63 protein-coding genes (2 of these 63 cut by a window edge) are annotated in these 57,671 nt (G+C 36.8%); 30 read left to right on the forward strand and 33 right to left on the reverse strand.

Annotation, left to right across the window (positions count from 1 at the left end):
• The 18 genes from KQI83_RS04290 to KQI83_RS04375 form a co-directional block, all read left to right on the forward strand.
• Nucleotides 1–1,192, forward strand: partial view of an NAD(P)/FAD-dependent oxidoreductase gene (locus KQI83_RS04290; RefSeq protein WP_253295488.1) — the 3' portion only. 134 nt of this gene lie to the left of the window's left edge; 1,192 of the gene's 1,326 nt are visible here — the last part of the coding sequence; its start codon lies beyond the left edge, outside the window; it ends in the stop codon at nucleotides 1,190–1,192.
• Complete coding sequence (locus KQI83_RS04295; RefSeq protein ID WP_216554989.1) at nucleotides 1,189–2,796, forward strand: NAD(P)/FAD-dependent oxidoreductase; 1,608 nt, start codon at nucleotides 1,189–1,191, stop codon at nucleotides 2,794–2,796. The genes KQI83_RS04290 and KQI83_RS04295 overlap by 4 nt, the downstream gene beginning before the upstream one ends.
• A gap of 43 nt (nucleotides 2,797–2,839) precedes the next feature.
• Complete coding sequence (gene mutS / locus KQI83_RS04300) at nucleotides 2,840–5,488, forward strand: DNA mismatch repair protein MutS (protein ID WP_216555416.1); 2,649 nt, start codon at nucleotides 2,840–2,842, stop codon at nucleotides 5,486–5,488.
• A 69-nt stretch (nucleotides 5,489–5,557) separates the two neighbouring features.
• On the forward strand, nucleotides 5,558–7,627 hold the full coding sequence (gene mutL, locus KQI83_RS04305) for a DNA mismatch repair endonuclease MutL (RefSeq protein WP_216554991.1): 2,070 nt from the start codon (nucleotides 5,558–5,560) through the stop codon (nucleotides 7,625–7,627).
• Nucleotides 7,627–8,574, forward strand: coding sequence for a tRNA (adenosine(37)-N6)-dimethylallyltransferase MiaA (miaA, locus tag KQI83_RS04310; RefSeq protein ID WP_253295489.1), 948 nt, complete (start codon nucleotides 7,627–7,629; stop codon nucleotides 8,572–8,574). The genes mutL and miaA overlap by 1 nt, the downstream gene beginning before the upstream one ends.
• Nucleotides 8,575–8,612: 38 nt before the next feature.
• Nucleotides 8,613–9,878 (forward strand): methionine gamma-lyase family protein, encoded by a 1,266-nt coding sequence (locus tag KQI83_RS04315; protein WP_216555418.1) that lies wholly within the window; start codon nucleotides 8,613–8,615, stop codon nucleotides 9,876–9,878.
• A gap of 106 nt (nucleotides 9,879–9,984) precedes the next feature.
• On the forward strand, nucleotides 9,985–10,677 hold the full coding sequence (gene radC / locus KQI83_RS04320; protein WP_216554993.1) for a RadC family protein: 693 nt from the start codon (nucleotides 9,985–9,987) through the stop codon (nucleotides 10,675–10,677).
• A gap of 17 nt (nucleotides 10,678–10,694) precedes the next feature.
• A complete protein-coding gene (mreB, locus tag KQI83_RS04325; RefSeq protein WP_216554994.1) occupies nucleotides 10,695–11,693 on the forward strand; it encodes a rod shape-determining protein in 999 nt (332 codons plus the stop codon).
• A gap of 22 nt (nucleotides 11,694–11,715) precedes the next feature.
• Complete coding sequence (gene mreC, locus KQI83_RS04330) at nucleotides 11,716–12,570, forward strand: rod shape-determining protein MreC (protein WP_216554995.1); 855 nt, start codon at nucleotides 11,716–11,718, stop codon at nucleotides 12,568–12,570.
• A gap of 13 nt (nucleotides 12,571–12,583) precedes the next feature.
• A complete protein-coding gene (gene mreD / locus KQI83_RS04335; RefSeq protein WP_216554996.1) occupies nucleotides 12,584–13,102 on the forward strand; it encodes a rod shape-determining protein MreD in 519 nt (172 codons plus the stop codon).
• A complete protein-coding gene (locus KQI83_RS04340) occupies nucleotides 13,095–15,995 on the forward strand; it encodes a penicillin-binding transpeptidase domain-containing protein (protein WP_216554997.1) in 2,901 nt (966 codons plus the stop codon). Before mreD ends, KQI83_RS04340 begins: the two co-directional genes overlap by 8 nt.
• A gap of 17 nt (nucleotides 15,996–16,012) precedes the next feature.
• Nucleotides 16,013–16,696: a septum site-determining protein MinC gene (gene minC, locus KQI83_RS04345; protein ID WP_216554999.1), complete on the forward strand. Its 684-nt coding sequence runs from the start codon at nucleotides 16,013–16,015 to the stop codon at nucleotides 16,694–16,696.
• A 20-nt stretch (nucleotides 16,697–16,716) separates the two neighbouring features.
• Entirely contained in the window at nucleotides 16,717–17,508 is a 792-nt protein-coding gene (minD, locus tag KQI83_RS04350) for a septum site-determining protein MinD (RefSeq protein WP_216555000.1), read from the forward strand.
• 14 nt (nucleotides 17,509–17,522) lie between these two features.
• Complete coding sequence (gene minE / locus KQI83_RS04355) at nucleotides 17,523–17,804, forward strand: cell division topological specificity factor MinE (protein ID WP_216555001.1); 282 nt, start codon at nucleotides 17,523–17,525, stop codon at nucleotides 17,802–17,804.
• Between the two features lie 12 nt (nucleotides 17,805–17,816).
• Nucleotides 17,817–18,941, forward strand: coding sequence for an FtsW/RodA/SpoVE family cell cycle protein (locus KQI83_RS04360; protein ID WP_216555002.1), 1,125 nt, complete (start codon nucleotides 17,817–17,819; stop codon nucleotides 18,939–18,941).
• Complete coding sequence (gene mgsA, locus KQI83_RS04365; protein WP_216555003.1) at nucleotides 18,942–19,337, forward strand: methylglyoxal synthase; 396 nt, start codon at nucleotides 18,942–18,944, stop codon at nucleotides 19,335–19,337.
• Nucleotides 19,321–20,313, forward strand: coding sequence for a D-alanyl-D-alanine carboxypeptidase family protein (locus KQI83_RS04370; RefSeq protein ID WP_330622305.1), 993 nt, complete (start codon nucleotides 19,321–19,323; stop codon nucleotides 20,311–20,313). The genes mgsA and KQI83_RS04370 overlap by 17 nt, the downstream gene beginning before the upstream one ends.
• Nucleotides 20,314–20,403: 90 nt before the next feature.
• The gene (locus tag KQI83_RS04375) at nucleotides 20,404–20,823 is read left to right on the forward strand and encodes a twitching motility protein PilT (protein ID WP_216555005.1); all 420 of its coding nucleotides are present in this window, start codon (nucleotides 20,404–20,406) and stop codon (nucleotides 20,821–20,823) included.
• Between the two features lie 67 nt (nucleotides 20,824–20,890).
• Here the strand turns inward: KQI83_RS04375 and KQI83_RS04380 are convergent, their stop codons facing one another.
• On the reverse strand, nucleotides 20,891–21,103 hold the full coding sequence (locus KQI83_RS04380) for a DUF378 domain-containing protein (protein ID WP_216555007.1): 213 nt from the start codon (nucleotides 21,101–21,103) through the stop codon (nucleotides 20,891–20,893).
• A 137-nt stretch (nucleotides 21,104–21,240) separates the two neighbouring features.
• Between KQI83_RS04380 and KQI83_RS04385 the strand changes: the two genes are divergently transcribed.
• The 9 genes from KQI83_RS04385 to KQI83_RS04425 all read left to right on the forward strand — a co-directional run bounded on the left by KQI83_RS04385 (nucleotide 21,241) and on the right by KQI83_RS04425 (nucleotide 28,739).
• Nucleotides 21,241–22,626: an HlyD family efflux transporter periplasmic adaptor subunit gene (locus KQI83_RS04385; protein ID WP_216555008.1), complete on the forward strand. Its 1,386-nt coding sequence runs from the start codon at nucleotides 21,241–21,243 to the stop codon at nucleotides 22,624–22,626.
• A 10-nt stretch (nucleotides 22,627–22,636) separates the two neighbouring features.
• Entirely contained in the window at nucleotides 22,637–23,329 is a 693-nt protein-coding gene (locus KQI83_RS04390) for a YggS family pyridoxal phosphate-dependent enzyme (RefSeq protein ID WP_216555009.1), read from the forward strand.
• 29 nt (nucleotides 23,330–23,358) lie between these two features.
• Nucleotides 23,359–23,883, forward strand: coding sequence for a cell division protein SepF (locus tag KQI83_RS04395; protein ID WP_216555010.1), 525 nt, complete (start codon nucleotides 23,359–23,361; stop codon nucleotides 23,881–23,883).
• Nucleotides 23,884–23,894: 11 nt separating this feature from the next.
• On the forward strand, nucleotides 23,895–24,647 hold the full coding sequence (locus KQI83_RS04400) for a YlmH family RNA-binding protein (RefSeq protein WP_216555011.1): 753 nt from the start codon (nucleotides 23,895–23,897) through the stop codon (nucleotides 24,645–24,647).
• Nucleotides 24,648–24,661: 14 nt separating this feature from the next.
• Nucleotides 24,662–25,759: a 3-dehydroquinate synthase gene (gene aroB, locus KQI83_RS04405; RefSeq protein ID WP_216555012.1), complete on the forward strand. Its 1,098-nt coding sequence runs from the start codon at nucleotides 24,662–24,664 to the stop codon at nucleotides 25,757–25,759.
• Between the two features lies 1 nt (nucleotide 25,760).
• Nucleotides 25,761–26,297: a signal peptidase II gene (lspA, locus tag KQI83_RS04410; RefSeq protein ID WP_216555013.1), complete on the forward strand. Its 537-nt coding sequence runs from the start codon at nucleotides 25,761–25,763 to the stop codon at nucleotides 26,295–26,297.
• Nucleotides 26,275–27,210 (forward strand): RluA family pseudouridine synthase, encoded by a 936-nt coding sequence (locus tag KQI83_RS04415; RefSeq protein WP_216555015.1) that lies wholly within the window; start codon nucleotides 26,275–26,277, stop codon nucleotides 27,208–27,210. The genes lspA and KQI83_RS04415 overlap by 23 nt, the downstream gene beginning before the upstream one ends.
• 76 nt (nucleotides 27,211–27,286) lie before the next feature.
• On the forward strand, nucleotides 27,287–27,919 hold the full coding sequence (locus tag KQI83_RS04420) for a cytidylate kinase-like family protein (RefSeq protein ID WP_216555016.1): 633 nt from the start codon (nucleotides 27,287–27,289) through the stop codon (nucleotides 27,917–27,919).
• Nucleotides 27,920–27,929: 10 nt separating this feature from the next.
• The gene (locus KQI83_RS04425) at nucleotides 27,930–28,739 is read left to right on the forward strand and encodes a Cof-type HAD-IIB family hydrolase (RefSeq protein WP_216555017.1); all 810 of its coding nucleotides are present in this window, start codon (nucleotides 27,930–27,932) and stop codon (nucleotides 28,737–28,739) included.
• A 4-nt stretch (nucleotides 28,740–28,743) separates the two neighbouring features.
• Here KQI83_RS04425 and KQI83_RS04430 read toward each other — a convergent pair whose 3' ends face one another.
• Both KQI83_RS04430 and dtd read right to left on the reverse strand, forming a co-directional pair.
• The gene (locus tag KQI83_RS04430) at nucleotides 28,744–29,808 is read right to left on the reverse strand and encodes a tyrosine-type recombinase/integrase (protein ID WP_216555018.1); all 1,065 of its coding nucleotides are present in this window, start codon (nucleotides 29,806–29,808) and stop codon (nucleotides 28,744–28,746) included.
• 149 nt (nucleotides 29,809–29,957) lie between these two features.
• Nucleotides 29,958–30,407: a D-aminoacyl-tRNA deacylase gene (dtd, locus tag KQI83_RS04435; protein WP_216555019.1), complete on the reverse strand. Its 450-nt coding sequence runs from the start codon at nucleotides 30,405–30,407 to the stop codon at nucleotides 29,958–29,960.
• A 158-nt stretch (nucleotides 30,408–30,565) separates the two neighbouring features.
• On the opposite strand from dtd, the gene KQI83_RS04440 reads away from it, so the two are divergent.
• Nucleotides 30,566–31,297 (forward strand): ATP-binding protein, encoded by a 732-nt coding sequence (locus tag KQI83_RS04440; protein WP_216555021.1) that lies wholly within the window; start codon nucleotides 30,566–30,568, stop codon nucleotides 31,295–31,297.
• Here KQI83_RS04440 and KQI83_RS04445 read toward each other — a convergent pair.
• Both KQI83_RS04445 and yneA read right to left on the reverse strand, forming a co-directional pair.
• On the reverse strand, nucleotides 31,284–32,009 hold the full coding sequence (locus KQI83_RS04445; RefSeq protein WP_216555023.1) for a lysophospholipid acyltransferase family protein: 726 nt from the start codon (nucleotides 32,007–32,009) through the stop codon (nucleotides 31,284–31,286). The genes KQI83_RS04440 and KQI83_RS04445 overlap by 14 nt on opposite strands.
• Before the next feature lie 142 nt (nucleotides 32,010–32,151).
• Nucleotides 32,152–32,508 (reverse strand): cell division suppressor protein YneA, encoded by a 357-nt coding sequence (yneA, locus tag KQI83_RS04450; RefSeq protein ID WP_216555025.1) that lies wholly within the window; start codon nucleotides 32,506–32,508, stop codon nucleotides 32,152–32,154.
• A 249-nt stretch (nucleotides 32,509–32,757) separates the two neighbouring features.
• Here yneA and lexA point away from each other — a divergent pair, with 249 nt between their 5' ends.
• The gene (lexA, locus tag KQI83_RS04455) at nucleotides 32,758–33,375 is read left to right on the forward strand and encodes a transcriptional repressor LexA (RefSeq protein WP_216555026.1); all 618 of its coding nucleotides are present in this window, start codon (nucleotides 32,758–32,760) and stop codon (nucleotides 33,373–33,375) included.
• Between the two features lie 119 nt (nucleotides 33,376–33,494).
• On the opposite strand, the gene rsfS is transcribed toward lexA, so the two are convergent.
• The 26 genes from rsfS to KQI83_RS04585 all read right to left on the reverse strand — a co-directional run bounded on the left by rsfS (nucleotide 33,495) and on the right by KQI83_RS04585 (nucleotide 55,736).
• Nucleotides 33,495–33,845: a ribosome silencing factor gene (gene rsfS / locus KQI83_RS04460; RefSeq protein WP_216555027.1), complete on the reverse strand. Its 351-nt coding sequence runs from the start codon at nucleotides 33,843–33,845 to the stop codon at nucleotides 33,495–33,497.
• A 35-nt stretch (nucleotides 33,846–33,880) separates the two neighbouring features.
• Entirely contained in the window at nucleotides 33,881–34,456 is a 576-nt protein-coding gene (gene yqeK, locus KQI83_RS04465) for a bis(5'-nucleosyl)-tetraphosphatase (symmetrical) YqeK (RefSeq protein ID WP_216555028.1), read from the reverse strand.
• Nucleotides 34,457–34,471: 15 nt separating this feature from the next.
• Nucleotides 34,472–35,110, reverse strand: coding sequence for a nicotinate-nucleotide adenylyltransferase (gene nadD / locus KQI83_RS04470; protein WP_216555030.1), 639 nt, complete (start codon nucleotides 35,108–35,110; stop codon nucleotides 34,472–34,474).
• A gap of 23 nt (nucleotides 35,111–35,133) precedes the next feature.
• The gene (gene yhbY, locus KQI83_RS04475) at nucleotides 35,134–35,430 is read right to left on the reverse strand and encodes a ribosome assembly RNA-binding protein YhbY (protein ID WP_216555032.1); all 297 of its coding nucleotides are present in this window, start codon (nucleotides 35,428–35,430) and stop codon (nucleotides 35,134–35,136) included.
• A 24-nt stretch (nucleotides 35,431–35,454) separates the two neighbouring features.
• Nucleotides 35,455–36,741: a GTPase ObgE gene (gene obgE, locus KQI83_RS04480; protein ID WP_216555034.1), complete on the reverse strand. Its 1,287-nt coding sequence runs from the start codon at nucleotides 36,739–36,741 to the stop codon at nucleotides 35,455–35,457.
• Between the two features lie 112 nt (nucleotides 36,742–36,853).
• On the reverse strand, nucleotides 36,854–37,144 hold the full coding sequence (gene rpmA, locus KQI83_RS04485) for a 50S ribosomal protein L27 (RefSeq protein ID WP_216555036.1): 291 nt from the start codon (nucleotides 37,142–37,144) through the stop codon (nucleotides 36,854–36,856).
• 3 nt (nucleotides 37,145–37,147) lie between these two features.
• Nucleotides 37,148–37,477 carry a ribosomal-processing cysteine protease Prp gene (locus tag KQI83_RS04490; RefSeq protein ID WP_216555037.1) on the reverse strand — a complete coding sequence of 110 codons (330 nt, stop codon included), beginning with the start codon at nucleotides 37,475–37,477 and terminating at the stop codon, nucleotides 37,148–37,150.
• 15 nt (nucleotides 37,478–37,492) lie between these two features.
• Nucleotides 37,493–37,798, reverse strand: coding sequence for a 50S ribosomal protein L21 (rplU, locus tag KQI83_RS04495; RefSeq protein WP_216555038.1), 306 nt, complete (start codon nucleotides 37,796–37,798; stop codon nucleotides 37,493–37,495).
• A 149-nt stretch (nucleotides 37,799–37,947) separates the two neighbouring features.
• Nucleotides 37,948–38,130, reverse strand: a complete 183-nt coding sequence (locus KQI83_RS04500; RefSeq protein WP_216555039.1) for a DUF6472 family protein — start codon at nucleotides 38,128–38,130, stop codon at nucleotides 37,948–37,950.
• A 22-nt stretch (nucleotides 38,131–38,152) separates the two neighbouring features.
• The gene (locus KQI83_RS04505) at nucleotides 38,153–39,319 is read right to left on the reverse strand and encodes a ribonuclease E/G (RefSeq protein ID WP_216555040.1); all 1,167 of its coding nucleotides are present in this window, start codon (nucleotides 39,317–39,319) and stop codon (nucleotides 38,153–38,155) included.
• Nucleotides 39,320–39,321: 2 nt separating this feature from the next.
• Nucleotides 39,322–40,128, reverse strand: coding sequence for a TIGR03936 family radical SAM-associated protein (locus tag KQI83_RS04510; RefSeq protein ID WP_216555041.1), 807 nt, complete (start codon nucleotides 40,126–40,128; stop codon nucleotides 39,322–39,324).
• A complete protein-coding gene (locus tag KQI83_RS04515) occupies nucleotides 40,112–41,974 on the reverse strand; it encodes a TIGR03960 family B12-binding radical SAM protein (RefSeq protein ID WP_216555042.1) in 1,863 nt (620 codons plus the stop codon). Before KQI83_RS04515 ends, KQI83_RS04510 begins: the two co-directional genes overlap by 17 nt.
• 111 nt (nucleotides 41,975–42,085) lie before the next feature.
• Nucleotides 42,086–42,397 (reverse strand): hypothetical protein, encoded by a 312-nt coding sequence (locus KQI83_RS04520; RefSeq protein ID WP_216555044.1) that lies wholly within the window; start codon nucleotides 42,395–42,397, stop codon nucleotides 42,086–42,088.
• Nucleotides 42,398–42,505: 108 nt separating this feature from the next.
• Nucleotides 42,506–43,219: a hypothetical protein gene (locus KQI83_RS04525; protein WP_216555045.1), complete on the reverse strand. Its 714-nt coding sequence runs from the start codon at nucleotides 43,217–43,219 to the stop codon at nucleotides 42,506–42,508.
• Between the two features lie 27 nt (nucleotides 43,220–43,246).
• Nucleotides 43,247–44,527, reverse strand: coding sequence for a bifunctional phosphoribosyl-AMP cyclohydrolase/phosphoribosyl-ATP diphosphatase HisIE (gene hisIE / locus KQI83_RS04530; RefSeq protein WP_216555046.1), 1,281 nt, complete (start codon nucleotides 44,525–44,527; stop codon nucleotides 43,247–43,249).
• Between the two features lie 8 nt (nucleotides 44,528–44,535).
• Nucleotides 44,536–45,129 carry an imidazoleglycerol-phosphate dehydratase HisB gene (gene hisB, locus KQI83_RS04535; protein WP_216555047.1) on the reverse strand — a complete coding sequence of 198 codons (594 nt, stop codon included), beginning with the start codon at nucleotides 45,127–45,129 and terminating at the stop codon, nucleotides 44,536–44,538.
• Nucleotides 45,130–45,148: 19 nt separating this feature from the next.
• Entirely contained in the window at nucleotides 45,149–46,441 is a 1,293-nt protein-coding gene (hisD, locus tag KQI83_RS04540) for a histidinol dehydrogenase (protein WP_216555048.1), read from the reverse strand.
• Complete coding sequence (gene hisG, locus KQI83_RS04545; protein WP_216555050.1) at nucleotides 46,438–47,091, reverse strand: ATP phosphoribosyltransferase; 654 nt, start codon at nucleotides 47,089–47,091, stop codon at nucleotides 46,438–46,440. Before hisG ends, hisD begins: the two co-directional genes overlap by 4 nt.
• Nucleotides 47,092–47,104: 13 nt before the next feature.
• Nucleotides 47,105–48,292 carry an ATP phosphoribosyltransferase regulatory subunit gene (gene hisZ, locus KQI83_RS04550; RefSeq protein ID WP_216555052.1) on the reverse strand — a complete coding sequence of 396 codons (1,188 nt, stop codon included), beginning with the start codon at nucleotides 48,290–48,292 and terminating at the stop codon, nucleotides 47,105–47,107.
• A 75-nt stretch (nucleotides 48,293–48,367) separates the two neighbouring features.
• Entirely contained in the window at nucleotides 48,368–48,901 is a 534-nt protein-coding gene (locus tag KQI83_RS04555; protein WP_216555054.1) for a Holliday junction resolvase RecU, read from the reverse strand.
• Between the two features lie 34 nt (nucleotides 48,902–48,935).
• Nucleotides 48,936–49,958 (reverse strand): RluA family pseudouridine synthase, encoded by a 1,023-nt coding sequence (locus tag KQI83_RS04560; RefSeq protein WP_216555056.1) that lies wholly within the window; start codon nucleotides 49,956–49,958, stop codon nucleotides 48,936–48,938.
• Nucleotides 49,955–51,916: a YgiQ family radical SAM protein gene (locus KQI83_RS04565; RefSeq protein WP_216555058.1), complete on the reverse strand. Its 1,962-nt coding sequence runs from the start codon at nucleotides 51,914–51,916 to the stop codon at nucleotides 49,955–49,957. The genes KQI83_RS04560 and KQI83_RS04565 overlap by 4 nt, the downstream gene beginning before the upstream one ends.
• On the reverse strand, nucleotides 51,909–52,583 hold the full coding sequence (locus KQI83_RS04570; protein WP_216555059.1) for an HAD family hydrolase: 675 nt from the start codon (nucleotides 52,581–52,583) through the stop codon (nucleotides 51,909–51,911). The genes KQI83_RS04565 and KQI83_RS04570 overlap by 8 nt, the downstream gene beginning before the upstream one ends.
• A gap of 109 nt (nucleotides 52,584–52,692) precedes the next feature.
• Nucleotides 52,693–53,424, reverse strand: coding sequence for a pseudouridine synthase (locus KQI83_RS04575; protein ID WP_216555061.1), 732 nt, complete (start codon nucleotides 53,422–53,424; stop codon nucleotides 52,693–52,695).
• Nucleotides 53,425–53,452: 28 nt separating this feature from the next.
• The gene (locus KQI83_RS04580) at nucleotides 53,453–54,226 is read right to left on the reverse strand and encodes a M23 family metallopeptidase (RefSeq protein WP_330622306.1); all 774 of its coding nucleotides are present in this window, start codon (nucleotides 54,224–54,226) and stop codon (nucleotides 53,453–53,455) included.
• A 61-nt stretch (nucleotides 54,227–54,287) separates the two neighbouring features.
• Nucleotides 54,288–55,736 carry an aminoacyl-histidine dipeptidase gene (locus tag KQI83_RS04585; RefSeq protein WP_216555063.1) on the reverse strand — a complete coding sequence of 483 codons (1,449 nt, stop codon included), beginning with the start codon at nucleotides 55,734–55,736 and terminating at the stop codon, nucleotides 54,288–54,290.
• Nucleotides 55,737–55,789: 53 nt separating this feature from the next.
• On the opposite strand from KQI83_RS04585, the gene KQI83_RS04590 reads away from it, so the two are divergent.
• On the forward strand, nucleotides 55,790–56,701 hold the full coding sequence (locus tag KQI83_RS04590; RefSeq protein WP_216555065.1) for a hypothetical protein: 912 nt from the start codon (nucleotides 55,790–55,792) through the stop codon (nucleotides 56,699–56,701).
• Here the strand turns inward: KQI83_RS04590 and KQI83_RS04595 are convergent.
• A complete protein-coding gene (locus KQI83_RS04595) occupies nucleotides 56,687–57,322 on the reverse strand; it encodes an ATPase (protein ID WP_216555067.1) in 636 nt (211 codons plus the stop codon). The two genes, KQI83_RS04590 and KQI83_RS04595, sit on opposite strands and share 15 nt — an antisense overlap.
• Before the next feature lie 2 nt (nucleotides 57,323–57,324).
• On the reverse strand, nucleotides 57,325–57,671 hold the 3' portion of the coding sequence (gene coaD, locus KQI83_RS04600; RefSeq protein WP_216555069.1) for a pantetheine-phosphate adenylyltransferase. The gene runs 142 nt beyond the window's last position; 347 of the gene's 489 nt are visible here — the last part of the coding sequence; its start codon lies off the right edge, out of view; it ends in the stop codon at nucleotides 57,325–57,327.

Below are 57,671 nucleotides of genomic sequence, written 5' to 3' on the forward strand. Positions count from 1 at the left end.
AGGAATCAGTGCTGCGAGACATGGCGCAAGTGTATTGATTTTAGAACACATGGAGAGCGCAGGGAAAAAAATACTGGCAACCGGAAATGGAAAATGCAACTTTACCAATGAAAAGCAGGGAACCTTGTATTATAGAGGCAAGAACCCTGCCTTTGTATTGCCTGTTTTCCAACAATTTGGTTTAGAAGATACCTTAGAACTTTTTCAAAAATTAGGAATAGAGCCTCGTAGTAAAAGAGATGGTTATTATTATCCGGCAAGTGGACAGGCATCGGCTATACGGGAAGTGCTTTTGATGGAGTGCAGATATCAAAAGATAAGAATTGCTTACAATGTTGGTATTCGAAGTATTCAAAAAGTAGAAAATGAATTTATTTTTAACACCAAGCAGGGAGAATTTCAGAGTAGCACCTGTATAATTGCTACCGGAGGAAAGACAGCAAAGAAAACAGGAAGTGACGGAAGCGGAATTCCATATATTGAAGGTTTTGGTCATAAAATAATAGATATTGTGCCTGCACTTGTCGCTTTGCAGGGAAAACAGTCATTTTTGCCGGAAATTGCAGGAATTCGTGCAGAAAATCGAGTAGAAATCTACATAGAAAATGAGAAAATAGCCGAAGAAACAGGAGAACTTCAATTGACCGAATATGGTGTATCTGGAATCCCTGTTTTTCAGATAAGCAGATATGCCTCTTATGCTTTGCAAGAAGGAAAAGAGGTTTATATTTTGCTGGATTTCCTTCCATGGCAGACAGAGGCACAAACGGAGAAAATGTTAGAGGAACGGTTTGTTACCTACGGAAATAAAAAGTCTGCATACGAAGCTATGATAGGATTGTTTCCGAATAAGCTGATAAACGTTCTTTTAACACAAAGTGGAATCGTGCTAGATTTAAGCGCAAAGAATTGTTCCAGAGAAAAAATCAAAGAACTGACAAAGACAGTGCGGCACTTACGAGTAGATATTACCGGAACAAAAGGGTTTGAGTCAGCACAGGTAACCGCCGGTGGCGTAGATACAGAAGAAATTAACGCTACCACGATGGAGTCTAAACTAGTTTCGGGACTTTATTTTGCAGGGGAAGTAATAGATATTGACGGAATGTGCGGTGGTTACAATTTGCAATGGGCATGGTCCAGCGGTTGGATAGCCGGTGCCTATGCAGGGGAAGGAAGCAAACAGATATGATTCGAATACAGCAATTAAAATTACCTATTTCTCATACGGAAGAACAGCTAAAACAAAAAATAGCGAAGACACTTAAAATGTCAGCGGCGGATATACAAGAGTATTTTATAAAAAAGCAATCCATTGATGCCAGAAAAAAGCAGGAAGTATCTTATGTTTATACGGTAGATGTATCAGTTCCGAACGAACAAAAACTCTTAAAAAAGTTAAAAAACAATCATCTTTCTATTGCAACAGATGTAGCATATGTTTTTCCTGAAAATGGAACAAGGGTCTTAAAACATCGTCCGGTTATAATCGGAAGTGGTCCTGCGGGTTTATTTTGCGGGTATTTACTGGCACAGCATGGTTATCGCCCAATTATAATTGAACGTGGCAGATGTGTAGAGCAACGTCAAAAGGATGTAGAGGCGTTTTGGAAAACAAATGTACTGGATATTCACTCTAATGTGCAGTTTGGAGAAGGTGGTGCAGGAACTTTTTCTGATGGTAAGTTAAATACTCTTGTAAAGGATGTAAAAGGAAGAAATAAAAAAGTGCTTGATATTTTTATTTTTCATGGAGCACCGGAAAAGATTTCATACATGAATAAACCTCATATTGGAACGGATATTTTAATGAAGGTAGTAGCCGATATGCGTAACCAAATAAAAGTTTGGGGTGGGGAATACCTATTTGAAACTTGTATGAAAGACATTGTGCGAAGAGACAATGAAATAACAGGTATTATATGCAGAAATGAAAAAGATGGAAAGGAATTTCAAATTCCGACGGAAGCATTGGTTTTAGCAATCGGGCATAGTGCCAGAGACACCTTTGAAATGTTACTGGAACGTAAAGTGCCTATGGAAGCAAAATCTTTTGCGGTTGGAATGCGCGTAGAACATCCACAGGAAATGATTAGTAAAAACCAATATGGAGAAGCTGCCGATATGTTACCTGCTGCATCCTATAAAGTTACGGCAAACTTGGAAAATGGAAGAGGTGTCTATTCTTTTTGTATGTGTCCGGGCGGTTATGTAGTGAATGCTTCTTCAGAAGAAGGTCGACTGGCAGTAAATGGCATGAGCTATAGTGGAAGAAATGGAAAAAATGCCAACAGTGCAATTATTGTAACTGTTACACCGGAAGATTTTGGAAGTAGAGAACCTTTGAGCGGTGTGGAATTTCAAAGAAAACTGGAACAAAAAGCATATGAATTAGGAAACGGCAAAGTGCCACAACAGTTATTCGGAGATTTTGAACAAAGAAAGGATTCCACGACATATGGAGCCTTTGAAACAGAATTAAAAGGAGCGCATACGTTTGGTGCACTTCATACCTTGTTTTCAGAAGAAATTACAGAATCTTTTGTCCAGGGAATGCATCAGTTTGCAAAGAGAATTCAGGAATTTGACCGAAAAGATGCAATTTTATCTGGCGTAGAAAGTCGAACTTCATCTCCGGTAAGAATTCCAAGGGATGAAAACTTTGAAAGTAGTTTGAAAGGAGTATACCCTTGCGGGGAAGGAGCAGGGTATGCAGGCGGAATTATGTCGGCGGCAATGGATGGCATGAAAATAGCAGAAGAGATAGCAAGAAGGTACAAGGTACCTGAAGCATAGGAAAAGAACAGAAACGAGAGGAAATAATAACGTGAATGTAAATATGGCAGATTTAACACCCATGATGCAAAAATATATGGAGACGAAGCAAGAGTATCCGGATTGTATCTTATTTTATCGACTGGGTGATTTTTATGAGATGTTTTTTGAAGATGCAGAAATTGCATCGAAAGAATTGGAGATTACATTAACAGGCAAAAGCTGTGGACTAGAAGAACGTGCACCTATGTGTGGTGTTCCATATCATGCAGTAGAAGCCTATCTAAATAAATTAGTGTCCAAAGGACATAAGGTGGCTATTTGTGAACAGGTAGAAGACCCTAAAATGGCAAAGGGATTAGTAAAACGTGAGGTAGTGCGTATTGTAACTCCGGGAACGAATTTAGATACACAGGCATTGGATGAGACGAAGAACAATTATATTATGTGTATTGTTTATATGCAGGATCGGTATGGAATCTCTATTGCTGATGTGACAACAGGTGATTATTATTTAACCGAAGTAGATACAGAACGAAAACTTCTGGATGAGATACATAAATTTGCACCATCGGAAATTATCTGTAACAAAGCATTCTATATGACAGGAATGGACTTTGAAGATTTAAAACATCGTTTAGGAATTGCTATTTATTCATTAGATTCCTGGTATTTTAGCGATGAGACAGCCAAGGGAACACTTTTAGAACATTTCAAAGTAAAGAATCTTCAAGGACTTGGTATCGAAGATTATGAGTCTGGTACAATCGCTGCGGGAGCTTTGTTGAAATATCTCTACGAGACACAGAAAAACAATCTAGCCAATATGACTTCCTTACAGTTATATATTACCGGAAAATATATGATTATAGACAGTTCTACAAGAAGAAACTTGGAGTTAGTAGAAACATTGCGCGAAAAGCAAAAACGTGGTTCTTTATTGTGGGTTTTGGATAAAACCAAAACAGCCATGGGAGCCCGCATGTTGCGAAGTTTTGTGGAACAGCCATTAATCGATAAAGAAAAAATAGAACAACGCTTAGATGCTATTGAAGAACTGAATCAAAATGCTATGACCCGTGAGGAAATTCGGGAATATTTAAATCCCGTCTATGACCTGGAACGATTGATTAGTAGAGTGACCTATCAAACAGCAAATCCAAGAGATTTGATTGCATTTAAAAGTTCTTTGTCTATGCTTCCGTATATCCGAAATTTACTGGGTGAATTCAAGGGAACGTTATTAAATGAAATTCAAGAAGAAATGGACGTTTTATCTGATATTAACGACTTGATTGAGCGTTCTATCGTGGAAGAACCACCGATTTCTGTTCGTGATGGCGGTATTTTAAAAGAAGGCTACAATGAAGAAGTAGATAAGTTGCGTCACGCAAAAACAGAGGGAAAGACGTGGCTTATGGAATTAGAAACCAAGGAACGGGAAAAAACAGGGATTAAAAATCTGCGTATCAAGTATAACAAAGTATTTGGCTATTATCTGGAAGTGACTAATTCCTACAAGAATCTGGTGCCGGACTACTATACCAGAAAGCAGACCCTTGCCAATGCAGAACGTTATATTACACCGGAATTAAAAGAATTAGAGGATATTATTCTGGGGGCAGAAGATAAACTTATTTCCCTAGAGTATGAATTGTACCGTCAGATTCGAGATACCATTGCGGCAGAAGTACTGCGTATTCAAAAGACAGCCAAGGCAGTGGCAAAGATAGACGTATTTGCATCCCTTGCACTGGTAGCAGAACGAAACAATTATTGTCGACCGACAATTAATGAAAACGGTGTCATAGACATCAAAAGCGGACGGCATCCGGTAGTGGAAAAAATGATTAGCAATGATATGTTTGTGTCCAATGATACCTATCTGGATAATGGAAAAAAACGTATTTCTATTATTACCGGGCCGAATATGGCAGGAAAATCTACTTATATGAGACAAACAGCGTTGATTGTGTTAATGGCACAAGTAGGAAGTTTTGTTCCGGCAGAAAGTGCAAAAATCGGCATTGTTGACCGCATCTTTACCCGTGTGGGCGCATCTGATGATTTGGCAAGTGGACAAAGTACCTTTATGGTGGAAATGACCGAGGTGGCAAATATTTTACGAAATGCTACAAGTAACAGTCTTTTGGTATTGGATGAAATCGGAAGAGGAACCAGCACCTTTGATGGATTGAGTATTGCCTGGGCAGTGGTGGAACATATCAGCAATCCAAAACTTTTAGGGGCAAAGACATTATTTGCTACCCATTATCATGAACTGACAGAACTGGAAGGAAAGCTTAATAATGTCACCAACTATTGCATAGCAGTAAAGGAAAAAGGAGATGACATTGTTTTCCTACGAAAAATTGTTCCGGGAGGTGCTGACCGAAGTTACGGTATTCAGGTAGCTAAATTAGCAGGAGTACCGGAAAGTGTTATTGAACGCGCGAAAGTAATCGCAGAGGAACTTAGTGCAAATGATATTACTGAAATTGCAAGTAATATTATGGTAGATACCGGAGCAACATCAAAGAAAAAGAAAGAACGATTAGACGAAGTGGATTTGACACAAATGTCGCTGTTTGATACAGTAAAGGACGATGATATTATTGAAGAAATCAAAGAGATTGATTTAGCAAATCTCACACCAATTGATGCATTAAATAAGTTATATCAACTTCAAAATAAAATAAAAAACAGATGGTGATTACAAAGCGAGAGAAAAAGTTAACATAAAATAATTATGTCAACCGAACAACATGGAAAAGGAGGAAATATGCCTAATATAGAAATACTAGACCAACAGACCATAGACAAAATTGCGGCAGGAGAAGTCATAGAACGACCGGCATCCGTAGTAAAGGAATTAGTGGAAAATGCCATTGATGCCAGAGCTACTGCAATCACAGTAGAAATCAAAGAAGGCGGTATTTCCTTCATTCGAATTACGGATAATGGATGGGGAATTCCGAAAGAGCAAGTGCCGTTGGCGTTTTTACGTCATTCTACCAGTAAAATCCGAAGCGTAGAAGATTTATTAACCGTATCTTCCTTAGGATTTCGAGGTGAGGCACTTTCCAGTATTGCAGCCGTTTCACAGGTGGAATTAATTACAAAAACAGCAGAGGGAATCAGTGGTGTTCGCTATGTGATTGAAGGTGGTAAAGAAAAAATATTAGAAGAAATCGGAGCACCGGATGGTACCACCTTTTTGGTGCGAAATCTTTTTTACAATACCCCGGCGCGAAGAAAATTTTTAAAAACATCCCAGACAGAAGCGGGTTATATTGGAGATTTAATGGAACGATTGGCAATGTCCCATCCGGAAATTTCTTTTAAGTTTATCAACAATAATCAGGTGAAACTGCATACATCCGGAAATTCCAATTTAAAAGAAATTATATATCATATTTATGGAAGAGATATTGCTACGAATCTTTTAGAAATACAGGGGGAAAATGAATTCTTTTCTGTTCATGGATTTATTGGAAAACCTTTGATTTCCAGAGGAAACCGAAACTATGAAAATTACTTTATTAATGGAAGATATGTAAAAAGTAAACTGATTGCCAAAAGCATTGAAGAAGGCTACAAGTCTTTTGTGATGCAGCATAAATATCCTTTCACAGTATTTCATATCTCAATTAATGGGCAACTTTTAGATGTAAATGTACATCCGACGAAAATGGAACTTCGTTTTAGTAACGGAGATGTGGTGTATCATTTTTTGGAAAAATTGATTCGAGATACGATCAATCAAAGTGAATTGGTATATCAGGTGACTTTGGAAAAAGAAAGGGAAACCAGAGCACGGGAAGAACAGGAACGAAGAGAATTTTTGAAGAAAGAACAGCATGCCCCGGAGCCTTTTGAGGTAAAACGATTAGAAAGTATAAAAGCATCGATTCAAAAGGAAAGAGAAAGTCAGGTCAGACCACAGAATAACCAGGTGGCAGAAGAATCTACTTATGCTGTGAAAAGGGAACCGTTAAAACCGGAAGATGCGATGCCACTAGCGAATTTCGAGAGAAACGCAGAAGGTTTGCCAAAACAGGAAGTATTGCAGACAACAGAAGGCTTGCAAAAACAAGCAGTATTACAGCAAACAGAAAGTTTGCCGAAACAAGAAATCCCCCAAGAAACAAAACCGATTCAAGATAAGAATGTCATTCAAGAAGCGGCAGAACAGCCGAAAGAGACATTTGCACAACAAGTTGTTAAAAATCCGGTACAGGAGGATATGCGAAAACTATTGGATATAGAGTCGAAAAAGGATCACAGAATTATTGGGCAGCTATTTGAAACCTATTGGTTGATTGAATTTGATGACCATCTCTATATTATAGATCAACATGCAGCACATGAAAAAGTACTGTATGAACGCACTATGAAAAGCTTGGCAAACAAAGAATTTACTTCTCAGACTATATACCCACCGGTTCTTCTGACACTTAATATGCAGGAAGAGGAACTGCTGAAAAAGTACATGGATTATTTTAAAAAGTTAGGCTTTGAAATAGAACCGTTCGGAGGAAAGGAATATTCTGTCACAGCGCTTCCGGGCAATCTGTTCGGTTTAGACGGAAAACAACTGATGGTAGAAATTCTGGATAGTCTTGCAAGTTTTCATGGAAATGAAAAACCGGATATGATTACGGAAAAAATTGCGTCCATGTCCTGTAAAGCGGCAGTAAAGGGAAATCAAAAGTTGTCTATGGCAGAAATCGAACGTTTAATTGATGAACTTTTAACTTTAGATAATCCATATCATTGCCCACATGGAAGACCAACCATTATCTCCATGTCGAAATATGAATTGGAGAAAAAATTTAAGCGGGTGTTATAATGAAAAAACCACTAATTATTTTAACGGGACCTACTGCGGTAGGAAAAACAGAATTATCCATTCAACTTGCAAAAAAAGTAAACGGCTCCATTATTTCGGCAGATTCTATGCAGGTGTATCGTTATATGGATATTGGGTCTGCGAAAATTCAAAAAGAAGAAATGCAGGGGATTCCGCATTATTTAATTGATACCTTTGAACCGGATGAAGAATTCCATGTGGTAAAATTTCAGGAATATGCTAAAAAATATTTAGAAGAAATTTATGCAGAAGGAAGAATTCCCATTGTAGCAGGTGGAACGGGATTCTATATTCAAGCCTTGCTGTATGATATTGATTTTACCGAGGAACAGGAAGACGTTGCTTATCGTAAGGAATTAGAAACGATTGCAAGGACTCAAGGTGCTCATGTATTACATGAAAAACTCAGAGAAGTAGATCCAAAATCAGCGGAGGAAATTCACGAGAATAATGTAAAGCGTGTGATTCGGGCGTTGGAATTTTATCACCTTTCAGGCGGAAAAATATCAGAACATAATGAAAAAGAACGTCAAAAGGAATCTCCCTATCATTTTGCGTATTTTGTTTTGAATGATGAGAGAGAACGATTATATAGAAGAATCAATCAGCGTGTAGACATAATGCTAGAACAAGGATTGGTAGAAGAAGTAAAGAAACTAAAGGATATGGGATACCACAAAAAGATGGTTTCTATGCAGGGACTGGGCTATAAAGAAATATTAGATTATTTAGAAGGCGAGTGTACCTTAGAAGAAGCAATCTATCGTATAAAACGAGATACCAGACATTTTGCAAAGCGTCAGCTTACCTGGTTTCGCAGAGAACGGGAAGTACTTTGGGTTAATAAGCCGGATTTTCAATATAACAATGATAAAATGTTAGACTACATCATAGCAGAATTGGAAAAGAAACAGATATTAGTGTAAGTATTGTAATACAGAAAAGAGGAAGAAAAGTGGAAACAATGTATCAGGAATTAGGAATTGATTCAAAAGTATACCAATATGGAAGGAAGTTTGAAACACAATTAAAGGAACGATTTGAAAAGATTGACCAGACAGCAGAATACAACCAACTGAAAGTAATTAAAGCATTACAGACACACAAAGTAAGTGCGGAATGCTTTATGGGAAGTAGCGGATATGGATACAATGACCTTGGCAGAGACACCTTAGAAGAAGTTTATGCCACCTGTTTTAAGGGAGAAGCAGCGTTGGTTCGTCCACAGATTACTTGCGGAACGCATGCGTTAGCACTGGCATTAATGTCAAATTTACGTCCGGGAGATGAATTATTATCTCCGGTTGGAAAACCATATGATACGCTGGAAGAAGTAATTGGAATTCGACCATCTGTGGGTTCCCTTGCAGAATATGGAGTTACCTATCGTCAGGTAGATTTACTGGCAGATGGTAGTTTTGATTTTGAAAATATAAAGAAAGCCATTAATGAGAAAACAAAACTTGTAACAATCCAGCGTTCCAAAGGATATCAGACAAGACCGACTCTTTCGGTAGAACGAATTGGCGAGTTGATTTCTTTTATAAAAGGAATTAAGCCGGATGTAGTCTGTATGGTAGACAACTGTTATGGAGAATTTGTAGAAAAGAGAGAGCCGTTGGAAGTAGGGGCAGACATGATAGTCGGTTCTCTTATTAAAAATCCGGGAGGCGGATTAGCCCCAATTGGCGGATATATTGTAGGTAAGAAGGAATGTGTAGAAAATGCAGCATACCGACTTACATCTCCGGGACTTGGAAAAGAAGTAGGGGCATCCCTTGGGGTCATTCAATCCTTTTATCAAGGATTATTTCTTGCGCCGACTGTTGTGGCAGGTGCTTTAAAGGGAGCCATCTTTGCAGCTAATATTTATGAAAGTCTGGGATATCCGGTGGTTCCAAATAGTACGGAAAGCCGTCATGACATTATTCAGGCGGTAACCTTAAAATCCCCGGAGGCACTCATTGCTTTTTGCAAGGGAATTCAGGCGGCAGCTCCGGTAGACAGTCATGTGACACCGGAACCATGGGCAATGCCGGGATATGATGATGAAGTTATTATGGCAGCGGGAGCATTTGTACAAGGTTCTTCCATCGAATTAAGCGCAGATGGTCCGTTAAGAGAACCATATGCCGTATATTTCCAGGGAGGACTTACCTGGTATCATGCAAAGCTTGGAATTTTGATGTCTTTACAGAAACTATATGAGGCAGGTTTAGTCGAATTATAAGTGTAACAATGTAAAAAATAGAATAAAATAGTGTACACAAAACTTCTTTTGTGCTAAAATAAAATGTAAAACTTTTTCCGTTACATTGAGAGAGTTAGGAAAAAGCATGCAAACACATATTACAATGAAAGAAATGCCGGAGTCGGAAAAGCCATATGAAAAATGTATTCGTAAAGGTGCAAAAGAACTTTCGGATGCAGAGTTACTTGCGGTTATCATAAGAACAGGTACGAAAGAGAGAACAGCGTTACAAACCGCACAACAGTTGTTATGCGGTGGTGAAAAAAATCTTCTCAACCTGATTAATATGACGCAGGAAGAGATGCAAAAGATTCCGGGAATTGGTCAGGTCAAAGCAGCACAATTAAAATGTGTAGCAGAGCTGACCATGCGTATTGCCTGTACAAAACGGGCAAGCAGAATAAGCTTAAACCAGCCGGAAAGTGTTGCCGGATATTATATGGAAACACTAAGGCACGAATCGAAAGAAAAATTGTTATTAGCAATGTTTGATGCAAAATGCAGTCTTTTGGGGGATGAAGTTATCTCTGTTGGAACGGTGAATCATTCAGTGGTATCACCTCGTGAAGTATTTTTAAAAGCATTACAGTATAAAGCAGTGCATATTGTATTACTTCACAATCATCCAAGTGGAGATCCGACACCCAGTGAGGCTGATAAACAGGTGACAAAGCGAATTGCAGCTTGTGGGGAAATGATGGATATCGTTCTTGCTGATCATATCATCATTGGTGATAACAGTTATATAAGCTTTAGAGAAAAAGGCCTTTTGGGCTGAGGGAAAGGATAAGAAAAATGTCAACAAATGTTTATGGAATTGATTTAGGGACCTGTAATTTGAAAATTTTTTGCAAAGCAACAGGAAAGGTAATCAACGAGAAAAACACCATTGCAATCGTAAAGAAGAATCAGTTATATGCGTTCGGTGATGCAGCATATGCTATGTATGAAAAAGCACCAGATAATATAAAGGTGTCATTTCCTATCGTGAACGGAGTAATTGCTGATTATAATAATATGCAGACTTTGATAGGAGAGGTATTAGACAAACATGTAAAGAACCATACCAAGGGTGCAGAATATATTGTAGCAATTCCAACTTCTATCACTATGGTAGAACAGAAGTCCTTTGCGGACTTGTTTTATAAGAGCAGATTCAAACCAAAGAGTGTATTGCTGTTCCAGCGTCCTATCGCAGATGCAGTAGGTTTGGATTTGGACGTGCTGTCACCTACCGGATATATGATTGTAAATATCGGCGCAGATACTACAGAAATATCTGTAATTTCTCTTGGAGGACTTGTATTAAGTGAATTATTAGACTTTGGTGGCAAGCGAATTGATGAGTCTATTATCAGTTATTTGAAACGTACCTTCAGTTTGGCAATTGGACACAAAACAGCAATGTATTTAAAAGAAACATTGGGATGTGCGTTGCCGGAAGAGGAAGAACGTACTGCTAAAATCGTAGGAAGAGATTTGGTAAGTGGTTTACCAATTGAAATGGAGATTTCTTCTAAGGTTATTTATGAGGCAATTAAGGATAACCTGAATTCTATTTGCAATTCCATAAAATTGATTTTGGAAAAAACTCCACCAGAATTGGCACAGGATATTATTCATTCCGGTATTTATATTACAGGTGGTTCTTCTAAAATCAGTAAGTTGGATCAGTTATTTACCCAGATAACAAATATCAAAGTAAATAGCTGCGAATATCCAGAAGAAAGTGCGGTTAGAGGATTAAATAAAATTGTTTCTGATGAAAAATTAAAGAGATTGGCATTACAGTAAATTATAGATAGGATTGTGTTTTATGAAACGTAGATCAAAACATTCATTTCCAACTAAATATATGCTGCTGATACTATCAGGACTGTGTGTCCTGATAATGTTCGTAAGCTTTACGTTGAATCTATCTGGCGGACCGCTAAATACGGTTGCCGGCTATGTATTTACACCAATGCAAAAAGGAATTAACTCTGTTGGAAATTGGTTCGTATCCAGAGCGGATGAATTAAAATCATTAAAAAACGTTACCAAAGAAAACGAAGAATTGCAAGCGCAAGTGGATGAACTTACCGCAGAACTGAATACTGTTAAATTAGAACAGTACGAGTTGGACAGCTTGAGAGAATTGTTTCAGTTAGATCAAAAATATCCAAGCTACAAGAAAGTCGCAGCGCGAATTATCGGTAGCGATAGCAGCAACTGGTTCAATACATTTGTAATTGATAAAGGAACAAAAGATGGCATTGAAAAAGATATGAATGTCATTGCAGGAAGCGGTCTTGTAGGAATTGTAATTGATGTAGGACCAAATTATGCAAAGGTACGTTCTATTATCGATGATGCAAACAATGTCAGCGGAATGACGTTATCTACTACCGACCGTTGTAATGTAAACGGTAATTTGGAATCCATGAATGAAAATCAGGTAATTGAATTTTCTAACTTAAAATGCGATGAAAATGTAATAGGTCCTGGTGAACAGTTAGTAACTTCTAATATCAGTGATAAATACTTGGAGGGAATTTTGATTGGATATATTAGCTCTATTAAAAGAGACTCTAATAATCTAACCTATTCCGGAACAGTAACACCGGCGGTGGATTTCAAACATTTGCAAGAAGTGTTGGTAATATTGGATAAGAAGCAGTCTGCAAAGTAAAGGAGTATGAAACATGAGACGTAAAATAACGGTTTTTCTTATTATAGTAGTGTGTTTCTTGTTGCAAACGACTTTATTTCAGACCTTGGCATTTGCCTCGATAGCCCCCAATTTATTAATTGTAGTGGTTTCTTCCTTCGGATTTATGAGAGGGAGAAAAGAGGGGATGTGGATTGGGCTTTTTAGCGGCCTATTGGTAGATGTATTCTTTGGAAGTGTAATAGGATTTTATGCATTAATATATATGTATATAGGCTATATCAATGGTTTCTTTCGGAAAATCTTTTTCCCGGAAGATATTAAATTGCCATTGATTTTAATTAGTGCCAGCGACTTAGGATATAACCTTTTGGTATATTTCTTTTTGTTTTTCTTACGAGGAAAATTCCAATTTGGATATTATATACTTCATATAATGATTCCGGAGCTGGTATATACCATAGTAATAACAATTGCTTTGTATTTTGTGATTTTGAAAATCAATCAAAAGTTAGAAACAATCGAAAAAAGGAGTGCAAGTAAATTTGTTTGAGACAGTAAAAGAATTTTGCAAAAAACTAATAAAATCCAGATTATTTGTGCTCAGCGTTGTAATAGTAGTGCTGTTTGGCGTGCTGATACAGCGTATTTTTGCGTTACAGATTATTAATGGAGAAAAATATTTGGATAATTATACATTGCGTATTCAAAAGGAACGGACAATCCCCGGAACGCGCGGTAATATATATGACAGTAATGGAAAACTGCTGGCGTACAATGAGCTTTCGTATTCTGTAACCTTTGAGGATAGCGTGGTTTATGATACTACAAAGCAACGAAATCGAGAAATGAATAAAGAGTTAAACACCTTGATATCCATGATTGAAGAACATGGGGATAGCATTTCTAATGATTTTCAAATCCAAAAGAATGCAGATGGGGTTTATGATTTTACGGTTACCGGTTCTTCACTGAAACGATTCCTTGCAGATATTTACGGGCACAAAAAAGTAGATGAATTAACCTATAACAAAAAACTTGGATATGATGAAGGAAGTGCCACAGCAGAACAGGTTATAGAGTTTTTACAAGGTAGCAAGAAATTTAATATTCATGTGGAAGGAAAAGAATATCCGGACGAGAAGAAGGAAGACATTGATTATTATACAGAAGATGAAGCTTATAAGATTATGATTCTCCGGTATGCAATTTCCCAGAATAGTTATCAGAAATATGTACTTACCACAGTTGCACAGAATGTTTCGGAGGAAACAGTTGCAGTAGTAAAGGAAAATTCAGATACACTCCCGGGTGTTGATATTTCAGAAGAAAGTGTTCGAAGATATAACGATAGTAAGTATTTTTCACATATTATTGGTTATACGGGAAAAATTTCGCAGGATGAATATGAAAAGCTGTCTGCGACAAATGAAGAATATACCCAGAATGATGTAATTGGAAAATCGGGAATTGAACAAGTGATGGAAGAAGAATTGCAAGGAAAAAAAGGAAAAGAAACCTTTTATGTAGATAGCCTTGGAAGAATTATGGAAATCACTGATCATGAAGATTCCGCTGCCGGAAATGATATATATCTTTCCATTGATGCAGATTTGCAGAAAGCAGTGTATGACTTATTGGAGCAGGAACTTGCGGGAATCATCTATTCTAAAATGATACCGGCTAAGGAATATGATACCAGCTCCGGCTCAGCTTCCGACATTAAAATTCCAAGTGATGATGTGTTCTTTGCGTTGATTAATAATAACGTGATAGATGCAAGCCATTTTTCCCAGGAAGGTGCCAGTGGAACAGAACAGCAAGTGTATAACGCATTTTTATCTAAACAGGCAAATGTTCTTTCAGATGTAGAAAGAGAGTTGCAAAGTGCATCGCCAACAGCGTATAATGAGTTGGATAAGGAAATGCAGGTATACATGAGTTATATTCTCACAATGCTGACGAATGATAAAGTATTCCTTTCTTCAGAAGTGGATAAGGAAGATGCAACTTATCAGGCATGGAAAAATGATGAAATCAGTCTTGCGGAATATTTACATTATGCAGTATCCAAAGATTGGATTGATATTACAAAGTTTGATACACAGTCAAAGTATTCCGATTCAACAGAAATATATGAAGCATTGGTACAGTATATTATAGAAACATTAAAAACCAATAAGGGATTTGATAAAAAAATATACGAATACATGATTCATCAGGATTTGATTTCAGGAACGCAGCTTTGCATGATTTTATTTGAGCAAGGTGTATTGGCAGAAAATGAAGAAGCATACAATGGCTTGAAAAATGGAAGCATAAGTGCTTATAATTTTATTCGGGAAAAGATTAAAAATCTGGAAATTACTCCGGCACAGTTAGCGCTAGACCCATGTACAGGCTCCTGCGTTGTTACAGATGTAAAAACCGGAAAATTATTAGCGTGTGTTACTTATCCGGGATATGATACAAACCGTTTGGCGAATACGGTAGACGCAAATTATTTTGCAAGTTTACAACAGGATTTGTCACTTCCGATGTATAACAATGCAACGCAGCAAAGAACTGCACCGGGTTCTACTTTTAAACCGATTACCGCCGCAGCAGCATTGACAGAAGGCGTGGTTTCTACACAGGAACAGATATTGGATGAAGGAAAGTATACGAAGATTGACCCGGTAAATCCACCAAAATGTTGGATTTATCCAAATGGAACCCATGGATTGATTAATATCTCAGAGGCAATCAGAGATTCATGTAACTATTTCTTCTATGAAATGGGATATCGTCTGAGCATGAATGGGGATACCTATGATGAAGATAAGGGTATTGCAAATCTTCAGAAATATGCAACACTTTTCGGATTAGGACAAAAGACGGGAATTGAGATACCTGAAAACGAACCAAAGATTTCAGATGAATACCCAATTACGTCGGCAATTGGTCAGGGTAATCATAACTATACTACAACGGAATTAGCACGTTATGTAACAGCAGTTGCCAGCAGTGGAAATGTTTATCAAATGACGTTGTTAAATAAAGAGACCACTTCGGAAGGTGAAGTAGTACAGCAGTTTGAACCACAGCTTTTGTGGCATATTGATGATGTGGCACAAACTTCGTGGGATGCGATTCATTCAGGTATGAGAATGGTTGCAGAAAATAATAACAGTTTTAAGAATTTCCCGATTGCAGTTGCCGGAAAAACAGGTACTGCGCAGGAAGACAAAACACGAGCAAACCATGCGTTGTTTATTGGTTATGCACCATATGAAGATCCACAAGTAGCAGTTACTACCCGTATTGCTTATGGTTATACTTCCGCAAATGCGGCAGAGTTATCCAGCAACGTATTGAAATATTATTTTAAGCTTTCAGATGAACAGTCCTTATTGAATGGACAGGCTCAGAATATTGGAGATTCTACGAATGGATTTACAGACTAAGAGTGGAGGGACAGGATATGCAGCAACCAGTTGTATTAAAAAGTAATAAATATGGAATAAATCTGATTCTGAATGACCACATGGAGTTCAAAGAATTGTTGCAGTGTATCATTGACAAATTTAAAGAATCAGAAGGTTTTTTTAAAAATGCCAAAATGGCAATTTCTTTTGAAGGAAGAAAGCTGACACAGGAAGAAGAATTTGAAATTGTGGAAGCTATAACCGAAAACAGTTCGGTGCAAATCATTTGTATTCTAGACAATGACCAGTTAAAAGAAGAACTGGTACGTCAGAAGATAGAGCAGTTTGAAGAAGAACAGGCTGGAAGAACAGGAGAGTTTTATAAGGGAACGCTTCGTTCCGGTCAGGTTTTGGACTGCGAGACCAGTGTTGTGGTCATAGGGGATGTAAACCCGGGGGCTAAGGTGATTTCCAAAGGAAACATCGTAATTCTTGGTGCACTTAAAGGCAATGCCTATGCAGGGGCAAATGGAAATATGCAGGCATTTGTGGCAGCACTAGATATGGATCCGGTACAGATTAAAATCGGCGATGTTATTGGAAGAAGCGCGGATAAAACAGCAAAAGACCGTAAAAAGAAAAAACAACCGGTAGAGCCAATAGAACCGCAGGTGGCGATTGTAAAGGATGGAAATATTTACATTGAGCCAATCACCAAAGGACTTTTAAATAGCATATAATTATCAGGAGGATATGGTAAATGAGTGAAGTAATTGTAATAACATCTGGAAAAGGTGGCGTTGGTAAAACAACAACAACAGCAAATGTAGGAACAGGTCTTGCGCAGTTAAACAAGAAAGTAGTATTAATTGATACTGATATAGGATTGCGTAATCTTGATGTAGTTATGGGATTAGAAAATCGTATTGTATACAACCTGGTTGATGTGGTAGAAGGAAATTGCCGTATGAAACAGGCGTTGATTAAAGATAAACGTTATCCAAATCTTTGCTTACTTCCATCTGCACAAACAAGAGATAAGACTTCTGTAACACCAGAGCAGATGGTAAAAGTAACAGATGAATTAAGAGAAGAATTTGATTATATTTTATTAGACTGTCCAGCAGGTATCGAGCAGGGATTTAAAAATGCTATCGCAGGTGCAGATCGTGCATTGGTAGTAACTACTCCGGAAGTTTCTGCAATTCGTGATGCAGACCGTATTATCGGATTACTTGAAGCAAATGAATTAAAAAAGACAGAATTAATTGTAAACAGACTTCGTATGGATATGGTAAAACGTGGAGATATGATGTCTATCGCAGATGTTACAGATATTCTTGCAATTGATTTAATTGGTGCTGTTCCAGATGATGAGCAGATTGTAGTTTCAACAAACCAGGGTGAACCATTGGTTGGAAGTGATTGTCTTGCGGGACAGGCTTATGCAAATATCTGCCGTAGAATTCTTGGAGAAGAGGTTCCGTTTTTGGATTTAGAAACAAAATCAGGTGTATGGTCAAAGTTCAAGGATTTATTTAAAAAGAATTAGGAGGAAACCATAAGATGGGTTTAATGGACTTGTTTAAAAAGAAAAATTCTGGAGATATTGCAAAAGACAGATTAAAATTATTATTAGTTTCGGATAGAGCAAATTGCTCTCCGGAAGTAATGGAAAAAATTAAAAATGACATTATACAGGTGATTTCCAAGTATATGGAGATTGATCCGGAAGGTCTGGATATTCAAATTACTCAGACAGAGTCAGATACCAATAATGGAAGTGTTCCGGCATTATATGCAAATATTCCAATCAAGGATCTGAAACATTCTGGAAATTCAAATTAAGGAAGTTTTTGTATGTTAAAACAGTATCAGGTAAAGGATTATAACTTTCGTTTAATTGTATATGTGTTAGTACTTACAATGATTGGAATTAGCATTATTGGTAGTGCTAGAGAATCTGTACAAAGCAAACAGGTTATGGGAATGTTAGTTGGAATTGTTGCCATGGTAATCGTTTCTCTTATTGATTATAACTTTATTTTACGATTCCACTGGATTATTTATGCATTCAATTTAATATTGCTTGGATTGATTACCTTTAATATTCTTGGTTCCGATGCAGGTGGTGCAACACGTTGGATTGAATTTGGACCAATTCGTTTTCAGCCTTCTGAATTTTCCAAGGTATGTATTATTTTATTCTTTTCGTGGTTCTTTGCAAAATATCACGAAAAGGTGAATAAACTTCCATTGTTATTGGTTGCAGGAATATTAATTGTTGTGCCATGGTATATGATAAAAGAACAACCTGCACTTACAACCAGTATTGTTGCCATTATGATTTTTTTATCATTGTTGTTTTTGACAGGCTTAAGTTACAAGATTATAGTGGGCGTGTTGGCTGTCAGTGTTCCGGCAGTTAGTATTTTCCTCTACTTGATTTTGCAACCGGATCAAAAAATATTAGAGCATTATCAATGGCTTCGTATTATGGCATGGTTGCAACCTGACAAATATGCAGAAAAAGCATGGCAACAACAAAATTCTATTATGGCAATTGGCTCTGGAATGTTATGGGGAAAAGGATTGAACAACGATAATGTTTTCTCTGTAAAAAATGGTAATTTTATTCCGGAACCCCATACAGATTTTATTTTTTCCGTAGCTGGAGAAGAATTAGGATTTGCAGGATGTGCGGTTATTTTAATCTTGTTATTGCTAATTGTGATAGAATGTATTATTATTGGAAAAAAGGCAAAAGATTTATCTGGAAGATTGATATGCGGTGGTGTTGTTGCATGGATTGGATTTCAAACCTTTTTTAATATTTGTGTAGTAACCGGTTTAATGCCCAATACCGGAGTACCGTTGCCATTTGTAAGTTACGGACTCACCTCCCTTGTGAGCTTGTTTATTGGCATCGGACTTGTGTTGAATATAGGGCTTCAGCCTAGAAAATATGGAATGGGGGAATTTTAAATGAACATTGGTTTAATTGCACATGACTCTAAGAAAAAATTAATGCAGAATTTCTGCATCGCATACCGTGGTATTTTATGTAAAAATGAATTATACGCAACCGGTACCACAGGAAGACTGATAGAAGAAGTTACGAACCTTTCTATTCATAAGTACCTTGCAGGGCATTTGGGTGGAGCACAGCAGCTTGGTGCCCAGATTGAACATAACCAGATTGACCTTGTGATTTTCTTGCGTGACCCATTAACTCAGAAGTCTCATGAGCCGGATGTACACAATGTACTTCGCTTGTGTGATACACATAATATTCCACTTGCAACCAATCTGGCTACAGCGGAGTTGTTGATTAAGTCATTAGACAGAGGAGATTTAGAGTGGCGTGAGATGTACAAGTAAAAAAAGAATAACCAGTATTATAGGTGTTGTATTAGCAGCTTCGTTTTTATTAAGTGGTTGTGGAAAAGAAGCGGAAATAGATAATGCCTATAATGTGTATGATACAACCAGTGCTTATGGAATGGATACATCTGTACAAGAACAGAATGTTTCTTATTTTGCAGATAATCTCTGTGTAGCCGGAAACGACAATTTGTTGACAGAAGGTGTTACAGAGAATATTTCAGAGGCCGCTGGATTATTTGATGTAGCCAATCATGAAGTGAAGTTTGCAAAAAATATACATGAAAGATTATATCCGGCAAGTACCACAAAAATATTAACAGCTTATATTGCACTAAAGTATGGTGATCTTGCAGCGACAGCAACAGTGACAGAAGACGAATTGAAACTGGAGGCAGGTTCTACAACTTGCGGTCTTTCGGTAGGTGATACGATATCTTTACAGGAATTGTTGTATGGATTAATTCTTTGTAGTGGAAATGATGCGGCAAATGTGATTGCTGATATGATATCAGGAAGTACTGAAGAATTTGCAAACCTGATGAATCAGGAAGCATTAGTCCTTGGAGCTACAAATTCTCATTTTGTGAATGCCAATGGACTTCAGAATGAAGAACATTATACCACCGTTTATGACATGTACTTAATTTTTAATGCTGCCGTTCAGGATGAACGATTTGTACACCTGATTAATACACAAAATCATACAGCAAATTTTGTGAATTCTTCAGGTGAAGCAGTGGTAAAAGACTGGGCAACTACAAATAAGTACTTAAAAGGCGAAGAAGAAGCACCGGAAGGAATCAATGTAATTGGTGGTAAGACAGGTACTACCAATGATGCCGGTTACTGTTTGGTTCTTTATAGTAAAAAGGGTGATGAAATACCATATATTTCAATTGTATTTAAAGCAGATAGTCGTAACAATTTGTACCATGAAATGACAGAATTATTACAGGAAACCTTGAAATAGTCGTTGAATTATCTGTAAATATATACTATAATGTACACATAATAAGAATCGTTCCTATACAAAACAAACAAAGATTGGGAGGAGATTGTTATGGTACAAATTATAGCCGGCGAAAAGGGAAAAGGAAAGACAAAGCATTTGTTAGATTGGGTGAATCAGGATGTATCATCTGCAAGCGGAAATATAGTATATCTGGACAAAAGTGCCAGGCATATGTATGAGTTGAATAAAGCAGTTCGTCTTATTGATATTTCGGATTATCTTATAACAAATTGTGATGAATTTATGGGATTTATCTGTGGAATAGTTTCTCAGGATCATGACTTAGAAGAAATGTTCTTAGATAGTTTCCTTACCATTGCACAGGTAAAAGAGGATGAAATATGTCGTGCAATCACGAAACTTCAAGAAATTGGAGAAATGTTCCATGTGAACTTTGTTTTGAGTGTTTCGAAAAATGAAGCAGATTTACCTGAATATGTAAGAAGTAAGATTATTATTTCATTGTAGAATACAGAAGAGAAAGGGGTTGTTGCCAGGCAATAACCCCTTTTAGAATGCTAAGAAAGTAATGGGCTCAGGCTTCGTTCATGGAACGAATACGTCCGAAAGCGCTACATAGATACAGACCGCTGATTCCTACAATTCCATATACAATACGGCTAAGCCAGCTCATGTTTCCAAATAAAAAGGCAACTAAATCAAAGCGGAAGAAACCAATTAATCCCCAGTTGATAGCACCGATAATTGCAATTGTTAGTAGCGTATAATCTAAACATTTTGTGTTCATATGCATTCCTCCTTTTACATGATTCTAGTATTGCCATGCAAAAAGAAAAGTATGTTGGAAATGTATGGCAGTATTGAGTTTCCTAAAATAAAATGTTAAAATATATAACAGTATATAAAATAAGGATGGCAAATTTTGTGACAAAAAAAAGAAATAAAAAAATCGTAAAATTTCATAAGAGTTCTCATATAAATATTGGCGTTATTTTGTTTGCGATTATATTTATTTATATGTTATATAACATTTTTCAATATTTTACTACAGAACAAGTGGCAGTATATGAAGTAACACAAGGAACGATTGCTCAAAATAATACCTTTACAGGACTTGCACTAAGAGAAGAAACGGTATTTAATGCAGACGTGAGTGGTTATGTTAATTATTACAATAAGGATGCTACCAAAGTAGGCGTAGATACTTATGTATATTCTGTAGATGAGACCGGAGATTTTTATAATCAGGTATTAAGTGCCAATAATGGACAGTTATTTCAGCAAAAAGAATCTTATCAGGAACTGGAAAAGACAGCATCCGAGTATGTGCTGGGATATTCCGATGAAGATTTTTACCAGGTATATGAATTCAAATACGACATGCAGGCAGCGCTTATGGAAGCACTTAGTGCCAGCAACTTATCCAGTTTGGATGGATATAGCGGCAATGCAGCTACTTTTCATCCATATCTTGCTCCACAGGCAGGCGTGGTTGTATACAATACCGATGGATTAGAAGGAACAACAGTTGATACATTTAATGCAGATAGTTTTGAACAGTCAAAACATATTAAAGATAATCTTCAGGCAAAGGAAAAAGTATCAGCAGGAGAACCGGTATTTAAGTTAATTACCAGTGAAAACTGGGACTTGATTTTACCTATTGATGAACAGCTTGCTACAGATTTAGCAGAGCAAAATAATATAAAAGTAGAATTTCAAAAAGACGGAACAACTGCATGGGCAAGTTCTAATATTATAAATCGTGATGGAGCTTATTATTTGGATTTGACCTTTCAAAATTCCATGATTCGTTATGCCTCTGACCGATATGTAGATGTGAAGTTGTTAGTTTCTGACACCAACGGACTTAAGATTCCAAATACAGCACTAACGGAAAAATCATTTTTCGTTGTACCAAAGGATTATGTAACAAAAGGTGGCGATTCTGATGGAAATGGTGTTTTAAGACAAAATGTTTCAAAAGACGGTAAAAAAGCAATGGAATTTACAGATGTAACCGTATTCCAGGAAACAGAAGATTCTTATTATATAGATGGTAGTGATTTAAAGAAAGGCGATATTATTAATAAGCCGGATTCCAGTGAGACAATGACTTTGGAAAGTACAGCAAAGCTTCAAGGGGCTTACAATATTAACAAAGGTTATGCTGTATTTCGAAAAGTAGAAATATTATATCAAAATGAAGAGTACACCATTATCAATACAGGGACAAGCTATGGATTATCACTTTATGATCATATAGCCTTAGATGCCTCTGCAATTAAGGAAAATCAGATAGTGCAATAAGGAGGACATTATGGTAAAAGAAAACTTAGAAAACGTACGGAAAAATATAAAGAAAGCCTGCGAAAAGGCGGGACGGGATGTAAGCGAGGTTACATTGATTGCTGTCAGCAAGACAAAACCGGTCCCTATGTTACAAGAAGCATATGACGCAGGTAGCAGAGATTTTGGAGAAAATAAGGTACAGGAGATTATGGACAAATATCCGGTGCTGCCACAGGATATTCGCTGGCACATGATCGGGCACTTACAACGTAACAAAGTAAAGTACATTGTAGATAAGGTTTGCCTGATACATTCCGTAGATTCTTTACGCTTAGCAGAAGAAATCAGTTCACAGGCGGAAAAGAAGAAAGTGGAAGTGGATATTTTAGTAGAAGTAAATATTGCCCATGAAGAAAGCAAGTTCGGAACCAGCAGAGAAGAAGCTATTTCTTTAGTGGAAGAAATTTCAAAATTGCCGCATATTCATGTGAAAGGACTTATGACAATTGCACCTTTCGTAGAAAATCCGGAAGATAATCGAAAATATTTTAAACAAATCAAAGAATTATCTGTTGACATAATGAAGAAAAACATTGATAATGTATCTATGGAGATTCTGTCTATGGGAATGACAGGAGACTATATGGTGGCAGTGGAAGAAGGTGCTACCATGGTTCGTGTTGGGACAGGGATTTTTGGCGAAAGAAATTATAATATATAAAGTACGAAAAAGTTACGAGGAGAATTATCATGGGAATGCTTGATAAATTTTTAAATGTTATGAGATTGAATCCAGAGGATGATGACGATTTCTATAACGAAGATTATTACGATGACGATGAATATGAAGAAGAAGCACCAAAGAAAAAGGGATTTTTAAAAGATAAAGAACCAGAAGATGATTTTCAATATGAAGAAAAGAAACCAAAAGCGGTGAAAACAACTCCAAAGATTACACCGATGCGGTCATCTAAAAGGCAGGGAACGAATATGGAAGTATGCGTAATTAAGCCAACCTCAGTAGAGGATGCGCGTGAAATTACAGAAACATTATTACTGAACAGAACTGTGGTGCTGAATGTAGAGGGATTAGACGTAGAAATTGCTCAGCGTATTATCGATTTTACGTCAGGTTCCTGTTTCGCAATCAGTGGTAATTTACAAAAGATTTCTAATTACATATTCATAATAACACCTCCAAACGTAGATATTTCTGGAGATTTTGCGAATATTATGGATGCATTTGATGTGCCTCCAATTCAGACAGATTTGTAAGGAATGAGAAAATGACCAGAGACGAGACTTTATTAGGGAAACGTTTTATAGACTTGTCCAGACAGGCACAGCAAAAGGATATTGTTTTATTTAGTGATTTTTTGAATTTAAATGAACAGAACATTTTTAAGGAAAATGTTTCAGAGCTGTATTGTGGCTTTGAAATGTATGGTGGTTTTTTAAACAGTGAGCGTCAGATGATAGCATTTCTACCTGATGCTCTTTGTTATACCTGGGATTATCCGATTTCCTGCTTGAAAATTACTCCCCTCAATCGAAAGTTTGCAGATGAATTGACACATCGTGATGTGTTGGGAAGTTTAATGAATTTGGGAATTGAACGAAGTATGTTAGGGGATATTCTGGTAGAAGACAATGTGATTTATGTCTTTTGTCAGGAAAAAATTGCAAATTATATCCAAGAGGAACTTACCCGTATTAAGCATACATCTGTACAATTAGAAAAAACATCTGCTTCTGAGGTAAATATTGTGCCTAAAACAGAGGCTTGTGAGGGTATTATTACTTCTAATCGCTTAGACAGCGTAATTGCCTGTATTTGTAAAGTATCGCGTTCCCAGGCAAATGAGTGGATTCGGAGTGGAAAAGTATTTGTAAATAGCAAAGAAATTTTAAATACTACTTACGAATGTAAAAAGGAAGAAGTGATTTCCGTTCGTTCAATAGGGCGTTTTTTGTTTCAGGGAACTTCAGGAGAGACAAGAAAAGGACGCTTAAAAATACAATATGAAAAATATATTTAAATAGAGGAGAAGCAATGGGAAGAAAAATAACTGTAAATTATGAACAGAAGCCTTGCTATGATATTGAACTTCAGCAAAGCTTTCAGGAATTACCGGAAAAATTAAAAGCATTAGGCTATGAGAATCGCAAGGTTTGTATTGTTACAGATTCTAACGTAGGAAAATTATATTTAGAAGAGATTCAGGCATTATTAGAACCGATGTTTTCAAAGTGTGTCTCCTATACTTTCGAAGAGGGAGAGGCCAGTAAAAATACGGATACAGTAGGAAAAGTATATGAACATCTGATTTTAAATTCTTTTGACAGAAAAGACCTGTTAGTAGCACTTGGTGGTGGCGTGGTTGGAGACTTGACAGGGTTCACCGCAGCTACATATTTGCGTGGAATTGACTTTATTCAGGTACCGACCACACTTTTGGCACAGGTAGATAGTAGTATTGGTGGAAAAACAGGGGTAGATTTTATGCAGTATAAGAACATGGTAGGCGCATTTTATATGCCGAAACTAGTCTATATGAATCTTTCTGTATTAAAAACATTACCAAAACGTCAGATTGCATCTGGCATGGGTGAAATTATTAAACATGGTTTGATAAAAGAAGAAGCCTATTTTTCTTATATTGTAGAAAATAGTGCAAAAATTCAAGAACTTGATATGGAAGCATTGGAGAAACTTGTATACGGAAGTTGTGAGATTAAACGAAAAGTAGTAGAAAACGATCCGAAGGAACAGGGAGAACGCGCACTTTTGAACTTTGGACACACTTTGGGTCACGCAATTGAAAAATTGTCAGGTTTTTCCTTATATCACGGAGAATGTGTGGCACTTGGAATGGCTGGTGCAGGTTATATTTCTATGAAATTGGGATATATCACCGAGGAACAGCTTAATATGATAGAAGAAACGATAAAAAGTTACGACCTTCCGGTTCGGATTGAAAACTTTTCCCATACACCGGAAGAAATTTTGGCTACTACCAAGTTAGATAAAAAAATGGAGTCTGGAAAAGTCAAATTCATTGTATTAAAAGAAATTGGAAATGCGGTGATTACCAAAGAATTGACGGATGCAGAAATTCTTGCCGGAATTACCTATGTCACAGGAGCATAACATGATAAAAAATAAAAAAACAAGTTGCATACTTGGTGTAATAATAACAATACTTTTGGTCGTATTAGACCAGTTTACAAAATATTTGGCAGTAACAAATCTAAAAGACGGAAATTCCATATCTATTATTAAAAATGTATTTCAATTACAATATTTAGAAAACCGTGGAGCAGCATTTGGAATGTTTCAGGGCGGTAAAGTAATATTCGTGATGATTACAATATTTTTAGTAGCGGTTATGGCTTACATTTATTGGCATTGTCCTATGTCCAAACGATATCTTTGGATTCGGATAATCATTACATTCCTTATGGCAGGTGCCTTTGGAAATTTGATTGATCGTATTCGTTTAGATTATGTAATTGATTTTTTCTATTTTGAGTTGATTAATTTTCCAATTTTCAATGTAGCTGATATATATGTAAGTTGCAGCGTAGTAGTACTGTTACTGTTGTTTATTTTCTATTATAAAGAAGAGGATATGGAGGTATTATTGCCTTCAAAGAAGAAAAAAGATGCAGGAAACGAAGCAAAATAATGAAATATCCCAAGAATTTGAAGTAAGCTTTGAACAAGAAGGGGAACGTTTGGATAAATATCTGGCATTGATTTATGAGAATCAGTCTCGTTCCTTTTTTCAGAAAATCATAAAAGAAAATCTTGTATTGGTAAATGAGAAAGCGCAAAAGGCAAACTATCGCATTAGTGCAGAAGATACAGTAAGTGTTACAATTCCAAAGGCACAGGAAATTGAAATTGTGCCAGAGGATATTCCACTGGATATCTTATACGAAGATGAGGATGTTTTGGTTGTAAATAAGCCCAAAGGAATGGTAGTGCATCCATCTGCGGGACATTACACCGGAACATTGGTAAATGCTGTTATGTATCATTGCAAGGATAGTCTTTCTGGAATCAATGGGGCAATTCGGCCGGGAATTGTGCACAGAATTGATATGGATACAACGGGAGCATTAATTGTATGTAAAAATGATAATGCACATGTGAAGATTGCCCAGCAGATTAAGGAACATTCCGTTACAAGAAGATATCGCGGGATTGTAAACGGTGTAGTAAAAGAAGACACCGGAAGAATCGAAGGAGCCATAGGAAGACATTCGGTTGAACGTAAAAAGATGGCAATTAATGAGAAAAACGGAAAGCCGGCAATAACACATTATAAGGTATTAGAGCGGTTTAACAATCATACTTATATGGAGTTTGAACTGGAAACAGGAAGAACACATCAAATTCGTGTTCATATGGCAAGTATCGGTCATCCTTTGCTTGGGGATACATTATATGGAAGTGGTAAGAATCCTTATCATTTGCAAGGACAGACGTTACATGCCATGGTCATAGGCTTTATTCATCCTTCCACCGGAGCATATTTGGAAGTCGAAGCACCTTTACCGGAATATTTCCAAAAGTTATTAAAAGGGAAGCTGTAAATTAGTTGAATCGTATATACATTTCAAGAAAAATGTATTATAATAAAGACAAGTAAAGCAGAAAGGTGGTATTTCTATGGACAACTTTGTAATTACAATCGGTAGAGAATTTGGAAGTGGCGGTATGGATTTGGCTCGAGCACTTTCTGAAAAATTGAATGTGAAATATTATGATAAGGAACTGCTTGCAATGGCGGCAAAGGATAGTGGGCTGTGTGAGGAGATTTTTGAAAATCACGATGAAAAACCAACTAACAGCTTTTTATATTCCTTAGTTATGGATACATATTCTGTTAGTGGCTACACATCTGCTCCGTTTTTGGATATGCCTTTAAATCACAAAGTATTTTTGGCACAGTTTGATACGATTAAAAAGCTTGCAGAGAAAGAATCCTGTATTATCGTAGGACGTTGTGCAGATTATGCATTAGCTGAACATCCAAAGTGTTTGAGCGTATTTGTGCATGCAGATATGGACTTTAGAATCAATCATGTTATGGATACTTTTAAGCTTACCAAGGAAAAAGCAAGAGATATGATTCAAAAAACGGATAAAAAACGTGCAAGTTATTACAATTATTACTCCAGTAAGAAATGGGGAGATTCCAGAAGTTATGATCTTTGCATGGACAGTGGAAAGCTTGGAACCGATGGTTGTGTAGAAATGATTCTAAAATACATGGAATTGAAAAAAATGAATAAAGGATAGAAAAATATATATGAGTTATAAGATGATTGTTCTGGATATTGACGGAACACTGACAAATGATGAAAAGAAGATAACTCCAAAAACATTGGATGCCCTGAAAAAAGCACAGGAACGTGGCATAATTCTAGTGCTTGCTTCCGGGCGTCCGGTTGCTGGATTAGACCTTTTAAAGCAGGAATTGGAGATGGATACCCATCATGGAGTTTTGTTGGCATATAATGGTGGAAAAGTATTAGATGCTCAAAATGGAAAAGTATTGTATGAAAAAGCAATTTCACAGGAACGCGCAAAGGCTGTTTTAAGACATTTAGAGCAATTTCCGGTTTCTCCTATGGTGATGAACGGAAAATTCCTCTATGTGCCCAAAAAAGACGGATATAAGGCAGATTACGAGAGCAGTATCAATGGATTAGAGATAGTAGAAGTGGGATTACTTTCTGAATTTTTAAATTTCAATCCGGTAAAAATATTGACTGCGGCGCCAAATGAAGTTTTGTTAGAACATATGGAGAAAATGACAGAGCCATTTCAAAAAGAATTTGCCTTTGTTATGTCGGCACCATTTTATTTAGAGTGCAATCTAAAGGGCATTACCAAAGCCGTTTCCTTGGATATGGTTTGCAAGGAATTAGGAATTGCTCAGTCAGAAGTAATTGCATTTGGAGATGCTCAAAACGATATGTCGATGGTGGAATATGCAGGTCTTGGCGTTGCTATGGGCAATGCTTGTGAGGAATTAAAGACTATTGCAAATGATGTTACTTTATCAAATAACGAGGATGGAATTGCAGCAACTTTGGAAAAATATGCGGTTATTTAATTTTTTATTCATCTTCATGGAAGATACTTCCGGAAAACTTACCGGCTAAGCGACGTCGGTCATCATCGATGGCAGCGTAGTGCTGCCGGGTAGTTTCCACACTTTTGTGTCCCAGTGCATCGGCAACTAAGTAAATATCACCGGTTTCTTTGTAGAGATTGGTACCATAAGTGCTCCTCAGTTTATGAGGAGTAATTTTTTTATTAATATTTGCTGCACCGGTATATTTTTTAACCAGTTTTTCTACGGAACGAGTAGTAAGACGGCTGTATTTTAAGGATAAAAACAATGCGTTTTCATGTTCCGGTGTTGCTTTTTGTGCCAAGCCTTCACGTTCTAACTCTAAATAGTCCAAAAGAGCATCTGCAACTTCATCACCAAAATAAATGGTAGATTCATTTCCACCTTTTCGTACAACACGCATGCAGTTATTTTTAAAGCTTACATCAGCCACATCCAAACCGACACACTCAGAAACACGGATTCCGGTGCCAAGCAGGAGTGTTAAAATGGCAATATCACGATATTTTGTCTTTTGATGTGCAGCAAGCTGACGGGCAGTTAAATTCTCACCATTTTGTACCGTAGTAATCAGGTCAGCTACCTCATCCTTATCCAAACGGATAATATTTTCTTTGTGTTTCTTTGGTGTATCAATCATGGATGGGGCATTTGTCTTAATAAACTCTTTTTTGAAATAGTAGTTATACATGGTGCGGATAGCAGAAAGCTTTCGCGACTTTCCTTTTTCACCATTTGTTACAGCCTGTCCATCGCTTTTTTCATAATAAGATAAATACGAAAGATATTCTTCAATATCAATGGGGGTCATCTCATCCAAAACGCTGATTGGTATGTCATGCATAGACATTTTCTTATACACCGGATTATTTTCCTGAATAAATTCAAAAAAGATGCGAATATCATATCCGTAAGAAAGTCTGGTTCTGGAAGATGTGTTTCTGGTATCCAGGTAACGAAAAAAATCACTGCAAAACTTTGGCAGTTCTTTTAACAGTTCTTGTAGTTTTTTCTTATTTTCCAAATTGATTTTTTCTGTGTATTCCATGAGAAAAACTCCTTGTAATGTAATAGTGCTAATAATTATCAGTTCGCGAAATGTTGATTTTACGAACTGATAGGGTGAATTTTAAATAAGTACCTTTTTGTATCTGTTTATCTATATATCTGCATCTTTCTTCAGGTATACGTTAGGTTTTAACAGATTTCCGCGGAATCTAAAATAATCGTAAATGGTCCGTCGTTTAATAAAGAAACTTTCATGTCCGCACCAAATTCTCCGGTTTGTACTACCGGAAATTCCTTTTTACATGCTTCAATAATATATTCGTATAATTGATTTGCCAATTCCGGCTTACCGGCTTTGGTAAAAGATGGTCGATTTCCTTTTTTACACTCGGCATATAAGGTAAATTGTGAAACCAATAACAATTCTCCCCGAATATCCTTTAAGGAAAGGTTTGTTTTTCCGTTTTCGTCTTCAAAAATACGCAATCCTATAAGTTTTTTTACTAATTTATCGGCAATTTCGGTTGTATCATCTTCACCTATTCCAATTAGTACCAAAAATCCCTGTTTAATAGAACCAATTACCTTTTGATTTACAGTTACAGAGGCTTGGGTGACACGTTGTATTACAAATTTCATATATCATAAATCCTTTCTTGTATTTGTTTATTTAAAAATATAAATATTCCTTCAAAGATTGATTATAACATAAACTTATACTATAATAAATACTTTAGAAAATGACATTTTTAGATTGATTAACATAAGTATATTATGTCAACCAACATGGAGGATATATGAAATTACAAAGGTTATTAAGCTATACACGTCAGGCAATCGATACCTACGAAATGATTGATGAGGGGGATAAAATTGCAGTTGGTATATCTGGTGGGAAAGATTCCCTTACACTGCTCTATGCACTACAAGGATTGCAGCATTTTTATCCTAAGAAATTTGAGCTTGTAGCAATTACTGTAGATTTAGGATTTCCGGAATTTGATACCAGCAAAATTGCAAAGTTATGTGAAGAACTAAATGTACCATATGAAGTGGTTTCAACAGAAATTGCCAAAATTGTTTTTCAGAAACGAAAGGAAAAACATCCATGTTCCTTGTGTGCAAAAATGCGAAAAGGTGCTTTAAACCAAGCGGTTAAGAAACTTGGAGTTAATAAAATTGCATATGCACATCACAAAGATGATATTGTAGAAACCATGTTAATGTCTTTGATTTTTGAAGGACGCTTTCATACTTTTTCTCCAAAAACCTATTTGGAAGATATGGATTTAACCGTGATTCGCCCAATGATGTATGTATTGGAAGCAGATGTAATTGGTTTTATGCATAAGTATGAATTACCTGTGTTGAAAAATCCCTGTCCGGCAGATGGCTACACAAAGCGTGAATATGTAAAAGAACGTTTAAGACAATTAAACCGTGAACATCCCGGATGTAAAGAAAGAATGTTCACGGCAATTGAAAGGACATTACCTGATTATCAAAGTGATAAAGTTAGCAAGGCATAAAGCTGTACTCTTCTATCACTTGTTCAATGCGTTCCTGCACAATTTTTGCAATTTCTACTGTTTTTAAATTCTTATATTCTTCGTATAACAGTGGTTTTAAGTAGTGTACCTGAGTAGTCACCTTACCAAAGGAAAAGCTATTAAATACTCGGTATGAGTCAATGAGAGCTACAGGGACAATTGGTACCTTGGATCTGAGTGCACACTTAAAGCTACCTGCTTTAAAGCTGGATAAACGGTTATGGTTGTTAAATACATAGTCACCTTCTGGGAAAATAATATATTTTCTTCCATGTTTCACTTCTTCCGTCACTTCATTTAAGACCGGAAGGGCTTTGCGTACATCTTTACGATCTAAACGTTTTCCCTGGACTAAATCTACAATTTCACTGGTTAAAATCATATGGGATTTTACTTTATCCATAACAAAGGAGCATGGATTCTTATGTGTAATCATAATACCAAGAGCATCGTATTTTCCCTGATGATTTGGATACATGATGTACCCCCCATCTTTTGGAAGGTTTTCTTCTCCATAAGCTTTTGTATGAATGTGCCCGCTTCTCTTCATAAGGGTAATTGCATGCTGAACTAATGCATAACGTTTTTGCTCAGAATACTTTTCCGGATGGTTTGCCTGATAACGCATCTTAGGAATCATATAAGGAGCACGAAACAAATTCATAAAAATAACATATAAAAATCTAAGCATATATTTTCTCCTATTTGTAAGTATATCTTTTTTATTATAAAATGAAATCCCTAAAAAGACAAGTAAAAAGCCTACTGAAAAATATGTAAAAACATAATCAGTAGGCAAGAGTTATATTAAGATAAATAAGTAAAAAGCAATATTATTTATTCTCACTGGAGAAATATGGAATCATAAGATATTGACCTGAATGAATATCATCATCACCAAGATTATTAATTTCTTTAATCTCTTCTACATACGCCTGCGTATTTGGATATTCAGGTGTGATATAGTTTTCAGCAATACTCCAGAGAGTGTCACCTTTTTCAATTTCGATACTGGTATAATATTTTGTAGATGCATTCTGAGCTGCTTTGCTATGACTGGAAACTGCAATATTACTGCCAATCAAGGCACATAAAATAATAATAATGGATGTAAATAATGCTAAAAGAAGATTGCGATGTACAACAGCTCCTCTTTGCTGTAATAAAACGTTTTGTTCTTTGTAATTCATAATAGTTCCTCCTTCATTCCAAATCATGGGTATTAAGTATTGTATTTATATTATATTCTGTCGAACACCTGTTGCGAACATTTGTTTATGTTTGAATCATAGCACACGAACAGACGTTTGTCAACATGAAAAGCGAACAAATTTTCGGAATATGTGTTTGCATTTTAATATAAGGTATGTTATGATAAAAGAAATAAATTTTCGTGATTATATGCGTAGATTTGGAATAATATTAGGAGGTATGAGTATATGTCATACGGCAAGATTAGTGATAAACAGCGAGAAATTTTAGAATACATTAAGAGTGAGATTTTGAATAAGGGCTATCCACCAGCGGTAAGAGATATTTGTGAGGCTGTTCATTTAAAGTCCACCTCTTCTGTTCACTCACACTTAGAGACACTTGAGAAGAACGGTTATATACGTCGTGACCCTACCAAGCCCAGAGCAATTGAAATTATTGATGATAATTTTAATTTGGTACGTCGTGAAGTGGTTAATGTTCCTCTTATTGGAAGGGTTGCTGCCGGTGAGCCATTGCTTGCGGTAGAGAATATCGAATCTTATTTTCCGATTCCGGCAGATATGATGCCGAATGTAGAGACTTTTATGTTGAAGGTAAAGGGAGAAAGCATGATAAATGCAGGAATATTCGATGGTGACAGTATATTAGTCCAGTGTCAGAACACAGCACAGAACGGTGACATGGTCGTTGCATTGGTGGATGATTCTGCTACTGTAAAGACATTTTACAAGGAAGATGGTTACTATCGTTTACAACCGGAAAATGATAATATGGATCCAATTATTGTTCAGGAATGTAGCATTTTAGGAAAAGTATTCGGTGTATTTCGTGTTTTTAAATAAGTAATTGTTTTACATAAAGGTATAAGTTTGATTATATAAAAGCAACAAAGAAACCGCTCTATCTTTTAGAATAACAGATAAAGCGGTTTCTTCTTATATCATAGTAAATTTTTATAATTTTATAAATCTTCTAAATCTACTTTTTTTCCGTCTGTCCAGATACGTTCTAAGTCATAGAAAAGACGATCTTCTTTGGAAAATACATGAACAACAATATCATTGTAATCCATTAAAATCCAACTGGAATTACGATTTCCTTCTACTTGTTTTGCAGTATATCCTGCTTTTGTCAATTCTTCGTCTACGGTATCTACCATAGCCTGAAGCTGATTGGCATTTGAACCACTTGCAATGACAAAATAATCTGCGATAGGGGAAATTTCACCAATATCAATAATTTTAATATCGTCAGCTTTTTTTTCGCTTAATGCGTGGCAAGCTATTTTTACCATTTCGCGTGAATTACTCATTGTTTATAGTCTCCTTTTCTGTAATAGATTCAAAGTTAATTGTGAGAAATACTGTTATGGAAATATTGATATGTTTCATTGGTTAAAGGGTCTATTTCTCCACCTTTTTCCGTTAAGTACTGAAGCGTATCACTTAAAATTTTTTCCATAGTTTTATCCAAATCCTGGAACGCTAATTTACGAATGGCAGTTAAATTCGGTGCCTGATCTCTATTAGGTTCGATATAATCTGCAATATAAATAATTTTATCCAAAAGATTCATTCCCGGTTCACCAGTGGTATGCACTTTAATTGCATGAAGAATTTCCTCATCTTCTATTCCGTATATGCTTTTGGCAAAATATGCCCCAAGTTTGGCATGCAAAAGAGATGGACTTTTCCGTTCTGCGTCGGAAATAGAAATCTGATATTTTTCACACAAGGAAAGTTTTTCTTCATTGGGGATGCATTTTGCACAATCGTGTAATAATCCGGCATATAAAGCCTGATCCATATCTGCACCATGTGCCATAGCAAGAGCGGCTGCGGTGTACATAACACCCATGGTATGGGTAAAACGCTCCTTATCCAACTCTTTTTTTAATTGTTTTTCAATTTCTTTGCGTTTCATAGTATCCTTCTTTCCCTAAGATTCCTGATACAATTTGTTTGTGTGGATGTAGTCCGCTACTTCTTTCGGAACAAGATAGCGAATACTCAAATTGTGGTTAACACGAGAGCGAATGTTGCTGGATGATACATCAAAACAAGGCATGTGAAGAGGATAAATATGTGCATGATACTTTTCATTTAAATAAGAAATTTGTTTCATAAAATCCAGTTCACGCTTATCTTCGCGATAGGCTGCCAATACGTTGCAAGAGGCTAAAATTTCCCCGGGTTCTTTCCAGTATTCTATGTCAAATAAGGAATCAGCACCAAGAATAAAATATAATTCAGCGTTGCCATACTTCTCCTTGAGCTTTGGAAGCGTCAGGTAGGTGTAACTAATACGCTCCTCTTCCACCTCCATAAGTTCCAGTGCGAAAAATGGATTATCTTGAATTGCCAATGTTATCATGTCACAACGCTGGGATGCAGGAGTAATCTGTTGCTTTAATTTATGAGGAGAATGTCCGGTGGGAAGAAATAAAACCTGCGATAGATTGTATTCTTCCCTGGCATAGTCCGCAATTAACAGATGTCCGTTATGAATGGGATTAAAGGTACCGCCCATAATTCCAATCTTTTGTATGGAATTGTTATTTTCTATCACCTTGTCCATTTTAACGTCTCTTTTCTTAGTTATTAGCGTGGCAATTGGATTTTTGCATCCTTTTTTGCAGGACGGTATAAAACAATTTTTTTACCAATTACCTGTACTACTTGTGAATGTGTACGTTCTGCTAAGGTTTGTGCAATTTCCTTTGGCTCATCGAAACAATTCTTTAATACAGAGATTTTAATAAGCTCTCGTTTTTCTAATGCTTCATCAATACCTGTTGCCATTTCAGGGGAAATACTGGCCTTTCCCACCTGAAAGATTGGTGTTAAGTTGCTGGCAAGGCTTTTCAGATAAGCACGTTGTTTACTTGTTATTTCCATTTCTAGTTCCTTTCTAAATAGTTTTTATTTATAATAATCAAATTCTAATCCATACATACGGACAGTGTCACCTTCTGAAATGCCTGCGTTTTCCAGGTCATCCAAGATACCTTGCTGACGTAAAAACTTCTGGAAGAATAAAAATCCCTTTTCAGAATCAATGTTGGTATAACCAAGCATTTTCTCGATTTTTGGACCTTCTACCACATAAACATTGTCTTCTTCGTTATATTCCACTGTGTATGCTTCGTCTTGGAATAAGGATGCCTCCGGGAAGTATTCCTGTTCGTATACTACAGGGGCATCATCCAATCCGGATAATAATTCATTTACATGATATAAAAGCTCTTTTACCCCTTCTCCACTAACTGCGGAAATTGGATAAACTTTGATGCCTTTTGGTTCAAATTCAGCTTTTAATGCAGGCAAGGCACTTTCTTCTTCGTTATAAATAGCATCAATTTTATTTGCGGCGATTACCTGAGGCTTGTTCATCAATTCCGGATTATAAGCCTTTAATTCGGAATTGATTGCATAAATATCTGCAATTGGATCTCTTCCTTCTACAGATGCAGCATCTACCATATGAATCATAACTTTTGTACGTTCAATATGTTTTAAAAAGGAATGACCAAGTCCGACTCCTTCGGATGCACCTTCAATCAATCCCGGAATGTCTGCAATGACAAATCCACCAGTGCCTTCTAAATCTACCACACCAAGGTTTGGATTTAATGTGGTGAAATGGTAATTCGCAATCTTCGGACGTGCATTAGTTACACGAGATAATAAAGTGGATTTACCAACATTTGGGAATCCTACCAATCCTACATCAGCAATTACCTTTAATTCCAGGCGAACTTCTAACTCAATACCAGGTTGTCCCGGCTGAGCATACTTTGGTGCCTGCATGGTGGAAGTAGCATAATGCTGGTTACCTAAACCACCTCTACCACCTTTTAAAATAATTTGTCTGGTATTATCTCCGGACATATCTGCGATTACTTTGTCAGTAGCCGCTTCGCGAATAATGGTTCCTGCCGGAACCTTTACAACTAAGTCTTCGCCGTTTTTCCCGTGGCAGTTACGCTTGCCGCCTTCTTCACCGTTTTGAGCAGCATATTTACGTCTGTGACGGAAGTCAGTTAGTGTGTTTAATCCATCATCTACCTGAAAAATTAAATCGCCGCCTTTTCCGCCATCGCCGCCATCCGGCCCGCCATTTGGAACATATTTTTCACGACGGAAGGAAATATGACCATTTCCGCCGTTTCCTGATTTTATAATAATTTTTGCACTATCTGCAAACATTGTTTTCCACCTCAATTTCAAATATGAATGTATGTTGGTAAAATACGCTTATTAGCCGGTTACTTATTAAAAGAATAGACCCGGCTGTTGCAGTCGAGTCTATCAGTCTTTCTTATTCGTTGCTTGCTACTGGATATACGGAAGCCTGTTTCTTATCTCTTCCTTTTCTTTCAAATCTCAGAACACCGTCAACCTTAGCGAATAATGTATCATCTCCACCGATTCCAACATTCACACCTGGGTGAATCTTGGTTCCACGCTGTCTGTATAAAATATTTCCAGCCTTTACAAACTGTCCATCAGCTCTTTTCGCACCTAATCTCTTGGATTTGGAATCTCTACCGTTCTTAGTAGAACCAACTCCCTTTTTATGAGCGAAAAATTGAAGGTTCAAATTCAACATGTCTTACACCTCCTTGAATATAAGCGTAATATATTCATTTCCGTAGTTATTTTGTATTCCTTGTAAGCCTAAAACCATGGAGCGAATTAACAACACTGCTTCCTTTGAATAATCTTCCTTTAAAGAAAAATCAATCAGACCGCTTTCTTCTTCTGTTACAATATCAAAATCATCCGAAACAAGCTCTTCTATGGAATTAATTGTATTTATAACTAATACAGAAACAGCAGCACAGACAATGTCCTCTCCTGCTTCTCCGTACTCGGCGTGTCCAATACAATTAAATGCAGTATATTCATGCTTCTGGTTTTCATAAATCGTTATATAAATCATAACAATTCCTATCGATTAGCCATTAATCTTTTCGATTTTCACTTTGGTGAAGGACTGTCTGTGACCGTTCTTCTTGTGATAACCGGTTTTTCTCTTGTACTTGTAAACGATAACTTTCTTACCTCTGCCGTTTTCTACTACAGAAGCATCAACAGTAGCCTTAGCTGCGTCAGCTCCAACCTTTAAAGAACCGTCGCTTACTGCTAATACGTTATCAAAAGTAACTTTTTCACCAGCTTCAACACCAAGCTTTTCAATGGTAATGATATCGCCTTCGGATACTTTGTACTGCTTACCACCTGTTGCTATAATTGCGTACATATGGCACCTCCTATTTATCATTACTCGCCAGTTACGGTGCTGTATCAAAAAATGCAGACTTATAAAACCTCACTGTGCGGCATACTTGTATATAATAGCATGTGTATTTTCATGCGTCAAGGGGTTTGGCATAAATTTCTTATATTTTCTTACATTTGATGCCGAACCACCTTATATTCATCATCGCATTGATAATAAGGACATTCCCAATGGGAATTTGTCATGAACTGCACCATTTCATCTTCATCCAGATTTACCATACAAACATAGTATTCGTAATCTTCATCATATACATAGTTTGCACAGGTATCACAGTTTGATATATTTTTCATGTAGTTTCCCCTTTCGTTTGGGTTAGGAAATTTGTTCTGCAAGAGATTTTCGTACTTTTTTTCGGGTTAATTCTACTAAGTTTAATCGTGTCATATCTACTACCTGCACCGGAACACTGTCGGTCTTTACCAATTGTCTTAATTGATACATCAGGGTATCCTTTGCTTTTTGCTCTTTCATATCAATAAAATCCACCACAATAATTCCTGAAATATTGCGAAGACGTAATTGATGCGCAATCTCTTTTGCCGCTTCTAGGTTAATGTTAAGATAATGTTCCTGTACATTCTTTTTGGCGATACTTTTTCCGGAGTTTACATCAATTACAGTTAAGGCTTCGGTAGGTTGGATAATTAAGTAGCCACCGGATTTTAACCATACACGTTCCTGTAATGCCTCCTTTAACTTTACTTCAAGGCTATAAAGTTTACTTAAAGAAATCATGGTATCTTCATATAATTTCACAGGAAATCCGGACTTTTCTATTTGTGCATAAAGTTCTGTGTCATCCGTAATGATTTCCTGAAGTTCGTGCTGATGTACATCTCTTAGCAGGGAAAGAAATTCGGGTGGACTTTCTTTTAGGCATGAAAAACAGGTACGATGTACAGCATTTTGTACTAACTGTTCATATTCTTGCTTTAAATTGTTATATTCTGTAAGAATTTCTGTTTCCGTTGCCTGTGCGGCATTTGTTCTCACTACAATGCCAAAATCAGGGTTTCGATATGGTTCTAATAGTCCTTTTAAACGTTCTCTCTCTTCTTGCGGAAGTTTTCTGGAAATACCTATGGTTGTATTTTCGGTTGTAAGAACTAAATAGTTACCTGCAAAAGTAAGGTTGGTGCTTAACTTTGGGGGCTTTGTTTTTATATTTTCTTTTACCACCTGAACAACAACTTCATCTCCTTGTACCATTCGTGGACTGTTTATTTTTTTCACATAAATAGGATTATGACAGTCCTCTAATGAATAATAACAAGGTTTGCCCGGTGCAATTTCGATAAAGGCAGCATTGAGATTTTTTACAATGTCTTTTACGCGACCAACGTAAATATTATTTAAAATACTCTTCTGTTCCACTGGCTCTAAGTATACTTCTAATAACTGCTTTCCGGAATAAAGTGCTGTGGTAATATAAGTAATTTTGTTGTAATTTAATTTGGTAATTAGTACTTTTTGATCCATCACTATAAAATATCTTCCCCTAACTCACCCAGTGTAAAAAATGTCGGGAATTCCAATCCTTTTTCTGCATACTCTTTCTTCATAAGTGAAAGTTTTTCAGCATATTCAGCACGTTCATGTTCACCCTTTACCGGAATCTCTTCAGAAGATACATAAACCTCCTGACGATGAATCTGAAATGCCAAAGGTTCAAACGGAATCTCGCAAAAACGATAAAATTTTTCTATTACTAACTCAGGTTTAATGTTGCTGCTGCTTCCGGTACATACTTTTAAGAAAAATGCGGGCTTTCCATCATATTCAACTGCCTTCATGTCATAGATGAACGGCTTTAAGTCAATGACTCTTTCACTTTTCTTTGTCTTCTTGGTAATGAGAATCTCTGGCTGCTGGTAAAAAGCATGCATCTGTTCTTCAAGTTCCTTCAAGTTGAAGGGATTGGTGTAATTATCTTTAATATATACCAGATAATCTGCGGCAGCAACTAAAGACATAGAGGTCTTTGCCATATCCGGAAGTTTTTTGTATTCTAAAATAGAAATACCATCAACCATAACTTGATTCAGTGCATCAATGGATTCCTTACTGGAAAGGGTACTGTTTACTTCAATATCTAAATATTCTCCATCGCTGGTAATGCCTACTCCCAATGGAGCTGCAAAGGACATAATCTGGTGAGGACTGAATCCTTCGGAATAAGCAATATCAATGTGGGCTCTACGCATACTTTTCTGGAAGTAACGCATAATGTCCAGGTGCCCGATAAACTTCATTACACCATATTTTTTAAATTTAATTCTGATGTTCAAGACAGACACCTCCTCCAAATCTAGCTGCGCCACAGGCGTTACATTGCATGCGGCAGTTTGGTGTTACCACTTCTTGCTGTGCACGTTCCCATTCACGTTTTAAGAAGGACTTCGTTACACCACAGTCAATGAAATCCCATGGAAGAATCTCATCGGTACTTCTGGTTCGTAAATTGTAAAAAGCAATGGATATGCCACATTCGTCAAAGGCTTCCATCCACTTATCATTATCAAAAAATTCACTCCAGGAGTCAAAAATACAACCTTTTTCATAGGCTTTTAACAGGACTTGTCCGATTTTACGGTCTCCTCTTGCTAGAACACCTTCCAAAACAGTAACATCTGCTTCATGCCAGTTATATTTTAAACTTTTACGATTTAACTGTTCTTTCATTTCTGTATTTACAATTTTAGCACGGCGCAGATACTCGTCTTTTTCACACATTGGTGCCCACTGGAATGGAGTAAATGGTTTTGGCACAAAGAAAGACGTACTCATGGTAATTTGACATTTTCCGTTTCTTTGTTCTTTGGGAATTTCATAGTAACGTCTTGCAATTTTATCTCCAAGACGAGGAATTTCCTTCATATCTTCTTCCGTTTCGGTAGGAAGTCCAAGCATAAAGTAAAGTTTTACCTTTTGCCAGCCACCTTCAAATGCAAGACCTGCACCATGTAAAATAACCTCTTCTGTTAAACCTTTGTTAATGACGTTTCTAAGACGTTGAGAACCGGCTTCCGGCGCAAAGGTCAGGCTGCTTTTTCGGATATCCTGTACTTTACTCATAACATCCAATGAAAATGCATCGATACGCAAGGAAGGCAGAGAAATGTTTACTCCGTTTCCTTTTTGGTCAATTAAGTAGTTAATTAATTCCGGCAATTGACTGTAATCACTGGAGCTTAAGGAACTTAGGGAAATTTCTTCATGCCCGGTGCTTTCCAACATATCATGGGCGCACTCTTTTAACATATTTACATCACGTTCTCTTACCGGACGGTAAATCATGCCTGCCTGGCAAAAACGACATCCTCGAATACAACCACGTTGAATCTCCAACACAACACGGTCCTGGGTTGCTTTGATAAATGGAACTAATGGTTTGTGAGGATAGGTTGTGTCAGTGACATCCATCTGAATTTCCTTACGGATTGTAGTAGGAATATCCGGATATTTTGGCTGGAAAGATGCAATGGTGCCATCTTCCTGATAAGTCACCTCATAAAGAGATGGCACATAGATTCCAGGGAGTTTTGCTGCTTCGCGTAAAAATTCCTGACGATTTTTTCCTTGTGCTTTCATGGTGTTATAAAGGTCAAATAAAGCATCGTACTGTGTTTCGCCTTCTCCGATATAGAACAAGTCAAAAAAGTCTGCTAATGGCTCCGGATTATAAGTACAAGGTCCTCCACCAATCACAAGGGGATCATCTTCTGTACGTTCTGTTGCAATAAATGGAATATGACTTAAGTCTAAGATTTGCAAAATGTTGGTATAGCACATTTCATATTGTATGGTAATACCAAGAAAATCCATTTGTTTTACCGGAGACTGTGTTTCTAATGTAAAAAGTGAAATGTCCTGTTCTTTCATAATTTTATGAAGATCCGGCCATGGAGAATAGACACGTTCACAATAGACATCGTCTCTTTTATTGAACATATCATATAAAATCTGGATTCCAAGATGAGACATTCCTATTTCGTATACATCCGGAAAACACATGGAAAAACGTATGGATACATCTTCGGGATTTTTTCTTATCATATTTACTTCATTGCCGATATAGCGTGCCGGCTTATCAATGGACAATAAAATTTCATCGGATAATGCAAGCTGATTCATAAATTGCTCCTTATTTTTTTCTTTTCATATCATACAGATAAATCTGCACATTGCATTTTAGTATAGCATATTTTACAAATAATGTACATACTCACTGCTTTGAGGAAGTTTTTAAAATTCCAGAGAATCTACGGAAATCGGAAGTGGATTCCATTCAATCTGAGAATAAACCTCCTTGGTACTATAATCTTGATAGGTAAGGTGTTCTTTGTCGCAGTAAACAAATGCGGCAAAAATAAGAATGGCAATGATTGCACGAAGTCCAAATGTGGATGTAACACCAGAAGGACTGTCTTGGTCTGCAAGTGTTCCATATAAAGAATAGTGTGCCTGGGGATGATTTGGCTCTGTCTGAAAAGAAGAACGGATTTGATTTACATATGCTCTGCGTTCTTCTACGGTTTGTTCCATTGATTTATCCATAAAACTCCTTGAAATAAAACCTTTTATTACAGTTTACTTTTCGTAAAATAAAAAATGCATAAAAGGTACTTGAAAATAAAAATTCAAGTACCTTTCAATGGTTTCGTTTTAATCTTTTAATAGTTTTTGTATTTGTTCTTTGGAGAGTAATGGGTCTGTTACATAAGCAGTATCGCCATTTCGATATACATACCTAACTTTGGATAATTCATATTCATCATCAACAAAAAATACAAGCGAAAAACCTTCGGTATTGGAAACCTGATAATCTATACCGGCTGAGGAAATTCGAGGATTTTCATATTCTATACGTCCTCGAGATAAATAATGATAAGTGCTAAAATTTGAATTATCTAAACTATCTAAATCATCATTAAAAGTCAATTCCTGCTCAATAGTATATTCATGTGCATCCAATACTTGTTTTATTTCCTTTGACTCTAATAATACATTTATTTCTTCCGTCAATCGTTCTTCTGCTTTTTCTCCAGTAGAAATAACCTTATTCAAGTTATGCTTATTTGCAATGTAATTTCCTAATGGTTCTCTAAACGCAAAATAACCAATTAAAACTAATACTATGGCATAAACAATAGAGGCAATGGTCCATTTTCTTTGATATTCATAAAAACCATCTTCGTTATAATAACTACCTCTTTCATATGCCAATTCAGAACCATAGAGTCCAAGATAAATTGCTATAAAAGGATAAAGGATTGGAATAAATGCTAGTAATCCTATCCATACATGATTTCCGATAGACCAGAATTGTGGCATCAAAAATGCAGCAACATTAAATCGGTTTTTAAAAGTTTCTTCCACAATATACTCCTCTTTATTTCACTTTGTTTATCGCTGACTTAATTCTTCTACTACTTCTTCCCAGGTAATGCCTTTTTCTACCATAAGAACCATCATATGATATAAGAAATCAGAAATTTCGTATTTGATTTCTTCAGGTTCCGGATTCTTGGATGCAATTACAATCTCAGTTGCTTCCTCTCCTACTTTCTTTAAAATTTTATCAATGCCCTTATCAAATAAATAGTTGGTATAAGAACCTTCCTTTGGATGTTCTTTTCTATCAGCAATTACCTGATATACTTCTTCAAATACTTTTAATGGATTCTTGCTTAAGTATTCCTTTTTAATCAGTTCCGTAAAGAAGCAGGTCGGATTACCGGTATGGCAAGCTGCACCAACCTGTGATACTTTTGCAAGAATGGTATCCTTATCACAGTCTAATGTTAGAGATTTCACATACTGATAGTGACCGGAAGTGACACCTTTGGTCCAAAGTTCCTGACGGCTTCTGCTATAATATGTCATTTTTCCCATTGCAATGGTGGTATTAAATGCTTCTTCGTTCATATAAGCAAGCATTAATACTTCGGATGTTTGGTAGTCCTGGACAATAACAGGAATTAATCCGTCAGAATTTAACTTAAATTCTGACCATGCAATTGCTGATTCAAATTTCTGTGTTTCCACACCCTTCATGGCAAGAAGCATTTTCACCTTCATAACGTCTGTTTCCGGATTGCTAATATAGGAGCCACCCATTCCGGTAACAGCAGGTTTCTTTAAAATATCTGCCCAATGGTCGGTATCGTATTCGTTGGTAATGACACTAAAAGGTAAATCGGTTACATTGGTAAGTGAATCAATGATTGTTTCATCTAATGCAACTAATTTGTGTACATAATGTTCGATGTCTTCTTTATGCTTGAACAATAAATCTACGGTATCTACGGCAACTAATAATTTTTCTCTGCCAAAGCGTTGCGCTCCTTCTTCTGCAAGCTGCGGAGTGTCGTGCTTTGAGCTATCTAAAATAGCACCTTTACATCCGGCATAAAGAATTTTCTTAATATCTTCCAGACGATTAATGTTACCGCCACCATAAACCGGAATTTCCACAATACGACATATCTCTTTAATGGTGTGAAGATTCAAATCGTGTTCATTGTCATCATTGGATAAATCAAAAACATATAATTTATCTACCCCACTGTCATTGTACTGTTTTGCTAATTGTTTTAAATCGCCTGTATTTTCTAAATCCTGAGGACCTTTTACTGCCATACCATTTTTTAAATACATAGTGGCAATCAAATTTTTATGTTCCATACTATCACCTATAAACTACCTTTCGTTGACATAATATCTGTAATTCTTGGATCAATGGTAGTTGCTTCATCCAAAGCTCTTCCAAAAGCCTTAAATAACGCTTCTATCATATGATGATTATTTGTACCGTCTAATATTTTCATATGGAGATTCATTCCTGCACTATAAGATATGGCATAGAAAAATTCTCGTACCATTTCAGTGTCCATATATCCTACACGGTCTGTTGTAAATTCGCCTTCAAAGGAAAAATATGGCCGTCCGCTTAAATCAACCGCGCATAATACCAATGTTTCATCCATAGGTAAAATACAACTGCCGAAACGCTTAATCCCCCTTTTATCTCCAAGTGATTTGCGAATTGCCGTTCCTAACACAATTCCAGTATCTTCAATAGAATGATGTGTATCTACTTCTAAATCCCCGCTTACATGTACTTTTAAATCGAAAAAGCCATGACGTGCAAATCCGTCTAACATATGATCAAAAAATCCAATTCCGGTATCTAACTGCGTATCTCCCTTCCCATCAATATTTAATGAAAGAGAAATATCCGTTTCCTTTGTCTTTCGGTTTTGTTGTACATTTCTTTGAAATGCCATACCAACACCTCGTTTCTGTTTAGTCTTCAAATCTTACTTTAATCGAATTTGCATGAGCCGTCAACTGTTCTGAGGTTGCAAATTGCATAATATCTTTGTAAACAGGTTCTAATGCTTCTCTGGAGTATGAAATAATGCTGGACTTCTTAATAAAGTCATCCACTCCTAATGGTGAGAAGAATTTTGCTGTTCCATTGGTAGGAAGAATGTGATTTGGACCTGCAAAATAGTCACCTAATGGTTCACTTGCGTATTCACCAAGGAAAATAGCTCCTGCATTCTTGATTTTCATCATAACTTCAAATGGATTTTTCATTAAGATTTCCAAGTGCTCAGAAGCAATTTCGTTTGCAGTATCAATGGCTTCTTCTTCGGAATCTGCAATTAAGATATAACCATAGTTTTCTAATGATTTTTCAATAATTGCCTTTCTGGAAAGTTCTGCCACAAATTTATCTACTTCTTCAGATACTTTTTTTGCTAAAGTTTCACTGGTTGTAATTAAAATTGCACTTGCAAGTTCATCATGTTCTGCCTGAGATAACAAATCCGCAGCCACATAACGTGGATTGGAAGTTTCATCAGCCAAAACTAATATTTCACTTGGTCCGGCAATGGAATCAATGCTAACATGACCAAATACTGCTTTTTTTGCAAGAGCAACATAAATATTTCCAGGTCCGACAATTTTGTCTACCTTTGGAATGCTTTCTGTTCCAAAAGCAAGAGCTGCAATTGCCTGTGCTCCACCGACCTTGTAAATTTCAGTTACACCTGCCTCTGTTGCGGCAACTAAAGTAGCAGGGTTTACTTTCCCTTCCTTGTTACAAGGAGTTGTCATTACGATTTTTTCTACTCCGGCTACTTTTGCAGGAACTACGTTCATTAATACGGAGGAAGGATAAGCTGCCTTTCCACCCGGAACATATACCCCTGCACTGGCAAGGGCTGTAACTTTCTGACCTAACATAACACCGTCTGGGCGGCTGTCAAACCAACTGTACTGTTTTTGTTTCTCATGGTAAACACGAATGTTTTCTAATGATTTGCGCATAACATTGAGCAGCTTTTCATCTACTAATGTATATGCTTCTTTGATTTCTTCTTCTGTTACACGCACATTAGAAGCATTGATGTCTGCACCATCGAATTGTTTGGTGTAAGCAAATACCGCAGCGTCTTTTTCTGCTCGTACTTTTTCGATAATTGCATTGACACTTGCTTCATACTGTGTATAGTTATTCGGACTTCTTTTTAATAAATCTTCTAACAGATTCTTTTTGGTATCACTTGTTAATTTTAATGTTCTCATTTGCCATTCTCCTTTGCTAATACCTCTTTCAAATCTCTGATTATTTTGGTAATACGTTCATTTTCCATTTTCATACTAACCTGATTTACTACCATTCTTGCAGAAAGTGGACATACTTCTTCTAATACGCTTAAACCATTTTCCCGCAAGGTAGTTCCGGTTTCTACAATATCTACAATTACTTCGGATAACCCAACAATCGGTGCCAATTCAATAGAACCATTTAATTTGATAATTTCTACTGTCTGATGTTTTTTGTTGTAAAAATAATCCTTGGCAATACGGGGATACTTAGTTGCCACACGAATAAGTTCGTGGTGTTTTAATAATTCTTCTGCATCTTTCGGACCGCATACACACATCTTGCATTTTCCAAAACCTAAGTCCAATACTTCGTAGATATTACGAGCTTCTTCTAAAATAGTATCTTCTCCTACGATTCCGATGTCTGCTGCACCGTATTCTACATAAGTAGGTACGTCAGGACCTTTTGCAAGGAAAAACTTTAACTTCAATTCTTCATTGACAAAAATTAATTTTCTGGTATCTTTATCTTTCATTTCCTGACAGGTAATTCCGATTTTTTCAAATGTTTCCAAGGTACGGTTCGCCAGACGACCTTTTCCAAGTGCAAATGTTAAATATCTCATCTCGTCCCTCCTGTTACTCCATATATGTAATATCCTGCATATGCATTCGTTTTGCATACGCATCATAGTCTTCTTTTACTTTACCTTCTTCCCATCTTACAAGAGAAACGCCGGTGCCGTCTTCTCTTAAAGCTAAGGCTTTTTTTATAGCATCTGCATGTCGGGACTCTTTATAAACAATTAAAATCTGTTGTTCTTGTATTGGTATCTCAATTTTTTGTCTGGATAATGCAGCCATTAACTGGTCAATTACTACGGCAAAACCAATAGATGGTGCATTCTTTCCAAAATAAGGAAGAAGATTGTCATATCTTCCACCTTTTACGATTGGTTCACCGCTTCCGAAGGTATATCCGGCAAAAATAATACCGGTATAATAATGATAAGTGCTAAGCATTCCAGGTTCCAGTGATACATACTTTTCTACACCATAACAGGAAAGTACCTGAAGTAATAATTCTAAGCGTTCCAAGGCTTCTAATACCGTTGGATAAGATACTGCAAGCTCTTTTGCACGGTTTAACATATCCTCTGACATGCTGATACTGCCAAGCATGGAAAAGAGTTCTTTTAAGTCTGCTGTTAATCCAAGAGAATCAATTAATTCCTCAACTCCGAAAAAGTTTTTATTAGAAATTAATGCAATCAAGTCAGATACCGTTTCTTCCGGTAATTTTGCAGCTTCTATCAATCCTTTAAAGAATCCAACATGACCAATTCCAATTTGAAATTCCTGTAATCCTGCTGTTTTTAAGGAATTTACTACAAGTGCAATGATTTCTGCATCTGCATCTACGGAATTATCACCAATCATTTCTGCGCCTAACTGAGTAGATTCTTTTAATCTTCCCTGATAGCTGGTGTTATTGATAAAGGTGTTGCCCATATAGCAAAGACGTACCGGTAATTCTTCTTCGGCATAATATTTTGCCACACATCTTGCTACGGAAGGAGTGATATCCGGGCGTAATACTAAGGTATTTCCTTCTCTATCAAAAAATTTGTATAGGTCTTTGGAAGGAGTTGTTCCGATTTCCTTGCCAAAAATGTCGAAAAATTCAAAGGTTGGTGTCTCAATTGCATGATATCCGTACTTTTTTAGCAAACCATGCAAGTTATCCTGCAAAACTAATTTTTTTGCACATTCAGAATTGTAAATATCTCGAACTCCTTCCGGAGTATGTAATAAACGTCGTTCCATTTCGCCCTCCACTTTAGCATGCTACCATGCTACTAAATTAAATTAGTCATATTATATCCAACAATCCAGAAATTGTCAACCTCGTCTTTCCAAATCCTTTTGCATCATATCTAAATAAGGAACTAAAATTCCCCCATGAGAAGAAAAGAAAAACTCCGGTTCTAACTCTTCATAGCAAAAACTTTTTCTGCCACCTTCCTTCGCACGGTTCCAAAATTCCATCAGTTTTTCATAACGAAGATAATAAAATTGATTCCGTTGGGAGTAAAAAATCACCAGAAATGATATTCCGTCCTGCTGCTCAAAATGCTCCATAAAGCTAATCTGGTGGGCATGAATATTCTGCAAAGGAAAGGTATCGGTATTACATTCTTTTGCATCGAAACATACCGGAATCCCCTGTACTGCCCCAATATAATCTACAGTACTTTTCTGTTCAAAGTATGCCAGTGTAATGTGGCGGTTATCTTTGTCTATTTTTAGGGGCGTAATGGGTGTTGGTACCTTTTGAATCAGGGCAAGTCCCTGAGATAAATATTTTTCATTTGTAAGATTAATAAATTCTTCCAGGGTAGAACCTCTTAACCCTCTGGAATTCCATGTTGCCATAAGTGCCTCCCGTTTGGTAAATGTTAAAATTTTATCAAAAAGCTTTTCTCTCGTTTTTTCTTAGATAGTCCAAGGTATTTTCAAAAGTTTCTCCCAAAGGAGCAGTCACTTCTTTTCCATCCGGAAATACCATACGGTAAGCATGAAGTAATTGAAAATGAACCTTTGCTTCTTTTGCAAAAAATGCATTTATCTTTTTGTTTCCATACTTCATATCACCGACAATGGGATGTCCAATGGATGCCAGATGTGCACGAATTTGATGTGAACGACCGGTAATTAAATGTACCTCTAATAAGGTAAAGATATCAGAATCCTTTCCCTCTTTTGACGGTAAAGAATAATACGCTGCCGGGCGATAACCTGTTTTGATATACTTACTATCATTAACTTCTTCTGGATAAATAGTTACTTTATTGTTTTTTTCATCCTTTTGAAGCCAGCCTTCGATTTGTTGTGTCTTTAGTATCTTTCCTTTTACCAGGCACAAATAATATTTTTCCACAGAACGTTTTTTCAGGTGTTCTGACATCTTTTGTAATCCCTTTAGGGTTTTTCCTGCAATTAACAATCCTGAGGTATTACGGTCTAAGCGGTTACAGATAGAAGGTCGAAAAGTCCGCAAGGTATCTGGAGAAAGTTCGTTATGATTTAATAAGTACCCAATCATATATTCGTTAGCTGAAATATCTGTCGGTGTTGCTTTTTGGGACAGCATACCGGCAGGTTTATTGATGATTAAAATATCTTTATCTTCATATACAATGTCCAGCGGAATATTGGGATATTGTTCTGCAAGTAAGTCTTGGTTGTGGGCGAGAGCTTTTACATTTTCCTGACCGGAAAACTTTTCAAATGTTTCATCCGAAAGAAACAGTTTTACTTCATCACCAACATTCAACTTTTCAGAACCATCCGCTTTTTTTCCGTTTAAAGTAATATTTTTCTTACGAAGCATTTTGTATACAAAACTTCCTGATGCCTGAGATAGAAGTTTTTTCAAGTATTTGTCAAAGCGTTGTCCTGCTTCATTAGTATTTATCTGAAAACTTTTCATCGCTGTCTCTTTCCCTTTCTGCTTGAAGAATTACGTTGCTTAGATTGCCTGTTTTTAGTGTGGTTATCTCGTGCACTATTCTTTGAAATAGGCTTTGATTTTGGCACTGCTTTCGCTTTTTTCCCGGAAGAGGTATGTGCATGTTCTGATTTTGGCTTTAATTTTCTCGGCGGAATCAGACATTTGCTATCGAATCCGATTAAGTCAGCATGTCCTGTTTTGATTAACGCTTCTTTTACCAAATCATAGTTCTTCGGGTCTCGATACTGAATCAAGGCTCGCTGCATAGCTTTTTCATGAGGGTTATGTGCTACATATACCGGCTCCATGGTACGAGGGTCTAATCCGGTATAGTACATGCAGGTAGATATTGTAGATGGGGTAGGATAAAAATCCTGTACCTGCTCCGGCATATAACCCAAATCCCTTAAAAATTCTGCTAATTCCACTGCTTCTTGTAACGTAGAACCCGGATGCGAGGACATTAAGTAAGGTACCAGATACTGTTTTTTGCCTAGTTTTTCATTCATTTGCTTGTATTCTTTTACAAACTGATTATAAACTGCTACTTTGGGTTTTCCCATCTTCTGTAATACTTTATCTGAAATATGCTCCGGAGCAACTTTTAACTGCCCGCTGACATGATATTCACATAGTTCTTTTAAAAAGGTACGGTCCGGATCGGCAAGTAAATAGTCAAATCGGATACCGGAACGGATAAAGACACGTTTTACTTTTGGTATTTTCCGTAATTTTCGCAATAAGCTCAAGTAGTCCTTGTGGTCTGCTTTTAGATTTTTGCAAGGCTCCGGAAACAGACATTGTTTAGTTGGACATGCTCCCTTTGTTAATTGCTTTGTACAGGCAGGGGCACGAAAGTTTGCAGTAGGCCCTCCTACATCATGAATATAGCCCTTAAAGTCTTTATCATGGGTAATGTGTTCTGCCTCAGTAAGCAAGGAATCGTGACTTCTTGCCTGTATGATTCTTCCCTGATGAAAGGTTAAGGCACAAAAACTGCATCCACCAAAACAGCCTCGATTGCTGGTAAGACTAAACTTCACTTCCGAAATTGCCGGAACTCCGCCAGCAGCTTCATAGGAAGGATGATAGGTTCTCATATATGGAAGTGCATACACATCATCCATTTCTGCTTGAGATAATGGTTTTGCCGGAGGGTTCTGTACAACATAAATTTCATGGGGATATGCTTCTACTAATCTTTTCCCACTAAACGGATCCGTGTTGCAATATTGCATATAAAAACTTTGGGCATAGGTGGTTTTATCTTCTTTTACTTCTTCAAAAGCCGGAAGATAAACAGCATCGTAAATATCTTCCTTTTTGCGTGTTTTGTAGACAGTACCGTCTACAAATGTAATATCTTCTACTGCAATTCCACTTGCCAAAGCATCTGCAAGTTCGATGATGCTGTGCTCGCCCATGCCATACATTAAAATATCTGCACCGGAATCCATTAAAATGGAACGTTTTACCTTATTGCTCCAATAATCATAATGAGCCAATCTACGCAAGCTGGCTTCAATTCCACCGATAAGAATTGGCGTTTTTTTATAAGTCTGGCGAATCAGATTACAATAAACAACGGTGGCGTAATCCGGACGTTTTCCCATAACACCTCCCGGTGTAAAAGAATCTTTTTCTCTACGTCTTTTAGAGACGCTGTAATGGTTTACCATAGAATCCATATTTCCGCTGCTAACTAAGAAAGCAAGGCGAGGTTCACCGTAAATAGCGATACTATCCCTTTCCTTCCAATCCGGTTGAGAAATAATCCCTACAGAATAACCGTGTGCTTCTAACAGTCGGCTGATAATTGCATGTCCAAAGGAAGGATGGTCTACATAAGCATCCCCAATGACATAAACAAAGTCAAACTGTTCTATGTTTCGTTCTATCATATCCTCTTTGGAAAGAGGTAAAAATCCATTATTCATGTTCTAAAACCTCATAACTGTTTGTTAAGACCTCCTGATAGGAGGAAATATAATAATCTGCGTATTTTCGCTTTTCTTCACGCTGGTCTTCGGAGCAAGCGTCTTTTACTGCACAGACTTTCATTCCGGCATTTTTCCCTGCCAGAATTCCCATTGGGACATCTTCAAATACCAGACAATGTTCTGGCTGTACCCTCAGCCGCTTTGCAACCTCCAGGTAAACATCTGGTGCTGGCTTTCCCTTAGCTACTTCGCAGGAAGTAACAATTACTTCAATATAATCTTTCAAATGATGTGTATTTGCGACTGCATCCACTAACTCTCTGGAATTACTGGTGGCAATTCCCATAGGTATTTTTTTACTTTTACAATATTTAAAAAATGCTTCTGCACCGGGTTTTAACGGTACTTCTTTGGTATATTTTTCCAAAGCCATCTGATTCCAAATAGTTTTTAATTCTTCTACGCTTTCCGGAAATTGAAACAGTTGCTTGGTATAAATGGCTGTTTCTGTAAAACTCATGCCTTCAATCTCCTTTTGATAAGTTGGTGGAAGGGTAAGTCCTCTTGCGGATAAGAATTCAATATCTATTTCATCCCAAACCCACATGGAATCTATCAAAGTGCCATCTAAATCAAAAATAATTGCTTGTATATTTTTTAACAATGTTGTGTTGTACTCCTTTAAATTTATAAGAAATGACAAGATACAATAATTGTCATGTTAATTATTATATCTTGTCACTGTGTTTTTCGCAATGTGATTTCCTAAAGAATTATATTTTATCTGTGTACATTATTGGAGAAAGTGCAGCTTTTTCTTCTTCCGTTAATTCCCGGTATTCGCCCGGCTGCAATGTCTCATCTAACTGTAACGGTCCCATGGAAATGCGTTTTAGGTAAACCACTTTCTTTCCAACCGCTTCAAACATTCTTTTTACCTGATGATATTTTCCCTCCGTAATTGTTACTTCTATTTCAGAGATAGTGTCAGAAGTAATGACATGTAGCATTGCCGGCTTAGTCAAATCCTTTTCTCCAATATCTAGTCCATGCTGAAAATATGCTACATCTTCTTTTGTTACTTTTCCTTGGATTTTCGCATAATAAGTTTTTTCCACATGTTTTTTAGGAGAAAGTAACTCGTGAGCCAGTTTTCCATCATTCGTGATTAGAAGAAGCCCTTCGGTATCAATATCCAATCTTCCCACCGGAAATAAATCCTTTCGTTTTTTCGTATTTATGTAGTCCAATACGGTTTTATGTGTAGCATCTGTAGTAGCACTTACGCAGTTTTGGGGCTTATACAACATAAAATATTCCATTTCTACATAACCGACTTTCTGTCCTTGAAAAGTGATTTGGTCTGTTTCCGGATTCACTTTCTGCTCAGGTTTTGCTACAATGCTGCCATTAAGCTGTACCTGTTTTTTCCGAATATATTGTTTTACCTCACTTCGAGTACCGACTCCCATATCTGCCAGAAATTTGTCGATTCTTAACTGCATAGTTTCAAACTCCTTTTTATAACCATAACTATTCATATTGACTAATCAGAAGTTTATCTTCTAAATATTTCATAATCCAATATGAATTGATGCTGAATTCTTCTCCCTTTTCATCATTTAAGTAAATGCCCATATGAAGATGTACATCGAACTTTCCTACGGTGCCTTCCTCTCCATAACCGCTATCTCCCATAAATCCTAAAAGTTCGCCTGCTTTTACGTTACATCCTTCCGAAATTCCTTCTGCATAATCATAAAGATGGGCGTAATAAAAATAGGCTCCACTGGGGGAACGAATGCCTATCCGATATCCTCCCTGTGGAAGCCATCCTGTTTTTTCTACAATACCATCAGAGATACTAACGACCGGATAATGTCCTCGTTGGTTGTAAGATGCCATAATATCCGTTCCTTCGTGTCCCCTTTTCCCACCGAACGTGCGCTGGGACATCCAGGAGTTTTCAAAGGAAACGTGTAATATTCCTCCACGTTCGGCAGGAATTGGAAAATACACAATATCATGCCAAATTGCCTGCTCATACGCTGTCATACGAGAAAACTCCTGCTTTTTATATTTTGTCACTAGTCTCAAGTATTCATCAAGAGAATTTTTCGTTTTTTCCCCGATAAAAAAATAACCACAAAGATATTCATAGCGGGAAAATTCCCCTTTTCCTTCATATTTGCAGAATTGGTTATATAATTCCGGGGAAATACTCTGGTCGCGTAGTTTTTCTTTCGTACTTTCGGCATCCATGAGATGCATTACCTGTGCAATTCCTTGAATTCGTACGATAGCCACCGTGTCAAATCCAAGAATTACAGTAAAAAGTATACAAAACAACCCTACGCGTTTTTTCATATTATTTCGAGCGTTTTAAAAACTCAACAATCAGATTCCATACACGTTCTGTGGAAGAAATACTTAAACGTTCCTTTGGTGTATGGATATCAAAATTAGCTGGTCCGAAGGAAATACAGTCAAGTCCTTCAATTTTACCTGAAAAGATACCACATTCTAATCCTGCATGGATTGCCTGTATTTGTGGTTCCTTCCGGAATAAATCACGGTAAGTTTCTACCATTAAATCACGCATCTTAGATTCAGCCTTATATTCCCAAGCCGGATAATCACCGCTGATATTTACACTACCACCAAGGAACTCTGTTACAAAAGTAAGACGATCTGTTACTTCATACTTGCGGCTGGTAACACTGCTTCTTACAGAGAAAGAAAGTGCAAAGGTATCTTTGCTTAGTGTCATAATTCCTGCATTTAAGGAAGTCTCTACTAATCCCGGAATATCCATGCTCATATGCTGTACACCGCATGGCAGGTTACGCAGCATAAATAATACTTTTACAAAAGAAGTTCTATCCAGAGTCTCATCAGTAGTATGTTTCTTTTTCGTACAAAGCACAGAAACATCTGCATCTGAGATGTGATACTCATTTTTTAAATCTGCCTCATATTCTTTTACGAATGCTAAAAGTTCTGCCTCATTAGCTTCGTCTGTTAAAATAGTGCACACCGTTTCTCTTGGAATGGCATTATCCTTTAATCCACCACCTAATGTAACTAAAGAGATATCCATTTGGTCAGCTAACTGTTTGAGCAATCTTCCCATCAACATGATAGCATTTCCATGTCCTTTGTGGATTTCGCTTCCAGAATGTCCACCCTGAAGTCCTGTGATTTTCAATTCATATTCCATGCCGTCTACACTTTTTCGTGTGACTGGCAAAGTACACTCAGCAGTAAGTCCGCCGGCACAACTCGTTAAGAAAATTCCTTCTTCATCAGAATCAAGATTTAAAAGTTTCTTTCCTTTTAACATGGAAAGATCAATTCCTTCTGCTCCAAGCATACCGATTTCTTCGTCTACGGTAATTACAACTTCTAATGGTGGATGTGCCAAAGTGTCATCATCTAAAATAGCCAACGCATAAGCTACGGCGACTCCATCATCCCCGCCTAAGGTAGTTCCCTTTGCCTTTAAAAAATCACCATCTATAAAAAGATTCAAGCCGTCTTTTTCAAAATCAATATCCACACCATTTTCTTTTTCGCATACCATATCCATATGACCCTGAATAATAATGGTCTCTGCATTTTCATATCCTTTTGAGCCCTCTTTAAATAAAATCACATTATTCATTTCATCCTGAATATACTTAAGACCATGCTCTTTTGCAAAATTAACGCAGTAATCACTGATTGCTTTTGTGTTTTGAGAACCATGTGGAATACTGCATATATCTTCAAAATATTCAAATACTTTCTTTGGTTTTAAATCTTTACAAACTTTCATTTTATGACCTCCTAATTTACGCATATTTATTATTATGATTCATAGAATAAACTATGAAAAAAATCGTGTACATTATTATTTTATTGAGCTTTTTAAGTTATATTTTATGTTTTCCGAAAGATGCTGTAATGGCAGCTTCCGTAGGTTTGAAGCTTTGGTACGAAAAAATGATGCCAACACTTCTTCCGGTTACCATTCTATCCTACATATTAATTCACTCCGGACTTTTGGACAATATGACAGGAAAACTTCACAAAATAGTAAAGCATTTCTTTCCTATCAGCAGTGCAGGTCTCTATCCGTTAATTGCAGGTTTACTCTTCGGATTCCCACTAGGCAGCAAAATCGCTGCGGAATTGGTACTATCCCAAAAAATGACCTACGAAGAAGGTAGTCACCTGTTTTGTATCTGTAACAATATCAGCCCTGTGTTTATTAGTGGATTTATTATTACAGATTGTTTGCATTGTCCGAAACTTTTGCTTCCAAGCTATTGTATTTTATACTTACCACCATTGGTCTTATATATGTTTCTTTATCATAAAAAAGATTTTTCTGCTTCTGCAATACTTCAAAAAAAGCCGACATCAATGAACTTTCAACTCATAGATGACGGCATTATGAACGGATTTGAAACACTGGCAAAATTAGGTGGGTACATCATGCTTTTTGCGATACTTGCACAAATGAGCACACTTTTACCTATTTCGAATCAGTATCTTCAATGTATTTGCGTTGGATTTACAGAAATCACCAATGGTATTGCCTATACTACGCATACCAAGATGCCTTTTGCAAAAATGTATCCATTAGTTATGGCATACACAGCTTTCGGCGGGCTCTCAGGAATTGCGCAAACTACATCCATGGTAAAGGATGTACGCTTTCCAATAAAGCCGTACATTTTTACAAAATTATTTGGAACAGGCATCACATTTTTACTTGCTCATTTACTGATTCAGTAAGTCCGTATTTACCTCCATCTGTGGTGTCTCATCCTGTGCTGCTTCATCCTCTGGAGTTGACTGTTCCTGAGCAATTTCTTCTTCCTCAGGTCTTAACTCTTTACGATTGGTGTTTACCAAATCATAACAACTTTGAAGGGATTTCATCAAATTATCAGTTCTTGCCTGTGTAGTTTCCATGGCATGACCGATAATTTCCTCTAAATTTTTCAAAATATCATCTGTATACTGAATAGCACCCATACGAATATTATTAGCATCATTTGTAGCATTATCCAGAATTTCCTGCGCCTGATTGGTAGCAACCAGTACTACTTCATTTGCCTGCGCATATGCCTGTTGCATAATCTGGTGCTCACTCACCAACTCAGAAGTATGTACTTGTGCTTCTGCAATGATGGCATCTGCTTTTGCCTGTGCATCTGCTAAAATAGCCTCTTTATTGCTGATGATTTTCTGATATCTCTTAATTTCATCTGGAGTTTTTCTTCTAAGCTCTGCCAATAAATCATCTAATTCGTCTCTATTTACTATGATTTTAGAAGCAGAAAATGGCTGTGGTTTGCAACTATCAATATACTCTTCAATTTCATCAATAATCTGTTCTATTCTACTGCTCATGGTTAACTCTCCTTATTATTATATTTTGCATAAATTCTTTCAATCAGCCTCTCTGGCACAAAGTGGGAAATGTCCCCCCCATAGGAAGCGACTTCCTTTACAATTGTTGAACTCAAATAAGCATACTCCAAACTTGTAGTCAAAAACAATGTGTCTACATTTGGATTTACAATTCGATTCGTCTGTGCAATTTGAAGTTCATATTCAAAATCTGTTACTGCACGAAGTCCTCGAATAATAATAGACGCATCTACTTTTTTTGCATAATCTATGAGTAGTCCATCAAAAGAAGTAACCTTCACATTTGGAAGATGACTTGTTATCTCTTCTAACATACTAACACGTTCTT

The sequence above is a fragment of the Roseburia sp. MSJ-14 genome (assembly GCF_018918225.1).
Taxonomy (GTDB): domain Bacteria; phylum Bacillota; class Clostridia; order Lachnospirales; family Lachnospiraceae; genus Petralouisia.

Bases quoted from the DNA above. Each gene is read 5' to 3' on its own strand.
- KQI83_RS04295 (WP_216554989.1), top strand. From the start codon at position 1,189: ATGATTCGAATACAGCAATTAAAATTACCTATTTCTCATACGGAAGAA.
- mutS (WP_216555416.1), top strand. From the start codon at position 2,840: ATGGCAGATTTAACACCCATGATGCAAAAATATATGGAGACGAAGCAA.
- mutL (WP_216554991.1), top strand. From the start codon at position 5,558: ATGCCTAATATAGAAATACTAGACCAACAGACCATAGACAAAATTGCG.
- miaA (WP_253295489.1), top strand. From the start codon at position 7,627: ATGAAAAAACCACTAATTATTTTAACGGGACCTACTGCGGTAGGAAAA.
- KQI83_RS04315 (WP_216555418.1), top strand. From the start codon at position 8,613: ATGTATCAGGAATTAGGAATTGATTCAAAAGTATACCAATATGGAAGG.
- radC (WP_216554993.1), top strand. From the start codon at position 9,985: ATGCAAACACATATTACAATGAAAGAAATGCCGGAGTCGGAAAAGCCA.
- mreB (WP_216554994.1), top strand. From the start codon at position 10,695: ATGTCAACAAATGTTTATGGAATTGATTTAGGGACCTGTAATTTGAAA.
- mreC (WP_216554995.1), top strand. From the start codon at position 11,716: ATGAAACGTAGATCAAAACATTCATTTCCAACTAAATATATGCTGCTG.
- mreD (WP_216554996.1), top strand. From the start codon at position 12,584: ATGAGACGTAAAATAACGGTTTTTCTTATTATAGTAGTGTGTTTCTTG.
- minC (WP_216554999.1), top strand. From the start codon at position 16,013: ATGCAGCAACCAGTTGTATTAAAAAGTAATAAATATGGAATAAATCTG.
- minD (WP_216555000.1), top strand. From the start codon at position 16,717: ATGAGTGAAGTAATTGTAATAACATCTGGAAAAGGTGGCGTTGGTAAA.
- minE (WP_216555001.1), top strand. From the start codon at position 17,523: ATGGGTTTAATGGACTTGTTTAAAAAGAAAAATTCTGGAGATATTGCA.
- KQI83_RS04360 (WP_216555002.1), top strand. From the start codon at position 17,817: ATGTTAAAACAGTATCAGGTAAAGGATTATAACTTTCGTTTAATTGTA.
- mgsA (WP_216555003.1), top strand. From the start codon at position 18,942: ATGAACATTGGTTTAATTGCACATGACTCTAAGAAAAAATTAATGCAG.
- KQI83_RS04375 (WP_216555005.1), top strand. From the start codon at position 20,404: ATGGTACAAATTATAGCCGGCGAAAAGGGAAAAGGAAAGACAAAGCAT.
- KQI83_RS04380 (WP_216555007.1), bottom strand. From the start codon at position 21,103: ATGAACACAAAATGTTTAGATTATACGCTACTAACAATTGCAATTATC.
- KQI83_RS04390 (WP_216555009.1), top strand. From the start codon at position 22,637: ATGGTAAAAGAAAACTTAGAAAACGTACGGAAAAATATAAAGAAAGCC.
- KQI83_RS04395 (WP_216555010.1), top strand. From the start codon at position 23,359: ATGGGAATGCTTGATAAATTTTTAAATGTTATGAGATTGAATCCAGAG.
- KQI83_RS04400 (WP_216555011.1), top strand. From the start codon at position 23,895: ATGACCAGAGACGAGACTTTATTAGGGAAACGTTTTATAGACTTGTCC.
- aroB (WP_216555012.1), top strand. From the start codon at position 24,662: ATGGGAAGAAAAATAACTGTAAATTATGAACAGAAGCCTTGCTATGAT.
- lspA (WP_216555013.1), top strand. From the start codon at position 25,761: ATGATAAAAAATAAAAAAACAAGTTGCATACTTGGTGTAATAATAACA.
- KQI83_RS04415 (WP_216555015.1), top strand. From the start codon at position 26,275: ATGCAGGAAACGAAGCAAAATAATGAAATATCCCAAGAATTTGAAGTA.
- KQI83_RS04420 (WP_216555016.1), top strand. From the start codon at position 27,287: ATGGACAACTTTGTAATTACAATCGGTAGAGAATTTGGAAGTGGCGGT.
- KQI83_RS04425 (WP_216555017.1), top strand. From the start codon at position 27,930: ATGAGTTATAAGATGATTGTTCTGGATATTGACGGAACACTGACAAAT.
- KQI83_RS04430 (WP_216555018.1), bottom strand. From the start codon at position 29,808: ATGGAATACACAGAAAAAATCAATTTGGAAAATAAGAAAAAACTACAA.
- dtd (WP_216555019.1), bottom strand. From the start codon at position 30,407: ATGAAATTTGTAATACAACGTGTCACCCAAGCCTCTGTAACTGTAAAT.
- KQI83_RS04440 (WP_216555021.1), top strand. From the start codon at position 30,566: ATGAAATTACAAAGGTTATTAAGCTATACACGTCAGGCAATCGATACC.
- KQI83_RS04445 (WP_216555023.1), bottom strand. From the start codon at position 32,009: ATGCTTAGATTTTTATATGTTATTTTTATGAATTTGTTTCGTGCTCCT.
- yneA (WP_216555025.1), bottom strand. From the start codon at position 32,508: ATGAATTACAAAGAACAAAACGTTTTATTACAGCAAAGAGGAGCTGTT.
- lexA (WP_216555026.1), top strand. From the start codon at position 32,758: ATGTCATACGGCAAGATTAGTGATAAACAGCGAGAAATTTTAGAATAC.
- rsfS (WP_216555027.1), bottom strand. From the start codon at position 33,845: ATGAGTAATTCACGCGAAATGGTAAAAATAGCTTGCCACGCATTAAGC.
- yqeK (WP_216555028.1), bottom strand. From the start codon at position 34,456: ATGAAACGCAAAGAAATTGAAAAACAATTAAAAAAAGAGTTGGATAAG.
- nadD (WP_216555030.1), bottom strand. From the start codon at position 35,110: ATGGACAAGGTGATAGAAAATAACAATTCCATACAAAAGATTGGAATT.
- yhbY (WP_216555032.1), bottom strand. From the start codon at position 35,430: ATGGAAATAACAAGTAAACAACGTGCTTATCTGAAAAGCCTTGCCAGC.
- obgE (WP_216555034.1), bottom strand. From the start codon at position 36,741: ATGTTTGCAGATAGTGCAAAAATTATTATAAAATCAGGAAACGGCGGA.
- rpmA (WP_216555036.1), bottom strand. From the start codon at position 37,144: ATGTTGAATTTGAACCTTCAATTTTTCGCTCATAAAAAGGGAGTTGGT.
- KQI83_RS04490 (WP_216555037.1), bottom strand. From the start codon at position 37,477: ATGATTTATATAACGATTTATGAAAACCAGAAGCATGAATATACTGCA.
- rplU (WP_216555038.1), bottom strand. From the start codon at position 37,798: ATGTACGCAATTATAGCAACAGGTGGTAAGCAGTACAAAGTATCCGAA.
- KQI83_RS04500 (WP_216555039.1), bottom strand. From the start codon at position 38,130: ATGAAAAATATATCAAACTGTGATACCTGTGCAAACTATGTATATGAT.
- KQI83_RS04505 (WP_216555040.1), bottom strand. From the start codon at position 39,319: ATGGATCAAAAAGTACTAATTACCAAATTAAATTACAACAAAATTACT.
- KQI83_RS04515 (WP_216555042.1), bottom strand. From the start codon at position 41,974: ATGAATCAGCTTGCATTATCCGATGAAATTTTATTGTCCATTGATAAG.
- KQI83_RS04520 (WP_216555044.1), bottom strand. From the start codon at position 42,397: ATGGATAAATCAATGGAACAAACCGTAGAAGAACGCAGAGCATATGTA.
- hisIE (WP_216555046.1), bottom strand. From the start codon at position 44,527: ATGGAACATAAAAATTTGATTGCCACTATGTATTTAAAAAATGGTATG.
- hisB (WP_216555047.1), bottom strand. From the start codon at position 45,129: ATGGCATTTCAAAGAAATGTACAACAAAACCGAAAGACAAAGGAAACG.
- hisD (WP_216555048.1), bottom strand. From the start codon at position 46,441: ATGAGAACATTAAAATTAACAAGTGATACCAAAAAGAATCTGTTAGAA.
- hisG (WP_216555050.1), bottom strand. From the start codon at position 47,091: ATGAGATATTTAACATTTGCACTTGGAAAAGGTCGTCTGGCGAACCGT.
- hisZ (WP_216555052.1), bottom strand. From the start codon at position 48,292: ATGGAACGACGTTTATTACATACTCCGGAAGGAGTTCGAGATATTTAC.
- KQI83_RS04555 (WP_216555054.1), bottom strand. From the start codon at position 48,901: ATGGCAACATGGAATTCCAGAGGGTTAAGAGGTTCTACCCTGGAAGAA.
- KQI83_RS04560 (WP_216555056.1), bottom strand. From the start codon at position 49,958: ATGAAAAGTTTTCAGATAAATACTAATGAAGCAGGACAACGCTTTGAC.
- KQI83_RS04565 (WP_216555058.1), bottom strand. From the start codon at position 51,916: ATGAATAATGGATTTTTACCTCTTTCCAAAGAGGATATGATAGAACGA.
- KQI83_RS04575 (WP_216555061.1), bottom strand. From the start codon at position 53,424: ATGCAGTTAAGAATCGACAAATTTCTGGCAGATATGGGAGTCGGTACT.
- KQI83_RS04585 (WP_216555063.1), bottom strand. From the start codon at position 55,736: ATGAAAGTTTGTAAAGATTTAAAACCAAAGAAAGTATTTGAATATTTT.
- KQI83_RS04590 (WP_216555065.1), top strand. From the start codon at position 55,790: ATGAAAAAAATCGTGTACATTATTATTTTATTGAGCTTTTTAAGTTAT.
- KQI83_RS04595 (WP_216555067.1), bottom strand. From the start codon at position 57,322: ATGAGCAGTAGAATAGAACAGATTATTGATGAAATTGAAGAGTATATT.